48 protein-coding genes and 1 tRNA gene (1 of these 49 only partly in view) are annotated in these 57,671 nt (G+C 46.7%); 40 read left to right on the top strand and 9 right to left on the bottom strand.

Annotation, left to right across the window (positions count from 1 at the left end):
• The 4 genes in view from BN1360_RS13940 to BN1360_RS13955 are tightly spaced (at most 19 nt apart) and all read left to right on the top strand, a layout consistent with a single transcriptional unit that may run on beyond the window.
• Positions 1-627, top strand: the 3' portion of a protein-coding gene (locus BN1360_RS13940; RefSeq protein ID WP_068780456.1) for an ABC transporter ATP-binding protein. It extends 417 nt beyond the left edge of the window; the window shows 627 of its 1,044 coding nt (coding positions 418-1,044); the start codon falls outside the window, past its left edge; the stop codon is at positions 625-627.
• A 5-nt stretch (positions 628-632) separates the two neighbouring features.
• Positions 633-1,430 carry a DeoR/GlpR family DNA-binding transcription regulator gene (locus tag BN1360_RS13945; RefSeq protein WP_068780457.1) on the top strand — a complete coding sequence of 266 codons (798 nt, stop codon included), beginning with the start codon at positions 633-635 and terminating at the stop codon, positions 1,428-1,430.
• Between the two features lie 2 nt (positions 1,431-1,432).
• Positions 1,433-2,254, top strand: a complete 822-nt coding sequence (locus BN1360_RS13950; protein ID WP_068780458.1) for an alkaline phosphatase family protein — start codon at positions 1,433-1,435, stop codon at positions 2,252-2,254.
• Between the two features lie 19 nt (positions 2,255-2,273).
• Positions 2,274-3,278 carry a PHP domain-containing protein gene (locus tag BN1360_RS13955; protein ID WP_068780459.1) on the top strand — a complete coding sequence of 335 codons (1,005 nt, stop codon included), beginning with the start codon at positions 2,274-2,276 and terminating at the stop codon, positions 3,276-3,278.
• A gap of 106 nt (positions 3,279-3,384) precedes the next feature.
• Here the strand turns inward: BN1360_RS13955 and BN1360_RS13960 are convergent, their stop codons facing one another.
• Entirely contained in the window at positions 3,385-3,783 is a 399-nt protein-coding gene (locus tag BN1360_RS13960) for a RidA family protein (protein WP_068780460.1), read from the bottom strand.
• Positions 3,784-4,215: 432 nt separating this feature from the next.
• On the opposite strand from BN1360_RS13960, the gene BN1360_RS13965 reads away from it, so the two are divergent.
• From BN1360_RS13965 to desA, 17 genes are all read left to right on the top strand, one after another.
• Positions 4,216-4,902, top strand: coding sequence for a response regulator transcription factor (locus tag BN1360_RS13965; protein WP_068780461.1), 687 nt, complete (start codon positions 4,216-4,218; stop codon positions 4,900-4,902).
• The gene (locus tag BN1360_RS13970; RefSeq protein WP_068780462.1) at positions 4,903-6,444 is read left to right on the top strand and encodes a sensor histidine kinase; all 1,542 of its coding nucleotides are present in this window, start codon (positions 4,903-4,905) and stop codon (positions 6,442-6,444) included.
• Positions 6,445-6,648: 204 nt separating this feature from the next.
• A complete protein-coding gene (locus tag BN1360_RS13975) occupies positions 6,649-7,827 on the top strand; it encodes a TolB family protein (protein ID WP_229521003.1) in 1,179 nt (392 codons plus the stop codon).
• 41 nt (positions 7,828-7,868) lie between these two features.
• Complete coding sequence (locus BN1360_RS13980) at positions 7,869-8,567, top strand: stalk domain-containing protein (protein ID WP_068780464.1); 699 nt, start codon at positions 7,869-7,871, stop codon at positions 8,565-8,567.
• Positions 8,568-9,309: 742 nt separating this feature from the next.
• Positions 9,310-10,482, top strand: a complete 1,173-nt coding sequence (locus BN1360_RS13985; protein WP_068780465.1) for an NAD(P)-dependent malic enzyme — start codon at positions 9,310-9,312, stop codon at positions 10,480-10,482.
• A gap of 97 nt (positions 10,483-10,579) precedes the next feature.
• A tRNA-Leu gene (locus tag BN1360_RS13990) sits at positions 10,580-10,663 on the top strand.
• Between the two features lie 866 nt (positions 10,664-11,529).
• Positions 11,530-12,213: a response regulator transcription factor gene (locus BN1360_RS13995; protein ID WP_068780466.1), complete on the top strand. Its 684-nt coding sequence runs from the start codon at positions 11,530-11,532 to the stop codon at positions 12,211-12,213.
• Positions 12,206-13,558, top strand: a complete 1,353-nt coding sequence (locus BN1360_RS14000; protein ID WP_068780467.1) for a sensor histidine kinase — start codon at positions 12,206-12,208, stop codon at positions 13,556-13,558. Before BN1360_RS13995 ends, BN1360_RS14000 begins: the two co-directional genes overlap by 8 nt.
• A gap of 214 nt (positions 13,559-13,772) precedes the next feature.
• Positions 13,773-15,260, top strand: a complete 1,488-nt coding sequence (locus BN1360_RS14005; RefSeq protein WP_068780468.1) for a carboxylesterase/lipase family protein — start codon at positions 13,773-13,775, stop codon at positions 15,258-15,260.
• An 81-nt stretch (positions 15,261-15,341) separates the two neighbouring features.
• Positions 15,342-17,177 carry an ABC transporter ATP-binding protein gene (locus BN1360_RS14010; RefSeq protein WP_068780469.1) on the top strand — a complete coding sequence of 612 codons (1,836 nt, stop codon included), beginning with the start codon at positions 15,342-15,344 and terminating at the stop codon, positions 17,175-17,177.
• Complete coding sequence (locus tag BN1360_RS14015) at positions 17,146-18,909, top strand: ABC transporter ATP-binding protein (protein WP_068780511.1); 1,764 nt, start codon at positions 17,146-17,148, stop codon at positions 18,907-18,909. Before BN1360_RS14010 ends, BN1360_RS14015 begins: the two co-directional genes overlap by 32 nt.
• Positions 18,881-19,261, top strand: a complete 381-nt coding sequence (locus BN1360_RS14020; RefSeq protein ID WP_068780470.1) for a nuclear transport factor 2 family protein — start codon at positions 18,881-18,883, stop codon at positions 19,259-19,261. Before BN1360_RS14015 ends, BN1360_RS14020 begins: the two co-directional genes overlap by 29 nt.
• Before the next feature lie 145 nt (positions 19,262-19,406).
• On the top strand, positions 19,407-19,661 hold the full coding sequence (locus BN1360_RS14025; RefSeq protein ID WP_148466577.1) for a hypothetical protein: 255 nt from the start codon (positions 19,407-19,409) through the stop codon (positions 19,659-19,661).
• Between the two features lie 235 nt (positions 19,662-19,896).
• The gene (locus BN1360_RS14030; protein WP_229521004.1) at positions 19,897-21,348 is read left to right on the top strand and encodes a serine hydrolase domain-containing protein; all 1,452 of its coding nucleotides are present in this window, start codon (positions 19,897-19,899) and stop codon (positions 21,346-21,348) included.
• 640 nt (positions 21,349-21,988) lie between these two features.
• Positions 21,989-22,192, top strand: a complete 204-nt coding sequence (locus BN1360_RS14035) for a cold-shock protein (RefSeq protein WP_068780473.1) — start codon at positions 21,989-21,991, stop codon at positions 22,190-22,192.
• A gap of 112 nt (positions 22,193-22,304) precedes the next feature.
• Entirely contained in the window at positions 22,305-22,577 is a 273-nt protein-coding gene (locus BN1360_RS14040; RefSeq protein WP_068780474.1) for an HU family DNA-binding protein, read from the top strand.
• A 353-nt stretch (positions 22,578-22,930) separates the two neighbouring features.
• Entirely contained in the window at positions 22,931-23,923 is a 993-nt protein-coding gene (gene desA, locus BN1360_RS14045) for a Delta(5) desaturase DesA (protein WP_068780475.1), read from the top strand.
• 134 nt (positions 23,924-24,057) lie between these two features.
• On the opposite strand, the gene BN1360_RS14050 is transcribed toward desA, so the two are convergent.
• The 3 genes from BN1360_RS14050 to BN1360_RS14060 all read right to left on the bottom strand — a co-directional run bounded on the left by BN1360_RS14050 (position 24,058) and on the right by BN1360_RS14060 (position 29,784).
• Positions 24,058-24,234, bottom strand: coding sequence for a hypothetical protein (locus BN1360_RS14050; RefSeq protein WP_229521005.1), 177 nt, complete (start codon positions 24,232-24,234; stop codon positions 24,058-24,060).
• Positions 24,235-26,357: 2,123 nt separating this feature from the next.
• Positions 26,358-27,962, bottom strand: coding sequence for a helix-turn-helix domain-containing protein (locus BN1360_RS14055; protein ID WP_068780476.1), 1,605 nt, complete (start codon positions 27,960-27,962; stop codon positions 26,358-26,360).
• A complete protein-coding gene (locus BN1360_RS14060) occupies positions 27,955-29,784 on the bottom strand; it encodes a sensor histidine kinase (RefSeq protein ID WP_068780477.1) in 1,830 nt (609 codons plus the stop codon). Before BN1360_RS14060 ends, BN1360_RS14055 begins: the two co-directional genes overlap by 8 nt.
• A gap of 179 nt (positions 29,785-29,963) precedes the next feature.
• Between BN1360_RS14060 and BN1360_RS14065 the strand changes: the two genes are divergently transcribed.
• The 11 genes from BN1360_RS14065 to BN1360_RS14115 all read left to right on the top strand — a co-directional run bounded on the left by BN1360_RS14065 (position 29,964) and on the right by BN1360_RS14115 (position 42,793).
• A complete protein-coding gene (locus BN1360_RS14065) occupies positions 29,964-30,854 on the top strand; it encodes a carbohydrate ABC transporter permease (protein WP_068780478.1) in 891 nt (296 codons plus the stop codon).
• Between the two features lie 13 nt (positions 30,855-30,867).
• Entirely contained in the window at positions 30,868-31,698 is an 831-nt protein-coding gene (locus tag BN1360_RS14070; protein ID WP_068780479.1) for a carbohydrate ABC transporter permease, read from the top strand.
• Between the two features lie 74 nt (positions 31,699-31,772).
• Positions 31,773-33,110, top strand: coding sequence for an ABC transporter substrate-binding protein (locus tag BN1360_RS14075; protein ID WP_068780480.1), 1,338 nt, complete (start codon positions 31,773-31,775; stop codon positions 33,108-33,110).
• Between the two features lie 30 nt (positions 33,111-33,140).
• Positions 33,141-35,399: a glycoside hydrolase family 31 protein gene (locus BN1360_RS14080; RefSeq protein WP_068780481.1), complete on the top strand. Its 2,259-nt coding sequence runs from the start codon at positions 33,141-33,143 to the stop codon at positions 35,397-35,399.
• A 178-nt stretch (positions 35,400-35,577) separates the two neighbouring features.
• Entirely contained in the window at positions 35,578-36,249 is a 672-nt protein-coding gene (locus BN1360_RS14085) for a response regulator transcription factor (protein ID WP_068780482.1), read from the top strand.
• Positions 36,246-37,760, top strand: a complete 1,515-nt coding sequence (locus BN1360_RS14090; protein ID WP_068780483.1) for a sensor histidine kinase — start codon at positions 36,246-36,248, stop codon at positions 37,758-37,760. Before BN1360_RS14085 ends, BN1360_RS14090 begins: the two co-directional genes overlap by 4 nt.
• Before the next feature lie 127 nt (positions 37,761-37,887).
• The gene (locus BN1360_RS14095) at positions 37,888-38,733 is read left to right on the top strand and encodes a carbohydrate ABC transporter permease (RefSeq protein ID WP_229521006.1); all 846 of its coding nucleotides are present in this window, start codon (positions 37,888-37,890) and stop codon (positions 38,731-38,733) included.
• A 24-nt stretch (positions 38,734-38,757) separates the two neighbouring features.
• Positions 38,758-39,624, top strand: coding sequence for a carbohydrate ABC transporter permease (locus tag BN1360_RS14100; protein WP_068780485.1), 867 nt, complete (start codon positions 38,758-38,760; stop codon positions 39,622-39,624).
• A gap of 41 nt (positions 39,625-39,665) precedes the next feature.
• The gene (locus BN1360_RS14105; protein WP_068780486.1) at positions 39,666-40,808 is read left to right on the top strand and encodes an efflux RND transporter periplasmic adaptor subunit; all 1,143 of its coding nucleotides are present in this window, start codon (positions 39,666-39,668) and stop codon (positions 40,806-40,808) included.
• A gap of 15 nt (positions 40,809-40,823) precedes the next feature.
• On the top strand, positions 40,824-42,197 hold the full coding sequence (locus tag BN1360_RS14110) for an ABC transporter substrate-binding protein (RefSeq protein ID WP_068780487.1): 1,374 nt from the start codon (positions 40,824-40,826) through the stop codon (positions 42,195-42,197).
• Between the two features lie 197 nt (positions 42,198-42,394).
• Positions 42,395-42,793 (top strand): hypothetical protein, encoded by a 399-nt coding sequence (locus BN1360_RS14115; protein WP_229521007.1) that lies wholly within the window; start codon positions 42,395-42,397, stop codon positions 42,791-42,793.
• Between the two features lie 99 nt (positions 42,794-42,892).
• On the opposite strand, the gene BN1360_RS14120 is transcribed toward BN1360_RS14115, so the two are convergent.
• Positions 42,893-43,531 carry a Crp/Fnr family transcriptional regulator gene (locus BN1360_RS14120; protein ID WP_068780488.1) on the bottom strand — a complete coding sequence of 213 codons (639 nt, stop codon included), beginning with the start codon at positions 43,529-43,531 and terminating at the stop codon, positions 42,893-42,895.
• Between the two features lie 289 nt (positions 43,532-43,820).
• Between BN1360_RS14120 and BN1360_RS14125 the strand changes: the two genes are divergently transcribed.
• A complete protein-coding gene (locus BN1360_RS14125; protein ID WP_068780489.1) occupies positions 43,821-44,801 on the top strand; it encodes a helix-turn-helix transcriptional regulator in 981 nt (326 codons plus the stop codon).
• A gap of 232 nt (positions 44,802-45,033) precedes the next feature.
• Positions 45,034-46,059 (top strand): NAD(P)/FAD-dependent oxidoreductase, encoded by a 1,026-nt coding sequence (locus tag BN1360_RS14130; RefSeq protein WP_068780490.1) that lies wholly within the window; start codon positions 45,034-45,036, stop codon positions 46,057-46,059.
• 124 nt (positions 46,060-46,183) lie between these two features.
• On the opposite strand, the gene BN1360_RS14135 is transcribed toward BN1360_RS14130, so the two are convergent.
• The 3 genes from BN1360_RS14135 to BN1360_RS14145 are packed head-to-tail and all read right to left on the bottom strand — an operon-like array spanning position 46,184 to position 49,667.
• On the bottom strand, positions 46,184-47,323 hold the full coding sequence (locus BN1360_RS14135; protein ID WP_068780491.1) for a Ger(x)C family spore germination protein: 1,140 nt from the start codon (positions 47,321-47,323) through the stop codon (positions 46,184-46,186).
• Complete coding sequence (locus tag BN1360_RS14140; protein ID WP_068780492.1) at positions 47,320-48,411, bottom strand: GerAB/ArcD/ProY family transporter; 1,092 nt, start codon at positions 48,409-48,411, stop codon at positions 47,320-47,322. The genes BN1360_RS14135 and BN1360_RS14140 overlap by 4 nt, the downstream gene beginning before the upstream one ends.
• Positions 48,408-49,667: a spore germination protein gene (locus tag BN1360_RS14145; protein WP_195714263.1), complete on the bottom strand. Its 1,260-nt coding sequence runs from the start codon at positions 49,665-49,667 to the stop codon at positions 48,408-48,410. The genes BN1360_RS14140 and BN1360_RS14145 overlap by 4 nt, the downstream gene beginning before the upstream one ends.
• A gap of 473 nt (positions 49,668-50,140) precedes the next feature.
• On the opposite strand from BN1360_RS14145, the gene BN1360_RS14150 reads away from it, so the two are divergent.
• Positions 50,141-51,109, top strand: a complete 969-nt coding sequence (locus BN1360_RS14150) for an iron-hydroxamate ABC transporter substrate-binding protein (protein WP_068780494.1) — start codon at positions 50,141-50,143, stop codon at positions 51,107-51,109.
• Between the two features lie 102 nt (positions 51,110-51,211).
• Here BN1360_RS14150 and BN1360_RS14155 read toward each other — a convergent pair whose 3' ends face one another.
• Positions 51,212-52,060 carry an alpha/beta fold hydrolase gene (locus BN1360_RS14155; protein WP_068780495.1) on the bottom strand — a complete coding sequence of 283 codons (849 nt, stop codon included), beginning with the start codon at positions 52,058-52,060 and terminating at the stop codon, positions 51,212-51,214.
• A 185-nt stretch (positions 52,061-52,245) separates the two neighbouring features.
• Between BN1360_RS14155 and BN1360_RS14160 the strand changes: the two genes are divergently transcribed.
• From BN1360_RS14160 to BN1360_RS14180, 5 genes are all read left to right on the top strand, one after another.
• Positions 52,246-53,868, top strand: a complete 1,623-nt coding sequence (locus BN1360_RS14160; protein ID WP_068780496.1) for an AraC family transcriptional regulator — start codon at positions 52,246-52,248, stop codon at positions 53,866-53,868.
• Positions 53,869-54,024: 156 nt separating this feature from the next.
• Positions 54,025-55,032 carry an iron-siderophore ABC transporter substrate-binding protein gene (locus tag BN1360_RS14165; RefSeq protein WP_195714264.1) on the top strand — a complete coding sequence of 336 codons (1,008 nt, stop codon included), beginning with the start codon at positions 54,025-54,027 and terminating at the stop codon, positions 55,030-55,032.
• A gap of 138 nt (positions 55,033-55,170) precedes the next feature.
• A complete protein-coding gene (locus tag BN1360_RS14170) occupies positions 55,171-55,908 on the top strand; it encodes a nitroreductase family protein (protein ID WP_068780498.1) in 738 nt (245 codons plus the stop codon).
• The gene (locus BN1360_RS14175) at positions 55,905-56,420 is read left to right on the top strand and encodes a nitroreductase family protein (RefSeq protein ID WP_068780499.1); all 516 of its coding nucleotides are present in this window, start codon (positions 55,905-55,907) and stop codon (positions 56,418-56,420) included. The genes BN1360_RS14170 and BN1360_RS14175 overlap by 4 nt, the downstream gene beginning before the upstream one ends.
• Positions 56,421-56,792: 372 nt before the next feature.
• Positions 56,793-57,662, top strand: coding sequence for a hypothetical protein (locus tag BN1360_RS14180; RefSeq protein WP_068780500.1), 870 nt, complete (start codon positions 56,793-56,795; stop codon positions 57,660-57,662).
• Positions 57,663-57,671 lie beyond the last annotated feature (9 nt).

The raw sequence follows: 57,671 nt of genomic DNA on the forward strand, positions 1-57,671 counted from the left end.
CAGCAGCGCGTCGCGCTTGCACGTTCACTTGCAGTTCAGCCTAAGGTTCTTCTGTTGGATGAGCCACTTAGTGCTTTGGATGCGAGAATTCGAAAAAACCTGCGGACGGAAATCCGTGAGATTCAGAAGAAGTTCAATATAACGACGATCTTTGTGACCCATGACCAGGAGGAGGCGTTGATCTTATCCGACCGGGTATGCCTGATGAATAAGGGAAGCATCGTCCAGCAGGGTGCTCCGGAAGAGCTGTATGCGATTCCGCGCACAGAGTTTGTTGCGCAGTTTATGGGAAGCTATAACGTGTTGACTCGTCCCGAGGTATTGCGATTATTCGGTAAGGTCAATGGGGATGCTGAGAGCTTCGCCATTCGGCCCGAAGCGCTAATACTGGTAAGTCCGGACTTATTAAGCGAAGTTTCGCGTGAAGGTAAGCAAGTCGTAGAAGGTACTGTCCATTCGATATCCATCCTCGGCAATATTATCCGATATGCCATCGATGCCGCCGGTGTAAGGCTGATAGTAGATACGCTTAATGATGGCCGATCCTTGAGAATTCAAGAGCGGAGTCCCGTGAATCTTGCCCTGGATCATGCTCAATTGCTGCACTTAGAGAAGGAAGGAGCATAAAATATTTGTCCATTTCATCCGAACAGCGTAAGAAAGTGATTATCGAGCAACTGAAGCAGCAGGGTCAGGTAAAGGTTCCTGACTTGTCGACTTATTTTACTGTCTCAGAGGAGACGATTCGACGTGATCTTGTACTCCTGGAAAAGGAAGGCCTTGCCAAGCGGGTATACGGGGGAGCGGTTCTGACGAAAATGACCAGCTTCGAGCCTCCCTATTTGCAGCGCCAAATGGTGAATGCGGAAGAGAAGGAGCGGATCGGGCGCGTGGCTGCGGAACTTATTGAATCCGGCGATACCATTGCGGTTGACGTAGGAACGACGACGCTTGAGCTGGCTAAGGCTATACATGGACGCGAGCGACTGACGATTCTGACCAACTCGCTTGCCGTTGCTTATCATTTAATGGACTCCTTGAACAGCGGAAGGTTCTCCGGGAAGATTTATGTAGTCGGAGGCGAAATGAATCCGGAGCAGCAATCTATGTCCGGGACGCTGGGAGAGCAAATTCTCTGCCAATTTCGTGTAGATAAAGCGTTTATCTCTGTTGGAGGCATGTCCTTGAAAAGGGGCATCAGCGACTATGATCCGAACGAGACCGGGATGTCGCGCAGGATGATAGATGCAGCTTCCCAGACTATCGTATTGGCCGACGGCTCCAAGCTGGATAAGGAAGGATTCATTGAAATTGTGCCAATGCATAGAGTTCATACCATTGTTAGCGATATTGCTCCGCCTAAGGAATGGCTGCAAGGGCTTAAAAGCTGCCGTATCCGCTGGATTGAAGCTAAGAAAAGAGGGGATTAGGGATGTTGCAAGCAGAAGCCAAGCTTATCGTTGTTGTACTGGATGGATTAAGATACGATGCCGCCCGCAAATATTTGGGATATATGGAGCATCTTGTTGAGCAAGGCGAAATGAACTGCTATCGGGTTCAATCCCAGCTGCCAAGTCTCTCGCGTCCGTTGTACGAAGTACTGCTGACTGGCACGCACGTGGCGAGAAACGGAATTACGGCGAATCATATTGCAAGGTTAAGTCGTGAACAGAGCGTGTTCCATCTCGCGCGTGAAGCCGGATTAAGGACTGCTGCGGCAGCGTATCATTGGGTGAGCGAGCTTTATAACATCGCTCCGTTTAACCCTGTCGCAGACCGACATCAGCATGATGACAGCAGACCGATTCAGCACGGGATGTTCTATTTCGAGGATCACTATCCCGACAGTCACCTGTTTATAGATGCCGAACATTTAAGATCGACTTATGATCCGCATTTTTTATATATTCATTCTATGAATATCGACGACATTGGCCATAAGCACGGAGGGGAAAGCAAGGAATATGCCGGTTCTGTACGTGTTGCAGACGGAATATTGGCAACCTTGGTTCCTGTGTGGAGATCACAGGGATATCAGGTGGTGGTCACAGCCGATCATGGGATGAATGCGATGGGTCATCATGGAGGAACCGAGCCCGAAGAGCGGAATGTTCCGCTTTATGTGTTTGGCGAGTTGCCTTCGCCTTCCTTAATGCCGGATCAGACATGGGCAATATCACAGCTGCATTTGGCACCGTTAATGTGCCATTATTTGGGGATTAATACTTCGGAAGCCATGCTGGCATGGGATTAGATCAAGGGGGATATGACGAGTGAAGGTAGATATGCATTTTCATCTGGAAGAGGGACCCTATTCGCTGCGCTGGCTATCCCGCACTTTGCAGGCGCTTGCTTCTACGGAGCCTGAACGGGATGCCTCATTAGGTCATCATACGCTGCAATATGGGGAGGAAATGACCAAGCTCCTGTCACACAGAATGCAGCAGGGTTGCTATAATGAGGAATGGCTGGATCGCTTTCTGAATACGGGGCGTAAAAGAGGGATCGGACAGTTCGGCGTAGTAGATCATTTATACCGGTTTCGCGAATGTCGGCCGTATTATGAGAGACATATGCTGCTGGACGACAGCCCTGTCGGGAGAATGCAGCAAGCATGGCTGGACCAGGTTTGCGTGGCGTCGCTCCCCGAATTCGTTCGCTTCGTAACGGAGGCAAAGGCCTCAAGACCGGATCTTGCCCTGGGAATCGAAGCCGATTTTTTTCCGGGTGGAGAACAGGAACTGAGGGAAATTCTCGCAGGGTCCAAATGGGATTACGTTATAGGTTCCGTTCATTTTTTGGATGGATGGGGGTTTGACAATCCTGAGACGCGGCATGAATTTGAGGGTAGAGACCCGGTGCAAACCTATAAGCACTATTACGAGCTGATGAGGCAGGCTTGCGTGTCCGGGTTGTTTCATATTATCGCCCATCCCGATAACCTTAAAGTATTCGGATTCCGGCCGGTTGACGAGAAGGAGCTGCTTCCTTATTACCGAATGCTGGCGAAGGAAATAGTACAGAGCGGGGTCATTACCGAGATTAATACTGGACTTGCTTACCGCTACCCGATCGAGGAGAGCTGCCCGAGTCCGTTATTTCTCTCTGTGCTTGCTGAATATAAGGTTCCGCTTACTTTGTCCTCGGACGCGCATTTTCCGGATGATATCGGGATGCTGTTGGATCAGGCCAGAGCGGATGCTGAACGTATGGGTTATAAAGAGCTCGTAGCCTTTAGAGACGGGAAGCGGTTGCTGGTACCCATAAATGGATCATAGCATCAAGTCCCCCTTTGACCGCACTTAAATTATAAAATTTCGTTACCTATTGATAAAAACCCCTCACGTAAAATATTACATTTACGTGAGGGGTTTCAAGTCTCATTTAAACTTTAGCTGCCCATACTTCAATTTCTATTTTAATTTCCGGTAGTCCTAATTCAGAAACATAGCCGATCGTCATCGCTGGATAATCATGATCAAATAGTTGCTCCCATTTTTTATCTAGGTAAGCCCAGTCTATTTTTTGGGTCGCCCATATATTTACTTTGATAATATGCTCTGATGTCAGCTCCTCAGCTTGCAACACGCTTTGGATATTATTAAAAGTATTCTTGATTTGTTCATTCATGTTATCGGGGATGTTGCCATTTTCGTCTACCCCAATTTGCCCAGAAGTAACATACAGCTCAGAATTTCTCGGGATTTTGGTAATATGAGTGTAGTTGCCAACCGGACTATACATACCCTCAGGGTTTTTCCGAGTAATTTTGGTATTTTCCATTTTAAAAAGCACCTCCGCAAAATAAGAATGTTCTGCTATTTTATTCATTCATTTTTGGACACACTTCACCCGTGAAAATGAATTCTAGAAAAAAACAGCGGTAGAGTATCCATATCCAGAAGATATAAACGTTAAAGATCTTTTCTTCATAGATTGAACACCCCTTTCTTAATAAATGCGAAGCGATAAATATGACAAGTATTATATTGGAACTAAAATTTGGTGTCAATGCCGAGACTTTTCTTTAATTCCTCCCGTTGGTTTTCCTTCTCGAAGTGACTCCTTATAGAAAATCATTATATATGCTGAACCTGTATCAGGTACGGGTAATCTGGTTCCGGCGGCCTTGATCGGCCATCCTTTATCAAGGACGGTGCAACCGTTTCTTCTTGTTGATATAATACTGGTACAAAACCATGCAAGGAGATGTTCATGATCAAAATACTTGTGGTGGATGACGAGAGCAGCATTCGATCGGCGGTTGCTTATGCGCTGCGCAGGGAAGGTTATGAGGTGGAGATAGCCGCGGACGGTCAGGAGGCTCTGGACAAGGTGGAGACGTTCCGGCCTACAGTTATGGTGCTCGATGTCATGATGCCTCGTGTAAGCGGTTATGAGGTATGCCGCAAGCTTGACGGACAACCTCGGCCGGCGATTCTATTGCTGACGGTCAAAGATGATATCGTCGACAAAGTACTGGGACTGGAGCTGGGCGCTGACGATTACATGACCAAACCTTTTGATATGCGGGAGCTGCTGGCCCGAGTTAAGGCTCTGTCACGCCGGGGAGGTTATGCACAGCAAATACAGCAGGAGCAGGAGGATGTACTGAGACTGGGGGATTTGACTGCAGAGATATTTAGCCGCACGGTGTCCATTCAAGGGGAACTGCTTGATTTGACGCCTAAGGAATTTGATCTGCTAGTCTTGCTGATGCGCAATCCGGGACGGGTCTATTCACGGGAAGTGCTGCTGGAGAAGGTATGGGATATGGATTTTGCGGGTGGCACCCGCACCGTGGACATCCATATACAGCGTCTGCGCAAAAAGCTGGGCAGTCTCCACGGCATCATTCAGACCGTTTACGGAATCGGATATAAAAGTACGGAGTTACCCTAGATGCTCGGCAAATTTCGGCTAGGCCTGAAAGGGAAAATTTCTTTGCTGCTCGCCTTATTGCTCGTGTTTGTCGTGACCTGCCTGAGCGTGCTGGTGTTGAGCGGCATTCGAGAGAACCAGCGAACCCTGCTGGAGCAGTCTTTTACCCGGCAAGCAGAAGCCGCCAATTTGCATGTGCGGGAGGAATATTTGACCGGAGGCAGGATGCAGCCGGACCAGTTCATGAAGCAGACAGGTCAACGGCTGGCCGTGGATTTGGGAGCGCAAAGCGGTATGGCAGTGACGCTGTATACGGTGGACGGCACCTTTGCCGGTACCTCGCTGCCGTTTCAGCCCCGGGCCGACGTGCAGGATGCACTGCGTTTTACAGCCCAAGGGCAATCGGCGTACCTTACCGAAGGGGATCAGCTATTGTTTCTTGCTCCGCTATACAATGCCGAGCAGCGTCTGGGCACGTTACAGTTCCATGCCTCGCTTGCTGAGCAAAATGCTTTTTATGCGCGAATTCGCCGGTTGTTTCTTCTGGCCGGGGCCACTGTGCTTGGGGTCGGTTTTCTAATCGGTTACGTCTATGTCCGGCGCCAGGTCAATGTCATTAGTCGGTTGAACAGGGCGGCCTCGCAAATCGGGCAAGGCGATTATCTATCGGCGCTTTCGGTAATCAGAAAGGATGAGCTGGGAGAGTTGGCCCAAGGAATCTTTGAGATGAGCCAAAACATCTCTGCGTCAGTTGATGCTTTGCATGAAGAGAAGCAGAAACTGCTTGATACGGTGGGACGACTGCGGGAGCTGGAGCAGCAGCAGAAGCAGTTCATCGGCAATATTAGCCATGAGCTGAAAACGCCGTTAACCTCGATCATTGCGTACGCCGATCTGTTAAATATGTACCGTGATGATCCCGCTCTGTTGGACGATGCCGGAAGGCGTATCCATGTGGAAGCACAGCGGCTGTATGGGCTTGTAGAGAAAGCGTTGCAGCTGTCGGCGATGGATGTTTACGAGTTTGAGACTCAAGCGGAGGCGATTCCGCTGCGACCTCTGCTGGAGGAAGCTGTGGCTCGGCTGCAAGGAAAAGCGAACAGCTGCGGGGTCACGATCCATACTTCGCTTGCTGCAGGAGAGGTATGGGCCGATCCAGAAAACGTGATGCACATTATGCTTAATTTACTGGACAACGCGGTAAAATATAACCGCCCAGGCGGACAAGTCCACTTGCTTAACTACATTACAGCGCCAGAAAACGGGACACCGCGGATGGTCATCGAAATCTCTGATACAGGAATCGGTATTCCGGAGGAAGCCGTACTGCGTATTTTCGATCCGTTCTATACAGTTAGCAAAGACCGATCAAGAGCCAGCGGTGGAACAGGACTTGGGTTACCTCTGGTACGCAATCTGGCTGAGAAGCAAGGGGGAACGGTACAGCTTGCCGAGACGGGACCGGACGGGTCGCGGTTCACGGTGGAACTTCCACTGCATGCTTCCGGTTCGGAAGGAATAAAATATACACAAACTAACGAAGGCGAAGCTCGGAATGAATAAGATCATCCGGGCTTTTCGACGTGATTTACCCCAAATACCGATTTAAAGATTGTTTACAAGTTCGTTACAAGCCAGATATTTTTACGAAATATTGTCTCTCTATACTAAGGGCCATGGGGGAGCTTGCAGCAGATGAAGCAGACCCAACCGGAACAAGCGGCCCGGGTCTGAACAACATTACTGAGCAGGAGGACCTCGATGAAGATGAACAGAAGGAAATACATTGCCGGACTGCTTGCCGCGACCTTGCTGTCAGTCGGCATTATATCGGGTTGCAGTACAGCACAGGAGGGCAAAACGGCGCCGGTTCGCAGCACGCCCGATGAAGGAAGCCGCATCGGTACCGAGACGGGAGGAGGAAAACGCGAACTAACGGTAGTCAAAGAGGGCAAACCGCCTGCGGAGCAGGGAATTGCCGTGCAGCGGATACATCGGATTGAAGGTGCAAATATAGAAAAATGGTTGTCAGACCATGAACTGGAGATCCAGGTGACCACATTGGAGAAGCAGGCGACTGCTACAGAAGAACCGCAATTTAGCTACAGTAGGTTCCGTTTTGATCTGGATACAGGACAGCGCCAGAGCATCGAGGGGCGACCGGGAGCAAGCCAAGGGGAGGTCATCAAATCCTTCCCATCGCCAGATGGAAAATACAGCTTCATTCAGACCTGGAAGAATAAATATGAGGCTGTGAATGCGATCAAAAATTTAATTACAGGGGAGCGGAACGAGCTGCTGGCGATTGACAATTATTTGGAGACAGGCGGCTGGCTCAATAACGATTCCTATATTCTTGCCGCCGGCTCGATGGAGGGCCTGGGTGCGATATGGAAGATTTCTGTAGACGGTACCCGGGAAAAGATCGAGTTGCAGGATTCCGAGCTAGAATTCTTTACTCAATTTGCTGTGGGGAATGGATGGATTTATTACACAGATAATAATAGCCGCCTGAAAAGTTTCACCCCCACACAAGCTCGGCCAACCCTGCTAACTGCGAATGTCTCCACTTTGAGCCTGTCTCCTGACAGTCAGCGAATTGCCGTCACCACTTCAAGAAGCGGCGGTCAGGCAGAAGAGAGCCTGCTCATCTACGATACAAGGGGTCAGGTACAAGGCTTGCAGATCGGCAAAGGTGATTTGGTGTCCTACCAATCCTGGTCTCCCGATTCTTCCAAGCTGGCCTTTGCGGTTTATACCGAGGACAAGAGCGGCATGAATGGGATCTATATTTTTGATACTGTCTCCGGTAAGGTGTCGCCGCTAGGGTTATCGTATTTCCCGGTGTATCCGCTAAGCTGGAGCCCTTCTGGGGCAAGGCTGGGTATTACTGTAGATGATAAAGAGAAGCTTGTCGTCACCCATATTGTCGATTTCAAACAATAATTATGTTCGGATTAAGAGAGAAGAAAAAAGGAGAGATCGTAATGAAAAAAACACTTTTATCCCTCATCGTAGTGGGTATGACTTTATCCGGAGCCGCCGGTGTATATGCGGGAAGCAAGCTGGAGAAGATCAGCGCTTATCTGAATCACGGCATTACTTTTAAAGTAAACGGAGCCGTTCAATCCTTAACAGACAGCAACGGCAAAAAGCTGGTGCCAATCACCTATCAAAATACGACGTATTTGCCGGTGCGGGTCATTTCCAACATGGCTGGAATCAATGTGCAGTTTGATGCCGCCAGCCAGCAGATTCGCCTGGAAACGACTCAAGGCGGAGATAACCAGCCAGCAGGTGAATGGACGGCTGTCCATTACAATGAAGGGCAGATTAAAGCGATCAAACAGGCTTACGCTAATTTCGAATCCTTTGAGACAGCCTATGCTCCAAAGCAAATGACCGCAAACGACAGTTATGTTAAAGCGGCAGCCACGGGCGATGGAGTTAATTTAATCTTTAAGCATATGACGGTGAATGTGTCACCGCGGGATTATTCCAGCGACTATGAATCCAGGGAAGTCAAGTTAGCGAATGGCGTCGTCGCGAAATGGTATACACCTTCCGATATACCGATGCTGGGTTTCCAATTGGACGACCGGACGGTAACGATTAGCTCCCCTGACGGTTCCTTGAGCAACAGCCAAATCGAGCAGGTTGCTGTTAGTGTAGCTAAACTGAATTAAGTATGAATTGATAACAACAAGAAGCTGCGATGTGCAATATTATCCATACCATGGACATGTTATGCCGTCAGAAAGATACTGCGAATCGTCTTAATAAAACTTTTACTTAGTGAGTGGGAGCATAGGTACTCATGTAATTCTCTTGATCTAAATTAAACGAATGGTACATTCATAAAGAAAATGCTCTTCAGGTCATTCGATACTGAAGGGCATATTTTATTAATTGGTATAATGCCGGCAAACAAAGTGACGTTTCACGTCGATGGCTTGCCGGGATATTTCGGTGAGGGGCACACCATATAAAGAATGTAGAAGCTCGCGAATCCCCATCAAAAGGAATTTGTGGGCTTTTTTACATGGTGAAAAAAGGGGTTATAAGTATCCAGGAAAGGCATATATAGAACAGTGATGTCCGTATAATAAGAACATGGTGGACAAAGAGTCGAGTTTGCCAATGCCTATTCCCATGGGATTTTCAAGATTCCGCCATTATCAATTCCCATAAAGGACGGGGCATGTTATTATATGAATGTCCACTGGTGAAATACAATTTTAACACTGGGGATAGACAAATGATTGGGTAACAGGAATCGTTGGTAATCCTAAGTTGATGAAGTAGGAGGGGATTGTTTGTAAGCGTTGTCAAATTCGGGAGAAGATAGGTCATCATGTTAACTATTAGGTTGAACAAGGAATAATAAGAGCCGCACAGATCTATTAATTTATGCCGGGGGTTGGGACGATGAGCATAAAGGAAGAGGCATTACAGGCACATAGGGTGAGACACGGTAAGCTCGAAATTGCGACTAAAATGCCGCTTAATAACAAACATGATCTGGAGCTGGCATATACGCCGGGGGTAGCAGAACCTTGCAAAGAAATTGCCAAAGACAAGGAAAAGGCCTATGACTACACGATTAAAGGCAGCACCGTAGCCATTGTAACCAATGGGACAGCCGTTCTGGGGCTTGGCAATATCGGCCCCGAGGGGGGATTGCCCGTTATAGAAGGCAAGGCGCTGCTGCTCAAGAAGTTTGGCAACGTGAATGCATTCCCGATCTGTATCGACAGCCTTGATCCGGATGAAATTGTAAGAACCATTCAAGTGATCGCACCCGGCTTCGGAGGTATTCATCTGGAGGATATCAGGGCGCCTGAATGCTTCTACATCGAGGATAAGCTGAAGGAAACTCTAAATATTCCCGTATATCATGACGACCAGCACGGAACGGCCGTTGCCGTGCTTGCGGGTCTGTACAACGCTATGAAGGTTGTTAATAAATCCTTGGACAGTATACGCATCGTGATCAACGGCGCGGGTGCATCGGGCATTGCTGTTGCAAAGTTGCTGCTTGCGGCGGGGGCAAGGCATCTGGTGCTATGCGATATTAACGGAGCTATTTCAGAATACGTTGGCTCCATGAACGAGGCTCAGCAAAGAATCGCCAAAGTTACGAACAGGGATTTTGAGACAGGGACCCTTGAAGATATTATTAAAGGCAAGGATGTATTTATCGGGGTGTCGGTGGAAGGCGTGTTGACGAAGAAAATGGTGCAGACTATGAGTTCCGACTGCATTATCTTTGCTCTGGCCAACCCCGTGCCGGAGATAATGCCGGAGGAGGCTATAATAGGTGGGGCAAGAATAGTAGCCACAGGCAGATCTGATTACCCCAATCAGATCAATAACCTACTGGTATTCCCAGGCATTTTCAGGGGTGCTCTGGATGCAAGAGTACGGAATATTACCGATGAGATGAAGCTTGCTGCGGCTCAAGGCATTGCGGAACTGGTGAACGATGAGGAGCGGAATGAAAATTACATTGTTCCGGACGCCTTCGACAAGCGAGTGAGCATAGCCGTTAGCGAAGCGTTAATTCAAATCGCTCGCAAGACGGGGGTCGCAAGAGCATAATTTGCAAAAAATCATAATAGAATTTTTTGGTTGACTCGCTCATGGATTCATGATATATTATATTTCGTTGCTGCAAAACATTGCAGCAACGAAATACGCGGTCGTGGCGGAATTGGCAGACGCGCACGGTTCAGGTCCGTGTGGGCTAACCCCCGTGGAGGTTCGAGTCCTCTCGACCGCATTATCTTAACAAAGAATAAGCTCCTGAATTTGTCCTTGAGACGATTCAGGAGCTTTTTGTATTCTTGGAGTTTGTAGTGCATTGCTTATGACTTGTGCTGTAATCCAGATATGCATAGATGTTGGACGTTGTGAATTAATGGCTATGTCCTAGCCATATTAAATTTCTTTCAGGCTTACTCCTTTGAAAGCAACAAAGTCCCTTCATATGATACTGGGATGACTGTGTGGCAAATGGTTACGAATGATTCAAAGGGAACTCAAATCGTGAGGCTTTGACTACACCTCATTCAGAAATCTCGTATTGCAACCACTTGGACCTGCCGGAAACCGTAGATGCCGAACCGCTCTTTGGGATTCATACAACGATAAGGAAATCGCAGAGAAAAGGTGCAAGGTGGGGGATCGGGATGTTGCCATTATCGACGCGTGTTTCTTCTCCACCCGGAGCTTCGCGGCAACTGGGATTACTCATTTGGCTTGACATTGATTCGGCAACGATGGTAAATCGGGCTCTTCAAAGGGATGTGGCATGGGTCGGGTCTCCACATGCAGTTGAGGATAGATACCGGCGATTTAACGCTTGTCAAATTGCGTTATTTATCTACCATTATCTGGAGACTGTGAAGATCTTTTCGAAGCTGCGAAACTTATTATAGGAGTACTATGTGTAGATAAAAGAAAAAAAGATAATATAATGGAAGTCGACACGGACTATATCAAACAATATATAATATGAAAAACCGGTATTCCATAACGTAAAGAATATCTGTTATTTTTGTTAAAATCGCTGCTACGTTGCTCTCTTATTCGGATGAAAGAGCCGATTACGTAATTTCTTTACACCTTATTAAGGAGGCATAGGCAATGACAAGTGTTCTCGTAGTTGAAGACGATACGCATATGTGGGAAATGATTTCAATGGTTTTGAACCATGAAGGTTTTCGGGTCCGGGGGGCGGTTAACGGCAAGGAAGCGCTTGCTGAAATGGAGAGCGCTCCTCCGGATTTGGTTTTGCTGGATATCATGATGCCAATCATGGATGGGTGGGATTTGTGCCAGGAACTTCGGCGCTTGAACCCCGAACTGCCAATTATCATGATTACAGCTAAGCATGAGACAAGTCAAAAGGTGAAAGGATTCGGCCTAGGCGCAGATGATTACCTGGTAAAGCCTTTTGACCCGCAGGAACTGGTGGCCCGAATCAAAGCGGTAATGCGCCGGTATCGGATTGCAGCCGATAAAATGGTTAGATTGGGCAGTCTCAAGCTGGATCGGCTTCGGGGGACGATTTCGGACGGAAAGATCAATTGGAACTTGCCGCTTAAGGAATTCGAACTATTATATCAACTTGCGAGTTATCCCGGACAAATCTTTATGCGAGACCAGTTAATTGAAGCGATATGGGGCTTTGACCACGAAGGGGATGAGCGGACGGTCGATGTTCATATTAAGCGGCTTCGGGAGCGATTTTCCACTTATACTCACCTTTTTCGTATTGTAACGGTCCGCGGACTCGGATACAGGTTAGTGACGGAAAGCTATGATTAAGAGCTTATATTTAAAAATGGTATTGCTCTTTTTCGTAGCTGTGGCTATAGGGATCGGAGGCGCCATTCCATTAACCATTTATTTGTTTAAAGATCAGATTACGCAATCCATCCAACAAGAGTATGCGATGCGAAACGAGTTGATATCCGATGCTTTTTCCCGATTGGCGCCAGGAGAACGTGATACTTTTCTAAAGCAGTTGTCTGATAAGCAAAAGATAAGCTTATGGGTACACGATAAGAACGGGCTGCGCTACGCTTATGGTCAAACAAACAAATCCTACCTGACAGGCGAAGATATCCACCGCATCCAGAACGGCGCTGAAGTCGTGAGACGAACATCCTTTCTGCCTCTGCCGACGAACTTGCAAATGGGTTTCCCTTTGCAAACTCCGGACGAACAGTTGGCACTTGTCATCCATCCGGAAGGTACTAATCATTCGCAGCTATATATGATTTTGGGTGTTTTTATCGCAATTACAATTGCGATCGCTAACACCAAGTTTATCCTTTTTACTAGCGTAGTGGTAAAGCCCTTGAAAGCATTGACCGCTGCAACCAGAAAAATGGCTAAGGGGGACTTTAGCATCCAACTTCAGACAAAGAACAAAGATGAATTGGGTGTATTGTCGGAGCAATTTCAACAAATGGCCCATGAGATGAGCCAAGTCGAAAAGATGCGTCAGGAGTTTGTCTCCAACGTGTCCCACGAACTTCAAACACCATTGGCGTCCATTTCGGGTTTTGTCTCCATCTTGCAAAGGGGAGGGCTTGAAGAAGCCGAGCAACAGCGCTGTCTGAACATCATTCGGCATGAAAGCATGCGACTATCCCGACTCAGCGAGAACATGCTCCGACTGACGACAATGGATTCTAACCATCTGCCCTTCCATCCATCGCTTGTTCGACTTGATAGTCAACTTCGCCGTATAGTCGTAGCTGCGGAGCCACAATGGGCGTCCAAACGCTTAAATATTCACCTGGAGCTTTCAAAAACGGCAATTCATGCAGATGAAGACCTGCTGAGCCAAGTATGGCTCAATGTGTTCAGCAATAGCATCAAATTCACACCCGAGGGCGGTGACATCTTCATTGAGCTTCGGGCCGGAAAAGGTGAAATCGAAGTTATTTTACGTGACACCGGAATCGGTATGGTCGAGGAAGATCGAAAACGCATCTTCGAACGTTTTTTTATGGCCGATAAATCGCGCAACCGTGAAGCGGAAGGGAGCGGGCTTGGACTCGCAATCGTAAAACGAGTTGTTGAATTGCACGGCGGACGGGTCGAGATCGACAGTGCTCCAGGAAAGGGGACGGCGGTAACCGTTTTTCTGCCAGCTATGTAAATCAGACAAACAATCGGAAATGTGGTAAAAAAGGTGAACGATCTCGCTCGCCTTTTTTTGCATTTATATCCAACTAATCTTACATTTATATCCAATTCATTCATATTGCGTTCATATAGGAAACGTAGCATCGGTTGTGAAAGGAGACTTCAGTCCCAAATAACGCTGATTCGCCGAAACGTCTAGATCCATTTTAAAAAAGGAGTTGACTTCTATGACAAACGATTCTTGTATCGCACAAACCTCTCTTGGCTCCCTTCAAGGGGTTCGAAGGAATGATGTCATTCAATTTCGTGGTGTTCCTTATGCCGACGCACCAGAGGGGGAGTTTCGCTTTTCTCGACCGCGCCACGTATCTGCTTGGGCCGGCACCCGTGATGCAAGCAGTCATGGCTTTATTGCACCACAACCGCCTTCTCCATTACGTCAAGCCATCGGAGAAGCCTCTGAACCGCCTCAGGGGGAAGATTGCCTATCGCTCACAATCTCAACCCCTGCCATCGACCAGGAAAAACGACCTGTTGTCGTTTGGGTACATGGAGGACATTATATGACCGGCGCTGGATCTCTGGACTGGTACGATGGAGCGGAGCTTGCCAAGGACGGAAATCTAGTAACCGTAGGTGTTAATTACCGACTCGGCGCGTTTGGATTCTTGCATTATCCGGGAGTTAGCGATGGAAAAATGGGGATTTATGATATTCTCGCAGCTTTACAATGGGTTCAAGATCATATTACGTGTTTTGGCGGCGATCCTGATCAAGTCACCATCATGGGGCAATCCGCAGGAGCCCATGCCATTATGTGCTTATTGGCCACAGGAGAGGCTCGAGGTCTTTTCCGCAGAGCAATTCTTCAAAGCGCACCCGCAAGTCTTGCTCCAATGTCAGAAGAAAAAGCATGTGAGCATGGAAGCCGGCTGTTGGAAATTTTGAATGTGACTCAGAGGGATCCACAAGAAATTAACGCCCAATTAAATACCTTATCACCTGCCCAAATCATTCAAGCTTCGGGAAAATTGGCTCAGGAAATTGCACGCTTTGGTCAAATTTCTCTCCCTTTTATGCCTGTTTTTGATTCTCTTTCCACGTCGGATCGTTTTATTGAGTTGGCTGCAAAAGGTGCCGGCGAAGCAGGCATTGATCTCATTTTGGGAACCAATCGAGAGGAAGCCAATATTCTTTTGGGGAACGTAAGGAATCTCGATCCGAATTTGGCTAATGAACGTTTCGTTGCCTTGACCGGGAATGAACATGCCATTGAGCGATATCGCTTGCGGCGGCCCGGTAGTGCAACAATCGCTCTAGTATCTGACTTGATTACTGACTATCTGTTCCTGCTCCCTGCTTTGAGGTTAGCAGACGAAGTTCATAAAGCCGACTCTCGTGCTTGGATATATCAGTTTGATTGGGCGCCGCTTGGCTCTCCTTTTAAAGCGTGCCATGGCATAGAACTGCCGTTTATATTTGGAAATTTCGAATCGTACAAGGATGTACCGATATTACAAGGGGCAGATCCAGAAGTTGTTCGAGATTTAACAACGGTTATGCGCAAGGCATGGATTGGATTTATTCAATCTGGCAATCCCGGTGTTTCCGTCCCATGGCCAGCTTATGAGCCGGTTCAGAGACAAACTATGCGATTCAGTTCTATTGTTGGTACTGTTGGTGATTTAGCGGAGATAGGCCGCTTTTATACATGATAAAGATGGATCTGTCACTCGATGAAATAAGTCGAGTGACAGGTTATTCTCATCAAATCATTTGAAGGGGGAGAGGGATCAATGACAAATAAAACGGGGATGGCCCGACTATTGGAAATCGCCGGGGAGAAGCGCGGATTGTTGATCGTTTCGGCCCTTTTATCTTCGCTTAGTGCCGTTTGCTTGCTGGTGCCTTACGCTTCCGTTTTTGTTATTTTACAAGAGCTATTGGAGCACGCAGCATCCCCTGCTTTGGCAGACGGAGCGAAAATGATCCGCTTTAGCGTTATCGCTTTGATTGGCCTGGCAACCGGCTTGGCCACGATGTATGCAGGGGGAATGGTTTCTCATATCGCCGCTTTTCGTATTCTTTACGGCCTCAGGGTCAAGCTGGCAAACCATATTGGCAAGCTTCCGCTTGGCTGGCTGAATGGCACGTCGACGGGTTCCGTCAAGAAAACGCTGGAACAGAACGTGGAGAAAGTGGAAACGTTCATTGCTCACCATTTGCCCGATCTTGTCCATGCTGCTGTAACCACGGTTCTGATGATCGCTGTGATGTTTACATTGAACGTTTGGTTGGCTCTAGCATGCTTCGTGCCGATTGTTCTCGCGTTTGCGGTTCAGATCGCGCTGATCAGCGGACCGAAGACGAAGGAAAACCTCAAGCTTTGCCATGATTCGCTGGAACGGATGAATGCCTCTGCCGTCCAGTATGTTCGGGGAATGCCGGCTATTAAGGTGTTTGGGCAAACCGTTCAGTCGTTTCGTCAGTTTTATCAGGACATGCTTCACTACCGTGACTACGGTTTGAAATTAACGGATCAATTTCAATACGGATCCTTGATTTTCAAAGTGATTCTCGGTTCACTTGCCGCATTTATTCTGCCCGCAGGCGTGTTTTTAATGAGCCGCGATCCAAGCAACATTGCCTTTGCCTCCGTTCTGCTGTTTTTTCTTGTTATGGCGCCAGGGATATCTACCCCCATGTTTAAAATCATGTTTCTGGCTGAAACGCTCAGAGATATCGATGAGGGGGTTCGTCGAGTAGATCGCATACTAGCGGAAGAAGATGTATCAGAGCCTGAGCACCCGGTGCGGCCAACTTCATTTGATGTTTCATTCGATCGTGTATTTTTTTCTTATGGAACGAAGCCTGAAGATAGGGAAGTCCTTGCTGACATTTCCTTTACGGCTCGCCAAGGGGAAGTGACGGCACTCGTCGGCCCGTCTGGAGCTGGCAAGACGACCATTGCCAATCTGGTGCCTCGTTTTTGGGATGTGAATAGGGGGGCGATTCGCATTGGTGATGTGAATATCCGTGAAATCGCGTCGACTGACCTGATGGACATCGTCGCATTTGTGTTTCAGGAATCATTTCTATTTTACGACACCGTGTACAATAATATTGCGGTCGGCCGCCCGGATGCGTCGCCGGAAGAAGTGTATGCCGCGGCGAAAGCAGCGCAGTGTCATGCATTCATTGACGAAACCCTTCCCTTTGGGTATGACACGTTGATCGGAGAAGGCGGCGTTTATTTGTCCGGCGGGGAAGAGCAGAGGATCTGTGTAGCCAGGGCAATCCTGAAAAAGGCCCCCATTCTCGTACTTGACGAAGCCACGGCGTTTGCCGATCCGGAGAACGAGCATGAGATGCAGCTGGCTTTAAAAGCATTGATGAGCAACAAGACGGTCATCGTCATCGCCCATCGCCTGTCCACCATTCAGGATGCGCAGCAAATTCTTGTGATGGAAAGCGGGAGAATCGTCGAGCGGGGAAGTCATGAAGCCCTCCTTTCAACGAACGGCTTGTATGAAGGCATGTGGCGTTCTTACTGTCATGCGACACAATGGCATTTGGGCAAAGGGGGAGCGGATAATGAACATGAGCATGTTGCGCAACATGACCGCGGATAATCCGAGATCTCTCGTCAAACCTGTTTTGTACACGACTTTGGCCAATCTGGCTGGCTTAATCCCTTTTGTGCTGTTGGTAGAAGCGGCGAGATTGATCTTTAATCCGTTTATGAATCCCGATCTGTCATTCGATTCGGTACGGCTCTGGTTTGTGTGTGGTGCTCTGGCGGTTTCTCTCGTTCTTTTGATGGCCTGCGAAATCCCCGCCTATCGTGCCCAATACCGCGATGCCTACAGCGCGGCAGCGGACGGACGATCACGGCTGGCCGAACATATGCGCAAGCTGTCGCTAGGATACCTGAACAAACGAGATCCGGGCGATCTGGCCAATCGAATGGTGGGCGATTTTTCGATGCTGGAACACGGCATTTCCCACTTGGTTCCGCAAATGATCGGTTCCGCCGTCATGCCAGTTGTCGCTCTGGTTGGCTTGTTTTTCCTCGACTGGCGTCTGGCGCTTGCTCTGTTCGCGACACTGCCGGTCGCCATTCTACTGGTGCTCTTGACATCGGGCATTCAGCGCAAACTCGGCTCGAAGCATATCAGAGCCAAGATGAATGCTTCCAGTAGGCTGCAAGAATATTTGAACGGAATCCGAGTGATTAAAGCCTATAATTTGACCGGAGAACGCTTTGTCCGGCTGGAACAGTCATTTAAGGAGTTGATGCGGCAGAGCATCCGTCTCGAAGGGACGATCGGACCGATTGTACTAAGCGCGATTACCTGTGTACGTGCCGGTCTGACCCTGATGATCATGGCTGGCGTTTATCTGCTGACAGGAGGAAGCCTGCATGTGATCACATTCGTAGCTTTCCTGATCATCGGAACTCGCATTTTCGATCCACTGACAACCGCGCTCGCCGGTTATGCGGAATTTCGCTATTTGGAGCAGGCGGGGGAACGCATCGTTCAGCTTTTAAAGGAACCGGTTATGGAAGGAGAACGGCAGCCACCTGCGAGCCATGATGTCGTATTGAAGCATGTTACGTTTGGCTATCATGATCAACCCATCTTGCGAGATGTGAGCATGAGCATGCCGGCCGGCTCCTTTACCGCATTGGTCGGCCCTTCAGGCAGCGGCAAGAGTACCATTCTTCGGCTTGTTGCTCGGTTTTACGACCCGGAACGCGGAATGGTAACGATGGGCGGGGAGGATGTTCGTGCCATGGATCCCGAAGCATTGCTCAGAAAAGTATCGATGGTGTTTCAAGATGTATACCTCTTCCAGGATACCATTGCAGGCAATATCGGGTTCGGACGGAGTGATGCAACGTGCGAGGAAATCGAGGAAGCGGCGCGCCTTGCTTGTTGTCATGATTTTATCATGAAGCTGCCTAACGGTTACGACACGATGGTGGGCGAAGGCGGAAGCACGCTGTCGGGCGGTGAAAAACAACGAATTTCCATTGCTAGGGCGATATTGAAAAATGCGCCGATCATTTTACTCGATGAAGCAACGGCTTCGCTCGATCCCGAGAACGAAGCAGAGATTCAGACCGCGATCGATCGACTGGTGCGAGGCCGAACCCTCATCGTAGTTGCTCACCGGCTCAAGACCGTGCAGCATGCCGACCAAATTGTTGTATTGGATCAAGGGCGGATCGTGGAGCAAGGCTGTCATGACGAATTACTCTCAACGAATGGCTTGTATGCTCGGCTGTGGCAACGCCAACATGGTACAAGTGAAAGGGGGGATTCGTTTGATGAGTTCAAAGACCAAAGAAATGATTGAGAACTATGTTGAAGCGTATAACTCGTTTGATGTCTCGGGAATGGTTAAGCTCTTGCATCAGAACATACTGTTCAGAAATTATGCGAATGGCGAGGTTAACGTGGAGACCTATGGTATCCAAGCGTTTAAAGAGCTGGCCGAAAAGTCGATTAAGACTTTCTCTAGCCGTCGTCAGAACATCATGGAGTATCGGGTTAGAGAGGACAAAATAGAAGTATTCATTAATTATGAGGGGATACTGGCCGTTGATTTGCCGAACGGGTTAAAAACGGGAAACAAGCTGCGGCTAAAAGGGAAGTCAGTATTTCAATTTGAAGAAGGAAAAATATCACGAATTGAAGACTACAGTTGATTAACAAGGTAAGCTCTCAAGGGAACCCCCCAAGGGAACCGTAGGGGGACTGAACAGGCTGTGGATGGTATCCTCTGTTAACCCGCCCATCTCTAATCTGGCAATTGGAACGGTACCGGTGCAACGAGCGGGTATAGCATCCGGCATGAGCAACGTGGCTCGTCAGATGGGAAGCGTACTCGGAGTTGCTCTTTATGGGGCCATCCTGTCCAGCCGCTGCACCTTACTTGTCACGGATAGAATTCAGTCCTTGCAAGGCGATCAGCTTTCCGAATCGGCGAAGGGGCAAGTGATTCAAGCGCTTGAGTCGGCAGGCCTGATTGCAGGCAGCAATGGTCTGGCAGGCATGGAACAGGATATCCTATTTCAAAATGCTTCGCTGCTTGACCTCTTACCGTGAGATTGCATGTGCATCTTTCGTGGAAGGAACGATTGACATTATCAAAGATCAACCGCTGTGATTTTGGCAATCGGTGCCGTGCTTTGTCTTGTTCTGATTCGCAAGAAGGATTTGCGGCATTAATATAAAAATGACCAAGTACAGGTGAAATAAAATGAGAATGAGAATGATAGCAACAATCTTGTGTGGACTGTTCATCTTTCCTCTATTCAGTTCAGCGCGAAGTGATGGAAGTATGCAAGTTGAGCGATCTGAAACGTCAGTTTTCTCCGAAGTGGATGCGTATATTGCTCGTGAAATGAAACAACAACGTCTTCCGGGGCTGGCTCTCGGGATTGTGCAGGGGGACCGCATTCTTTACCTTAGGGGATATGGTCAGGCCGATTCAACCGGTCGGCCGGTAACGCCTGAAACTTCGTTTGGAATAGGTTCGATCGGCAAGTCGATTACGGCCATGGCTGTTTTGCAGCTGGCCGAAGAGGGAGAAATCGATTTGGATGCGCCTATACAGCGCTATATTCCTACCCCATATAACGGTGCAGAGTCCATTACCGTACGCCAATTACTTAACCAAACAAGCGGGTTCACTCAAATTTCGACTTTTAGCAACACCCTATCAAGTATCGACATTCAAGATCAGGATGCTCTTGAGAAAAATGCCTTATCTTATGCGGATAAGTTTTTAAAGAAAGCCGTTCAAACCGAGCAACCCTTCAAGTATTCGAACGCAAACTATGTACTGCTCGGTTATATTGTGCAACAAGTATCCGGCCAGTCCTATGGCGACTACGTGAAGGACCATATTTTTGCTCCTCTGTCTATGCAAGACAGCTATGTTACGCTTGACGAAGCTGCTGCGCACGGGCTGGCAAAGCCCCATCGCCGAATATTTGGATACAACGTTCCCTATGAAGGTCCCTATATTTATATTCCAGGAGATGCGCCGGCAGGGTATCTCTATTCGAGTGCTAAAGACATGAGCCATTACCTGGTTGCCCAGATGAACGGCGGCCGATTTGAAGACAATTCCGTTCTCTCTTCGGAAGGCATTCGCCTTATGCAAACCGAACCTGTTCCGGGAACTTACGCCATGGGTTGGATGACAGATCAAATTAACCATTTGCCGGTTATCGGCCAGCCGGGGGGCTCCATAGGATTTCAGGCGCAAACTTATATAGTTCCGGAACAGCAGTTGGGAGTGATTGTGTTCGCTAATGTACTGGACGCGATCGATGCCACGTGGCCCAACAAAACACATGTCATTACAACTACCCATATTGCCGCCGGGATCATAGACTTACTCAATAATGACCCCATTGGAGGATCGGGTCTAAGCATCTCACAGAAATACGGGGTCGTAAATGGGCTAGTATTCATACTTAGCATATGGTTATTATATACGGTCTATAGAACTGCGAAGCGCTGCCTTGGGCCGTGGAATCCTGACAGATCCCACCATACTAAATTATCTATCAAAATTATTATTTCTAGAATTATTCTAAATTTTGCGGGTCTGTTTTTTGTCCTAATGTTAAGTATGACTCAAGTAGTTCCGGTATGGCATATTGCAACCATTTATCAGCCTGACCTAATCCTGTGGCTGAAAATAATGACTGTACTTATGGCACTGAAGGGAAGCATGGAAATTATACGGCTGGTTCGGTCGAATGGTATGAAAAAGCTTTAAGTTTGAAACAAAAGCACTACAGAAATGACTATGATAGCGAAAAATGATATTTTTCATTTAATAATCAGGATCATTGACGACACCTCTTCAACAACATGGGCCTGGCGTTTTTTTGAGGGATCTGGACAAAGATTCGTCCTTTTCAGTTGAAAGCTTGGAAAGCCTTCAATAGAAATGCAGGGTCGGAATCCACCAGCAAGACCTTGGTTTCTATCATTTGATATGCGTAGGCCAGGTTATAGGCAGTGGTCGTTTTTAGGTTCGTATGGGCTAACCCCCGTGGAGGTTCGAGTCCTCTCGACCGCATTATCTCAACAATGAATAAGCTCCTAAATTTGTCCTTGCGACGATTCAGGAGCTTTTCTGCATGCTTAGGATCAGCAAGGTACTGCTCATGGCCTGTGTGTCTCAAACCAACCGATAAAGTGTTTTAGAGCGCTTGCTGTCTAGCAATTCCGATCATTTCACTCCTAAGCAGGGTCTCCAAAAATTGACTTATATTATCGGATATGGTACTCTTATCTTTAATACATATTAGCGGACGTGAAGTACAGGATTCTAAAAAGCCGAATGACCGCTAATCTTTATTAGTGGCCATTGAAATGGTTGTGTTAAAATAATTTACTTTTGGAGGAATCCTATGCAAACAGGTACAGTTAAATGGTTTAATGCTGAAAAAGGCTTTGGTTTTATCGAAATTGAGGACGGAAACGATGTGTTTGTTCATTTCAGCGCGATTGAGGGTGACGGTTATAAGTCATTGGATGAAGGGCAACGCGTCCAGTTCAATGTGACCCAAGGCAACCGTGGGCCACAGGCTGAAAATGTCTCTAAAATTTATTAAATCTTTCGAGCTGCCCTAAATATGGGGCAGTTTTTTATTATTCCTGTTTTACATTCATGCACGAGGATTGTCATTTTCGTAAATGAAAATAAAATAAGCGGAGGTATTGAAAATGAACAAAGAACAATTGATCGAAGAAGTGGCGAAATCTAGTGGGTTCTCAAAAAAGAATGCTGAAAAGGCAGTAACGCATGTGCTGGATTCGATTTTTGAAGCTCTAAAACAGGGCAAAGAAGTTCAACTAGTTGGCTTCGGAAGATTTAATGTCCGTAGTCGTGAAGCACGCATGGGAAGAAGCCGTAAAACCGGTAAAGAGGTGGAACTTCCGGCGGGTAAAGTTCCTGTATTCACGGCAGGAGTCACTCTGAAAAATGCTTTGAATTAAACTTAATGCTAATATAAAAAAAAGATGTGACTACATCAGAAAGCGGTTTTTTATCAAAACAAGTACACATGATTCGAACGATAGCGACGTATTTTCTACCATTGATGACATTATTAACTTTTACTCCAAACAGGGTTTGGAGAGAAAAGCAGCCAAGCTGGGAAGTTTAAAGAATGGCACAGGCAAGGAAAAGGATGATAAATGATAATTGGGGAAATAATTCTTTACAACCGACCAGTTAGGACAATGAAGAAGAGTTCGTTGTTGATAATGATTTCCTGCGTTTTTTCTTCATGTTTGGTAAGCCTCGGAAATTCATTACTGCGAGTGATTCCCATGAAAAGGGGATTGCTATGAAATCACTTCAAGAATACACCCGTTGGAAGAAGGACATGGCTCTTCACGGTAAATCGGATTTGCGAAAGAGCATCTGGCAGTTGGTTAATAGTATCGTTCCCTTCCTATTGCTGTGGGGGCTTGCCTATGAAACACTGTCTATCTCAATATGGATCACGCTGTTGCTTGCAATTCCAGCAGCCGGATTCATGATCCGAATCTTCATTATATTTCATGATTGCTGCCATCTGTCTTTCTTTGCTGGGAGGAAGGCGAATACGATCATCGGAACGATGACGGGGATCCTCACTTTTTTCCCGTATGAGCAATGGAAAAATGAGCACTCCATTCATCATGCGACTAGCGGAAATTTGGGCCGTAGAGGCACGGGTGACATTTGGACGCTGACTACGAAGGAATACGCGGCACTTTCCCCTTGGAAGCGTCTGGGGTACCGTCTATACCGCAACCCAATTGTCATGTTCGGGCTCGGACCTGTATTTATCTTCTTGTATGCATACCGCTTGAACCGGAGGGGTGCCAGACGCAAAGAGCGTATGAATACATACCTAACAAACGCAGCGTTAGCTGGCTTGATGGGATTGCTCTGTTGGTTGCTAGGCTGGAAGGAGGTCCTACTGGTGGAGGGGACGATTCTCTATTTGTCTGGCGTTGCGGGCATATGGCTCTTCTACGTGCAACATCAATTTGAGGGGACCTATTATGAATGTGCAGATGAGTGGGATTTCGTTAGCGCGGCTATGAACGGCAGTTCCTACTACAAGTTGCCTAAAATCCTGCAATGGATGACAGGAAATATCGGCTTCCACCATATTCATCATCTGGATCCCCAGGTGTCAAACTATAACTTGCAGCTAATACACGATAGCAACGCCGCCATGCATAGTGTTCCTGCCATCGGAATCCGTATGAGCCTGCAGGCGCTTCGATACCGACTGTGGGACGAGAGCAGCAAACGGTTTGTGGGATTTCGGCGTCTTAAAGAATAAACATAAGGCAGATCGTAGTTTATTGCGATCTGCCTTATGTTTATTCCCTGTTTTGGTAATGCTCGAGGTCCAATGGCTTTCCCTTTTTTAACGGAAAAACTGCCAAATATACATCACGATAAAAAGAAGTGTTCCTACTGCAATGATAGTGAAAGCAAAATACCCAAAATAGCGAAGGATGCGCGGCATTTTTTCCATATCAACTTTTGCGTTGGTGCACCCATAATGTTTCTATAATGATCCGTTGCGGAGTTAAAGGAAGATAATTCTTCCTGTGTTTTATTATTTTCTTCATTATCCGACTCAGTCATGAACAACATACCTCTTTGTAACGTAGTTTTAGGAATTGTAGCACTATACAAGCTGTATTTTCAATTTTTTTGGAGCTAGGTACAGAGGTTAGAGTAGGGACTGGATACAAAAGCTGGTGTGCGGAGTTTAGAGTAGGGGCTTAAGATACAAAGCTAGGCTATAGAGCATAGAGTAGAAACAAGATGCAAAGCCAAAGTGTGGAAAACTAAGCGTGAGAGTGAAGTTGGGCGTGCTAACGGAAATGTGGGACGTTATTCGGGCTAAAACCGACTAATATCGCTCATTTTTGGTCGGATAACGTCTCCTATTTCCGTTAGAAATTCGACTGGTCTGATTTTAGCGAAATAAGGGCTGTGATTTCCGTTAGCTGTATGATGAAGTTCGCGTCATCATCTCCCAGCAGAGGTTAGAGTAGAAGTTTGAGGTACAAAGGCTAGGCGCAGAGGTAGAGTAGAGTCTAAGGCACAAAAGCGGGGTTCAGAGGTAGAGTAGAAGTTTGAGGTACAAAAGGTAGGTGCAGAAGTTAGAGTAGAATCTGAGGCACAAAAGCAGAGTTTAGAGGTAGAGTAGAAGTTTGAGGTACAAAAGCTAGGCGCAGAGGTTAGAGTAGAGTTTGAGGCACAAAAGCGGGTTCAGAGGTAAGAGTAGAAGTTTGAGGTACAAAAGCTAGGCGCAGAGTATAGTGCAGAACATAGAGTAGAAACAAGATGCAAAGCCAAAGTGTGGAAAACGGAGCATGAGAGTGAAGTTGGGCGTGCTAACGGAAATGTGGGACGTTATTCGGGCTAAAACCGGCTAATATCGCTCATTTTTGGTCGAATAACGTCTCCTATTTCCGTTAGAAATTCGACTGGCCTGATTTTAGCGAAATAAGGGATGTGATTTCCGTTAGCTGTATGATGAAGTTCGCGTCATCATCTCCCAGCAGAGGTTAGAGTAGAAGTTTGAGGTACAAAAGCTAGGCGCAGAGGTTAGAGTAGAGAAAAGCAGGGTTTAGAGGTTAGAGTAGAGTCTGGGGCACAAAAGCAGAGTTTAGAGGTAGAGTAGAGTCTAAGGCACAAAAGCGGGTTCAGAGGTAGAGTAGAAGTTTGAGGCACAAAAGCTAGGCGCAGAGTATAGTGCAGAACATAGAGTAGAAACAAGATGCAAAGCCAAAGTGTGGAAAACGGAGCATGAGAGTGAAGTTGGGCGTGCTAACGGAAATGTGGTTCGTTATATGGCTGAAATTAGCAGGTTAGAGATTCTAACGGAAATGAGGGACCTTATTCGGGCTAAAACCGAGTAATATCGCTCATTTTTGGTCGAATAACGTCTCCTATTTCCGTTAGAAATTCGACTGGTCTGATTTTAGCGAAATAAGGGATGTGATTTCCGTTAGCTATATGATGAAAATTCGCGTCATCATCTCCCAGCAGAGGTTAGAGTAGAAGTCAGAGGTACAAAAGCTAGGCGCAGAGTATAGTGCAGAACATAGAGCAGAAACAAGATGCAAAGCCAAAGTGTGGAAAACTAAGCATGAGAGTGAAGTTGGGCGTGCTAACGGAAATGAGGTTCGTTATATGGCTGAAATTAGCAGGTTAGAGATTCTAACGGAAATGAGGGACCTTATTCGGGCTAAAACCGACTAATATCGCTCATTTTTGGTCGAATAACGTCTCCTATTTCCGTTAGAGATTCGACTGGTCTGATTTTAGCGAAATAAGGGCTGTGATTTCCGTTAGCTGTATGATGAAGTTCGCGTCATCACCTTTATCTCCCAATGGACATTATCGTCCGTTACAGGGGCAGCGCATGGGAAGAGCAATGCTGACTACGGCTAACGGTGGCCAATAAGGTCCAAGGGATGTGGTTCAACCGACCGCCTCCGTCATGCAGCGAAGCACCGCGCGCTGGGAGCTGCGCGTAGAGCGGGATCCGACGCAACAGGGGATATCCGATGTCCCCCTGTAGTCCCCGTCTTGCCGCGAAAAAAGGGACTTGTCCCCCAAGTCATTAGCGATGAGCGAATGCCGAAAAATGCACGATGCTTACATTGCACCCAGGCAGTGTGCTATTTATACCAGGCAGTGTGCGATTTATAAAAGAAGGCCATGCTCTTCCTTAGCTAAAAAAGAGCGGCGCATCACAATCTTCTGCGCTGCTCCCTTGGAGAATGGCCGGAATAGTTGCGAAATAGCTTGATGAAATAGCTTGTATGCTCATACCCAAGCTGCTCTGCTATTTCCTGAACAGTGAGATCGGATTGATCCAGCAGCTCTTGCGCACGTTCCATTTTCACTCTGGTTACAAAAGAGATGAAGTTTTCCCCAGTTTCAACCTTAAACATTCGGCTAAAATGGCTGGAATTCATATTGATCCGCTGCGCCATTTCCTCCATGCTTATTTTTTCGCCCGGATTCATAATCACATAACGTTTAGCCTCAGCAATCTCCTTGCGAAGTGTGACATCCTTAATGCTCCCAAGAGACGTAATTTTTTGCTCCAAATACTGCGTAAGCCACCGTTCCAAATGATCCAGCGTTTCTATGGCATAAATGATACGGTGAAATTGCTCGACGTTGAAATTAGTAACAAAGCTTTGCATCACGGTATATTTAAGCTCGATTTCTGTAACCAGCTTTAATACCAGGCCTTGCACAGCCTCCACAGGATACTTCAAATGATTGATGTGAACGATCCAGTGGTGGACCGTTGTTGCAGCCAGTTGTTTGTCTTTGCCGACGATACAATTTCGAATGCTTTGTAATATGTTGGCATAGTGAACGAAAATATCATCTTTCGTCGTTTTTATAACTTGCCATTTGATGAGACAATTCTCTCCGGCATAAAAACGAAAGGAGCCTAAGTCCAAAAATCTCTGCGCTTCGGTCTTCAACTCAGTCAAGCTTTTGCAAACCCCTCCCAGATAGAAGGAAATGCCGGTTTTTAGATACTGGATCATTTTAATTTGGACTTGCTTAAGCAGCAATTGGATCTCTTCATACAGATTGCGAGAAATCGTCTTTGGAAAAGGAAACATAATCAGCGAAGAGCGTTCATCGAAAGAGAGGAGAACGCAACCGTCGATAGTAATCAGTTCATCAAGCCCATTAAGCAGCACAAACCGCATATTATGCTTTCCGCCGAAACGCTCCTCTAATTCATGCGGATGCTCAAGAATCGCCATAACCGGCAAGTAGGGTATTTTTTGCTCAAAATGAATACCGATCGACTCCGCTTTTTCCTCCCACTCGGTCAGATTCCAGATAGGCTGCTCAATTAACGAACCTAGGAAAGTAGCACGGATGGCTGAGCCGTTGGACTTTACGACCTCCTGCAGCTGTTGATGTTCGCGTTGCGATGCGCGTTCGGCATCCAGCTTCCCGCGGAGTTTTTTTAATATCTCTGTAATTTGCTCAACTCGCAAGCTTTCCTTCAGTACATAATCACTGACCTCCAGTTGTACGGCACGCTGAGCATATTGGAAATCTTCATGGCAAGATAGGATAATCGTTTTTAGTCGGGAGTTCGCTGCACAGGCGAGTTGAATGACTTCCAGACCGTTCATGATAGGCATACCAATATCGGTAATTAATATGTCGGGCCGATGCGCAACGCAGGCTTCCAACGCTTCCTCACCATCAGCGCAAGTTGCAACCAGCTCAAGTCCAAGGCTTTGCCAAGGGATATTGGCCGAAAGATAGTTAAGCATGGGCATATGATCATCGGAAATAATTACTTTATACATGGTAGTCCTCCTTCCCGGTCTGGAGCGGCAGCATTAATGTGACGCAGGTTCCTTGCTGATCCTGACTGCGAATAGTCATATCAAACTGTTCGCCAAAAATCAGCTTCAATCGATCATAAACATTAGACAAGCCGATGCCAGTGGATTGCTGTTGATCGTCTGCAAGAGAGACGTTAATAATTTCCCAGGTTTGCAGTTCAAGGCGCTGTTGCAAGGCCTCTAAATCCGCCGCTTTCATACCTCGGCCATGATCTTCGATTTCTATTTTCAGCATGACCTTGTTTTTTTCATTGAAACTCATACTTTCCTTATGTCTTATTGGCTCGATTTGCTCAACGCGAATAACGATAATCCCGCCCTTGCTGCCAAACGCATGTTTATAGGCATTTTCGATAATAGGCTGAAAAATAAAGCGGGGTATCATTTCAAGCCATAGCTCCTCTTTTACATTCATCTTAACTTCGATCGGGTGCCTCATTGTGAAATTCATTAACTCAACATAATCTTTTATCGTTTCCAGCTCGGCATAGAGCGTTATAAACTCATCCTTTTTGGAAATCGTGGCCCGCAACAATGAGGATAGTGAACCAATCAGTTCGGCGTTCTCCTCATCCTGCTTGATCAGCAGCTGCATGCGAATAGAGCTCAGCACATTGAACAAAAAATGCGGATGGATCTGCGCCTGCAGAAGCGATAGCTCTGCGCGCCGTTTCAGCTCTTGCTCGATCTGCACCTGATCCAAAGTGCGCTGAATTTGATCCAGCATCTTGTCAAAGGAGCGACCGAGACTGCCAACCTCATCACTGCCGCGGATATTGGAACGAATAGTGAGATTGCCGCCTTCTACCTTCTTCGCCACTTGGCCGAGTACTTTTACGGGCTTGGTAAAGCGCTGCAGCAAATAGGTGAGTGCGATCAGAAAGCTGACCGCCAACAAGATTTGAACCAAAATGCCGCTTCGGGAAATGCCGTTCAGCTTTTCAGTTAATTGTTCATAGCGGGCAACACTCACCAGGCGCCAGTCGGAAAATTTAACAGGCATCGAGATGTAGAGCTGGTTCTCTCCGTTAGCATGAATGATACTTGGCGATTCCAACTCTTTTGTATCCAAGATAGAATCGAAGTTTTGCCCAATCAGCTCGTCTTTACGATTTGATAGAATGCGATTTTGACCGTCAAGCAAATAAATATCCTCTTTAAAATCAGCAAACAGTTCGCGAATCGTATTTTCGGTGCGGCTGACGATGAGGTAGGCATATGGCGAACGTGACACATCCTCCATTATCGCGCGTGCCGTGATGATGACATATTGCTGATCAGCAGATTTCGGAGGCAAATAGTTCTGCTCTGCTCCAAGAAACAAGGTTTCGAACGGAGAGAGCTTGGACATCCCGGAGAACCATTGTTTTTCAAAAAACAGCTTAGGCTGAAAATCGTAAAATGAATAATCGGAATAAGCCCTTCCATCCTCTAGCAGCAGAGTAATCTTCAAGTCGCTTTTTTCTCCGGCAATTTGCTCCAATCGGGTCGTCAGTCGTTTCGCTGCAGTTGGATCATCTTTGGCTAGATCAAGCAAGGTTTTAATTTCCGCATCAAATTGAATGAAGTTCGATACGGAGATCATTTCTTCCAAAATCGCTCTGATTTGAGACTGAATGATAGCAAGCGATTGGGTTGCGCTTTCTTGAGAATGCTCACGAATAATCCATTTAGAGTAAACATTGGTGATGTTTAACATAAGAATCGTCGGAAGCATTAAACACAAAATGGAAGTCATAATCAGTTTTTTGCGAAGCGACATTTTACGTAAGAAATTATGCAACCGCTTTCATGCCTCCTTTATTTATGATTATATATGAGCGCGAAGAATTTTGTCGAATATGATTTTGGAAATTTCGCAAGTTAGCATATTTTTTTCAGAATAGAAAAAATCGTTCCATGTAATGAACAAACCTCGCTCCTATAATGAGCTTATAGTGAAGTAAGCGAGAGGTGATAGAGATGAAACAGCACAAGCAGTCTTTCTATAATAGTATCGCTGGATACCTGTTCGTTTTGCCGATGTTGCTGACGACCATGCTGTTGACGATCATACCGATTTTCCTGTCGGGCATAATTAGTTTTACGGATTGGAATTTCATCACAGGGCTGGGGAATATTCATTTTATTGGTTTTGGCAATTATGAGGAGTTATTCAAGGATGCGCATTTTTGGCGGGCGATGACCAATAATCTGACAATGATATTAACGGTTCCATTCAGTATGATCATTGCGCTTGTGTTGGCCGTCTTGATTGATCGCGTAACGTATTTCAAATCGTTCTTTAAGGTAATCTACTTCATGCCGTTTATCTCCAGCTTTGTAGCCGTTTCATTATTGTGGAGAGTGTTATATCATCCGACAAGCGGACCGATTAACGGTTTTCTAAGATCTATTGGAATTGCCAATCCGCCGTTATGGCTCGCAGATCCCCATTATGCATTAATCGCTGTAATGATCATTATGGTTTGGACAGGCCTTGGATTCAATATGATCTTATTTATTGCGGGCTTACAAGGGATTCCCAAGGATTTATATGAGGCTGCCGATATGGATGGGGCTTCGAAATTCAGACAGTTTATGAACATTACGATTCCGATGCTGTCGCCAACGATCTTTTTCTTGCTGATTACAGGAATCATCGGCTCCTTCAAAGTGTTTGATCTGGTCATGGTGTTGACCGAAGGGGGACCGGCAGGTTCTACTTCAGTAATCGTGCATTATTTGTATGAGGTTGCCTTTGTTAATTTACGCTCGGGTTACGCATCGGCAATCGGCATTTTATTATTGTTCTCTCTGCTGATCGTTACGGTGGTTCAATGGTTAGGACAGAAAAAATGGGTCAACTATTAAGGAGTGATCAAGCATGCAAACGATTCGTGTTAACCGTGTATTGGTCACGGTGCTGATGGCCGTCGCAGGTATCTTCTTTATTATGCCGTTTCTGTGGATGCTCTCCGCCTCCTTCAAGCCAGAGCTTGATGTTATGACTTACCCGATTCAGTGGATTCCGGAAACCTGGCGAGCCATTGAAAATTATAGAGAAGTGATGTTTGGTACGGTACCCTTCGGACTTTATTATTGGAACAGCATTAAGGTGACATTAGCTACGACCGCCTTTTCGCTGACCATATCGTCCATGGCTGCTTATGGTTTTTCGAAAATTGCCTTTAAAGGGCGCGACTTCTTGTTCCTAGTCGTGCTGGCGACATTTATGATCCCCTCGCAAGCGGTGCTGGTTCCGCAGTTTATTATTTACCGCTGGTTTGGACTGTTTGACAGTCATACCGGACTTATGCTGCTTGGGGCTTCGGGCGTGCTTGGAACGTTTATGCTGCGCCAGTTCTTTATGGGCATTCACAATGAAATTATCGAGTCGGCGAGAATAGACGGAGCGAATCATTGGTCGATTTTCTGTAAAATAGCGCTGCCGCTCGTGACGCCAGGACTGGCAACGTATATGATATTGCGTTTCATTTGGACATGGAATGATTATCAAGGCCCGTTAGTCTTCCTGCGCTCAGAGAACCTCTATACGATTCAGCTTGGGATCAGGAAGTTTTCGGATATGCATGGCGAGTTTTACTCACTTATGATGGCAGGTACGGTCGTAGCGATATTCCCCTTGCTGCTGATCTTTATTTTTGGGCAAAAATATGTCATTGCAGGTGTTGCTTCAGGCAGTGTGAAAGGTTAATCCCCGTTCGAGATCCGCAGCAGCGGTTTCGATATAGCATTCCGTTTCTTCACAAAAAAAGGGAGGTTATTACTATGAAACATTTTTGGACAAAATCGATGGCAGGGTTGTTAGCATCGACTTTGTTGCTTTCTGCTTGCTCCATCTCAGGGGGAAACAAGGCGAATGACAAGCAGGAAGGAACGAATAAAGACGAGGTTGTCACCTTGAAGTTTAATACTTGGAACAGCCTCGATGCAGGGTTTGACGTTATGATCAAAGAATTTGAGAGCACTCATCCCAATATTAAAATCGATTTCGTCTCGCCGGGCGACAATAACTCGCTGGAGGCTATGAAAAGAGTGGATTTAGCCGCGGCTTCTAATGAAGATATGGATGTTATCATGGTGCCCGGAACGAATCAGCTCGTACCTAGAATTGCGCTTGATATGTTCGAGCCGTTGGATGACTACCTGGCCAAAGAAGGCGTCGCTTATGAGGACGAATATAAAGTTGATTTGAAAGTCAACAACAAGTATTACGGGCTCCCAGGAACAATGACGACGAATTTGGTTATTATTAATGAGGATCATCTGAAAGAAGCGGGCCTTGAAGTTCCTAAGGATTGGACTTGGGACGAGTACCTGGAATATGCAAAAGCGATGACAAAAACGGAAAACGGTAAAACGAGATACGGGAACTATTTTCACACTTGGGCGAACTATGCGTCGCTGGCTTTAAACGGCCAGATGGAAAATACAGGACTTGTTATGGATGATCATAAAACAGCTAACATTCTAAATCCGGCAATGAAAAAGTCGCTCGAGCTGCGCTTGCAATCTGAAAAGGATAAATCATCAACTCCTTATGCAGAAGTGATTAGCCAAAAGCTGAACTATCGTCCGCAATATTTGAATCAAGATGCAAGCATGCTTATTACGGGATCTTATATATTAGTGGACGTTGGCGGTACGGAAACCGTGCCCGCTAACTTTAAGACCGTGTTCGCTCCTTATCCAAAAATGAATAAAGAAGATCCGATGGTTGGACCGTTAAGCGCAGATATTTTGACGATATACGGAAGATCGAAGCATAAAGAAGAAGCCTACACCTTCGTCCGCTGGTTTACAACAGAGTGGTTAACGATGCAGGGGCAGTATTTGCCATCCTGGAAAGGGGCAGACCTTGAGAAGGTAGTGGATAAAATCATTTCCAATACCCAAACCCCGGAGCATGTGGATAAAGAATCCCTTCTTTATGTGCTGAACAATTCCATTACACCCAAAATAAATGTGCCAGTCTCTTATCAGCCGGAAGTTGAGAAAATCTTCATTGAAGAGTTCGACCGCATGATGCTGGCTAATCAGGATTTGGTTACAACGATGAAAAATATGAATGAGAAAATACAAAAACTGATTGATGATAGACAATAATGATTGCTTTGCAGTGGGAGGTCATGGATCGTGACAAAAATTCATTCCGATCGCTTGAACGGATCAATCGATGTCGGCGAATCGTTCAGAACGCTGGAGAGCCAGTATTTTCAAGGACATGAAGTCACTTCGTTTGCTCCTCACGAGCAGCGGGGCACGCTGAAATGGGTGCGTGCCAGCCGCAAGCCAAGAATGGCGTTTAATAAGATCGATTACTTTTTCGAGCCGACGGCGATGTGGGAGTTTCCCCCTGACTATGAGCAATCGCCGGAAATGCCCTTTCAGCTTTCCTTTGTGGCGCAGGATACCGTGCGAATTCAAATTCAGACACGCCTGAGAACGGCCGCTGCCGTTCCGTCGGTTATGCTTGATGGAGAGGTTGGCGTAGATAAGTCTTGGCGTGGAGAAAAAATGGAGAAGGGGTATCGCTGGAATAATGAATGCGGCTCCGTTGAACTGGAGCTTGCACCATTCCGTTTGATCTTTAGAGACAGTAAAGGCAGGGTGCTGACTCAAACCTATCATCACGAAGATAAGCCGTCCTTAAACAATGCGTACCCTATTCCGTTTTCCTATGTGCGTTCTATTTCCGATATGTCACATCGCATGGCGGCCTCCTTTTCCTTGTCTCCTGGAGAGAAAATATATGGCACAGGCGAGTCCTTCACGGCATTGAATAAACGCGGGCAGCGTATGCGCTTGTTTACCCGCGACCCGTTGAGCGTGCAGTCGCCTGATATGTATAAGCCGATTCCGTTTTTGATGAGCAATAAAGGCTATGGCATGTTTATTCACTCCAGTGCTCCGATGACGTTTGATATCGGTCAGGATTACGATGCCGCCAATACTCTGTATGTGGATGATGACAGCATCGATTTGTTTTTCTTTTTTGGAGAGCCTAAGCAAATTTTGCTATCCTATACAGCGATAACGGGCCGAAGCCCGCTGCCTCCGTTATGGTCTTTTGGGCTTTGGATGAGTCGGATTACGTATAATTCTGAAGCCCAGGCTAGAGAAGTGGCCGCCAAGCTTAGAGAGTATGATATTCCCTGTGACGTCATTCATTTGGATACCGGCTGGTTTGAGCAGGATTGGCGTTGCGACTATCAGTTTTCATCCAGCCGCTTCGATGACCCGCAGCAGATGATTCACGATTTACGCAAGGACGGTTTTCGGATCAGCTTATGGCAAATTCCTTATTTTACGCCGCATAATCCGTTTTTTGAGGAGCTGATCGAGAAGGGCCTGGTCATTACAGATCATGAAGGCAATTTGCCGACAGGTGATGCTATTCTGGACTTTAGCAATCCGGAGGCGGTTTCATGGTATCAAGAGAAAATTGAAGGTTTGCTGAATATGGGCGTTGCTGCGATCAAAGCAGACTTTGGCGAAAGCGCGCCGATCTATGGGCGTTATCATTCCGGCAGAAGCGGCCGACTGGAGCATAATCTTTATCCGCTTCGCTATAACAAGACGGTTGCAGAAGTAACGCAAAAAGTAACGGGCGATACAATTATTTTTGCCCGCAGCGCCTGGGCGGGAAGCCAGCGTTATCCGCTGCATTGGGGGGGCGATGCCGAGAACACGGATTCTGCGATGCATGCCAGCTTGCGTGCCGGCTTATCGATGGGGCTTAGCGGCTTCACCTATTGGAGCCATGATATGGGCGGATTCGTGAAGAAGAGCCCTGAGTCCTTATACCGCCGCTGGCTTCCATTCGGCATGCTCTCCTCACACAGCCGCGCGCACGGAGCTCCGCCCAAGGAGCCGTGGGCTTACAGTGAGCAGTTCTTAAAGGATTTCCGAGCTGCGGTACAAATGAAATATAGATTGATGCCTTATATTTATACGCAGTCTTATTTGTCCTCCGAAGCAGGCTTGCCGATGATGAGGGCGATGTTTATAGAATATCCGCAGGACCCGGCATGTTGGTTAATTGATGATCAGTATTTGTTTGGCTCCGATCTGCTTGTAGCACCTATGTTGGAGGAGGCCGCTGAGCGCCATGTTTATTTGCCGAAGGGCAAGTGGATCGACTACCAAACAGGTGAAGTCTATGAAGGCGGTAGCTGGGCAACCATTGCAGCAGGTGATATCCCAATTATCGTATTGGTGCGCAGAGGTGCAATTATTCCGCAGGTAGAGCCTGCTGCTTCTCTTGATTTTGTGAATTGGGAGGAAGTAGAGGCGGTGGCCTATAGCGCTGACGGGGCAGCTTGTTCTGGCTTTTTTTATCATCCGATTACAAGGCAGCTGGTAGAGTTAGAGGAACGAAAGGTCAACCCTTAAGGCACAAACCAAGCGACTTCGGACCTATTTGTCCGGGGTCGCTTGGTTTGATCTCCATAGAATCTTCAACGTAATGGATCGGCGTTTTATAGGGATTCATATGAAATTCACTAAAAATTCATATGCATTTCATATAGCGAGTGTATAGTAGAATAAAAACTCGATGAGGCGATACATAATGTCTGTCAAAATCCTGGTAATCGAAGATGATTTATATATACAAGAGCTCATCAAAGAATTTCTTAAGGCACAAGACTATCACGTCGAAGTAGCTACCGATGGAATGGAAGGGTACCAAAAATTTCAGCAAGGCGTTTTCGATCTGGTTCTGCTGGATATTATGCTGCCCAATATGGACGGTTATTCCGTATGCAGAATGATACGGAGCCATCATTCAACACCAGTGATCTTTCTGACGGCTTTAAGCGATGAAAATGATCAACTGAAGGCATTTGAACTGGAAGCGGACGATTTCATATCGAAGCCTTTTTCATTTAACGTGCTTGTCAAAAGGGTCGAAGCGGTATTGCGCCGCTCTTTGCCGGAGACCAAACCCAATGAGCTTCAATTTGACCGTCTTCGCATGGATTGTGAAAGCTACAAAGCATATATCGATCAAACGGTGATCGAGCTAACGGTCAAGGAGTTTGAGATCCTGCAGTTTTTTGTGGAAAATTCGGGTCGTACCATAACCAGGGAAATGCTGCTTGATAAGCTTTGGGGTTACAATTTCTATGGAGACACTCGTATTGTGGATGCACATATTAAAAATATTCGGAAAAAGCTTGGTTTGCCCTATATTAGAACATTAAAAGGTATCGGTTACATCATGGACGGTGTTACAACATGAGACGCCGGGGGATTACCTTCAAAATATTTGTCGTTACGACGATTTTGCTGATTATATCTGCACTATGCTTATACCTCACATTATATTTTTTTCTTCCTTCATTTTATTATCATACGAAGAAAGCAGGGCTGGCCGCAGGGGTCGATACACTGGTTGCCCGGCTCGGGAATAGCAACTGGGACGAGGCGGAGAGCTTGTTGGACGATTTTGGATACCGCCAAAATGCCAGAGTAACCGTGGAGGACAGGGAAGGAAAACTGGTTTACCCCCATTTTTATGCTGTACCTATTAAAGATTTCATAGGCAATGACCCATCGATCACGTCGCCGCCTCATGCCTCCGAAAAGACAGGCGATTCGCCAGTCATCGTTCAGAAAATTACGATCCCCCCATTAAGTGAACTCTCGTCCAATCCCGACAAACCCGATAAAATCGAAGAATTCAGAACGACGTCGTCTATTGTGATCGGTGGTGACGATATGGAGTATACCTTAACAATAAGCGCTTCGCTGCAGCCTATCGATGAAGCAACATCGGTCATTTGGCATTTTCTCCCGTATATATTCATTGTCATTCTGCTTATTTCTTTCGTTGGAGCCTATGTATATTCCCGGTTTATCACACGGCCGTTGATCTGTTTGAATATCCTGGCGCGAAAGATGGCCCGGCTCGACTTTACGGATGAGGTTACCATTCATTCCAATGATGAAATTGGCGAGTTGGCCGGTTCCCTGGGCAAACTGTCCCGCGATTTGCAGCGTTCGCTAACAGAACTGCACGATGCAAATGCACAGTTGACAGACGATATTCAACGAAAAGAGGAACAGGAGCAGCAAAGACGGGAATTTATCGCTACCATTTCTCATGAACTGAAAACGCCGCTTACTGCAGTGTCCGGTCAACTTGAAGCGATGATTCATCAAATCGGCCCATACCGCAATCGGGACAAATATTTACTGCAATCGCACAATATCGTGAAAGAGATGGAAAAGCTCGTACACGAAATTCTCGACCTTTCGAAGCTGGAGAGTCGAGAGTTCAAACCTCAAATTCAAGCGGTGAACGCGACACTGCTTGTGAAGAATTTGCTTCACAGCTATGAATACTTTTGTGAAATGAAACAGATCAAACTGGTCGGTGAAATCGACCCAGGCGTGATCGTGCAGGCGGATGAACGATTATTGTCCAAAGCGGTCTCCAATGTGGTCGGGAATGCGGTGCAATATACCCGCGAAGGTGAGCAGGTATCCGTTTGCCTCCGTCAAAGTGACGACTACGTTCATATGGAGGTATTGAATACGGGGGCTCATATCGAGGAAAAAGAGCTTCCGCTTCTATTTAACCCGTTTTACCGTTTGGAGAAGTCCCGAAGCCGGGCAAAGGGGGGCAGCGGACTTGGCCTATATATAGTACAAAAAGTACTGGAAGCCCACGGTGCGGAATATAAGCTGGTTAATACGCCGGATGGCGTTCAGTTCACTATACGTTTTACTAAAACCGGGAACGCCTAGTTCCGGTTTTTTTCTTGTGAACTTCATATCCGCTTCATGTGCTATTCAAATTCAAACCGTATAATCAGACGTAGCACAGGAAGGGAGAAATAACAGCTTGAAACTTTTGAATTTACCCCGAATGAAAATGAAGGAAATATTAGCTGCGCTTTGTTTTCTCGCCCCGAGTCTGATTGGGTTTGCCGTATTTTATTTAATCCCTTTCGGCAACAGTGTAGGGTATTCGTTCCAAAAACGGATGGAAGGGACGTTTACTATCGCGAACTATACGGAATTGCTAGCAAGCACGTCTTTTCACAAGGCGGCCACCAATACGTTGTGGTTCACCGCGTTCAGCGTGCCTGTCCTCGCTATCGTCTCATTATGCCTGGCTATGATGTTGAATCAGCGGGTTTTCTTCCGCAACTTGCTGCGCACGGCTTATGTAATGCCGCTGGTAGTACCCGTAGCATCGATCGTCATGGTCTGGCAGATTCTGTTCGATTGGAATGGGACAGGGAATGCGATATTGCAGCATTGGGGCATTGCCCGTATCGATTGGATGAAATCGGATTGGTCTATATGGGTGCTTATCCTTATGTTTTTATGGAAAAACATCGGCTATAACGTGGTTTTGTTTTTGGCCGGATTGCAGAACGTCCCGGAGCAGTATTACGAAATCGCCAGGCTGGAAGGGGCAGGCCCGATCCGTAAGCTCTTTGGCATCACATTGGTTTATTTGCTGCCAACCATCTTCCTGGTCATCCTTATGTCCATATTGAATTCTTTTAAAATATTTCGCGAAACGTATTTGCTCGCCGGTCCCTACCCTTATGACCGCATCTATATGATGCAGCACTATATGAACAATATGTTTCAGTCGCTGGACATTCAAAAGCTGTCCGCTGCCGCAGCATTGATGGCCCTCTTTATTGTTGTCCTGGTTGTTGCGTTATTTCGAATCGAGAATCAGTTTCGTTCTTTTATGGAGTAGTGAATGACGACAGGAGAAATTAACATGGGCAAGAAAAAAAAGCAAACTATCGTAATCTATTTACGCACGTTGGTGTTGATTGCAATAGCCTTGATTATGCTCGTCCCGCTTGTACTGACAAACGTCAATTCTTTGATGACAGAGCAGGAAATCCTTACAAATTACAATATGCTGGGGAAATCGGAAACAAGCGAGTTCGCCAATCTGAAATGGATTCCGGATTGGGTATCCCTTGATCAATATTTTAAGGTATTGATCGCTACCCCTCAGTTTCTATATATGTTCTGGAATTCGGTATACATGGTCTTCGCCATCATCATCGGACAGACAGCGCTCTCGGCTATGGCAGCTTTCGCTTTTGCAAAATTACGCTTTCCGTTTAGAGACTCGTTGTTTTTCTGTTACCTCATGGTTATGCTTATGCCGTTTCAGGTGACATTGGTACCCATATATATTACAGTCGACCGTTTGGGTCTGTTAAACAGTCCTGCATCAATCATCTTTCCAGGCATATTCGCTACCTTTGGAGTATTTCTGCTTCGTCAATTCATGCTGCAGATCCCTTCGGCCTATTTGGAAGCAGCCAAAATCGACGGTGCGGGCTACTGGAGAGTGTTCATATCGATCGCCTTGCCGATGGTTAAACCAGGCTTGACGGCGCTGGTCGTGTTATTGTTTGCCGACTATTGGAATATGGTCGAGCAGCCGCTCATCTTTTTGCAAGATGCTCATCTTCAACCGCTGTCCGTCTTTCTTTCTCGCATTCAGGAAGAAACATACGGGGTTGCCTTCGCCGCGTCCGTTCTTTATATGGCGCCTATGGTGTTATTGTTCCTAAATACAGAACGATATTTTGTCGAAGGAATTCAACTATCCGGTATTAAAGGGTAGCCAGCCCTTGATTCACAGAATCGCTTGAGGAGGAAATGGGAATGGAAATGAAGCTCAGACAGCGGCGGATGACGCGCTATCTATTTATCGTATTTTTGTTCGTGCTGGCCGCTTTAACCTTGTTCAGCAATACGTTCCAAACGATGATGCTGCCGAAAGTAACAACAGAACAACCTGTAAAAAAACAGCTTTCTCATGTGATACAGGGGACAGGAACGATTGATTTTTACAAAAAAGAGGAGTTGATCAATGAGAGCGGTTGGAAAATCGAAGATGTCGTAGTGAACGAAAATGATATCGTGAAAAAAGGGCAGATCCTCGTTACGTTTGACGGGTCCAGTATTGAAAGTCAGTTGCTTGATGAGAAGGATCGGTTGGATCAGCTAAAGCTGGACGAAGAAATGATGAAGGAACAATTGAAATTAACATTGCGCGATGATAACGAGGAGGCGGTGCAAAAGGCGAAGCGCGAACTGGAGAAATTACAACTGAATATTAAGATGCAGCAGCGAAAAATTGATCAATTGCGTGAGGATTTGGCGGAGAAAATTCAATTAACAGCACCTTATGACGGAAGGATCGTTGATTTAGACGCAAAGGATGGCATGAACGTTCCCCAAGGAGGGAAGGTGCTGACCCTTGCGAAAACGGATGAAGGGATGTCCTTTTCCTTCGTGACAGATTCGAATTCCGCGGCATTGCTGCAAATAGGAGAAACCCTAAGCGTCCATGTGAAAGGAGAGAAGGACAAGACCGTCGATGGAACTATCGCCGAGATAACAGAAGGTGGATTCAAGGGAGACGCGGGTCAAGGAGGGATAAGTGCGGGGAATGACACAGGAACCGATCAGAATTTGCAAAGAACAATTTCCGTATCGATCAAAGACAGCAGCTTGAAGGGTGGTGAACAAGCGGAAGTATATTTGGACAAGCCGGCCAAGCGACAAGGAATGGTCATCCGTAAAGGGCTGGTTAAGGAGGATAGCAGCGGGAGCTATGTATTTGTTATCCGGGAAAATAAGAGTCCGCTCGGCAATACATACTTGGCGCAAAAAGCTTATCTACAGTTAGGAGAAGAAAGCAACGACGAGATAGTAGTTCTATCTGGACTAAGTCCTGACGGAAGGATCATAGCAGAAACAAGCGAACCGTTGCAGGACGGCAACCGTGTTCGATTGAATTGAAAGGAATGATAAGTGATGAACAGAAGATGGGTATTTCTGATGATAGCTCTTTTGCTGCTATTATCTGCATGCAGCTCGAAAAACACATTATCCGAACCAGCAGGCTCCATACCGCTCGGGGAACGCAAAACGGTGGTTGTTTCCGTAAAGACGTCTAATCGCTTTCTTGAAACTGCCGTTCAGAAATTTGAGGCCCTCCATCCGGATATTAAGATTGAAATTAAGCAGTATGTTACATTTTCGGGAACGGACGACGGCTTCAAGCTTTCAGACGATCTGATGAACACGGAGAAATACGTTCAGTCCGTTCTAACCGAAGCGATGTCCGGAAAAGGGGCGGATTTAATCGAAATGATGGATCTGCCTGAAGATAAATTTGTGGACAAAAAACTGCTGACCAATTTGGATGAACTGATGGCTGTAGATTCTTCCTTCAATAAAAATCAGCTGTATTCCAATATTCTTGAATCTTCACGTATCGATGGCGGATTATATACGATGCCAACGAACTTCATGCTTCTAATGATTGCAGGGGATCAAGAGTTATTGAAGAAGGCGAATATTACGGTTGACGACAAAACCTGGACTTGGGAGCAACTGAAAGCGATCACCAAGGAACTGAAGGAACAAGAAGGCCAAGATTTATACGCCTTCGTCGGGTTTCCGCAGGACTTCGTTGTCTCTCTATTCCTGGAAGGCAGTTATCGCGAATTCGTTCAGGACGAGCGGTCGGTTCACTTTGATTCGGAACAATTCAGAATGTTCATGCAAAATATTAAAACGATGAATGATGAAGGTATCATTAGTCCTGAAATGGACGGAAGCCAAAAGGGTTTATTTTCCTATATGATCAATAATAGAGTACAGTCTTTGTTAGTAAATTTAGTCAATCCAGATACTGTAATACTGCAAATGCCAACAGAAAAGGGCCAATCGCAAGGTTGGATGTACAAATCATCCGTCAAATTGGGGATAAACAGTAATTCGAAAGTTCAGCAAGAAGCGTGGGAATTTCTAAAGTTCCTTGTCTCTGAGGAAATGCAATCTTCAGCGGAAATGATGGGAATTCCTGTCCATAAAGGGGCCGCCGATATGATGCTTCAGGAAGCAGCGCAAAAAATCGCACAGGGGGAAACGGGGACTCTTCAGCCTGGAGTCGTCCCAACAGAAAATGCCGGGCAAGAGGTAATTCCGGACGCCAAATTCGTGGAACAACAGATCCAATATGCAAAAACTATTCTGGAGGGAGCTAAAGTGACTTCTTCCATCGATAAGCAAGTCGATTCCATCATCAAGGAAGAAGTCCAATCGTATTTCAGCGGCCAGAAATCGGCAGAGGACGTAAGCAAGCTGATTCAAAACCGCGTTATGACCTATCTGAACGAGTGACGGTTGTCGATCGAAGTTCTCACTTGCAAGATGTGGGGACTTTAAACGGGTGCTCTTAGCCGGGCCATAGAAAGTTTGGAACTGTCACGCCACAGATCATCTGTGGAGATTTCCGAGTGTACATCATTCGTCCAATCATTTTTGGTGAGGACCGCATCAATTAAATCATAAAGACGAGGGAGGGGAGCTTAACAGCAATGGGGATGAGAGTGGGCAACAGAAGAGGAACGGTCGTGTATACGACAGGTATTCTGAGGAAAAATCCACGAACGCGGTTCGTACTCGTTGATGCGGTCAATCTCGGACAAGCGTCCCGGAATATAACGGTTCAGGTGATCGACTGGTCTAACGGTTCTCCCGTACCGCTAAAGGTAGTTCCGTGCAACACAAGGAGATGCACACAGGTGGTAGGACCCAATAAATCCGTGTTTTTGTATGCCGATGTGTCCAAGGTTCAGTTCAAATACGAAGTTCGGATTATCCAGCCGGCCAACCGTCGCTTTGTGACCAATGTATTTGGCGTAACGAAAACGCCATTTAAGCCGCTGGAAGGCGGCACGGTATTGCAGCATGACCTGGTCAAGATCGGCAGATAAGATTCGGCCGGAATTTACAATTTCAAACAAAAAGTTGGACGGAAAACATGCCGGTTTTCCGTCCAACTTTTTGTTTGCAAGAGGGACTGCGAACCTCTTTTAATTTGCTAAAAAGTCTCTCAGATATGCTTCTATTTTATTAATCGAAGTGACAGAGAACTTTTTATCTTTATAGTTGATAAAACCCTCGTCGATACACTGGGCTATTGAACGATTTAAACTTCTGATCGGTGTACAGACCTCACTGGACAAGGTTTGCTTTGTCAGATGTTCTAAATCGTCGATTTTGTAATGATTCCGTATACTTAATAAGATACGATCTTTAACTGTTAACAGTGATAATTGAGCTAAGGTATCTGAACTTAAAATTAATTTGGAGGCAAGTTGATTTATGATGTAGAAATTAAAATTAAAGTCATTTTTCATCCATTCATAGACCTTTGTCTTATGGATAGCTATCGTTTCACAATTTTGTTGAGCAATAACACCAAGTGTTTTAATTTTTTCATTAAAAATTTCGATCTCCCCAAAACAACTATATGAATCATAGATATATAAGGAAACCAGGGTTCCTGTATAGCTTTGTCTGTACACTTCTGCAATACCTGTAGTTAGAATATAAAGATGATGGTTTTGCTCATGCGGGTGAATAATTAGACTGCCTTTTTCATGTTTTCTATAAATAAATTCTGTCTTTATATGTGCAGGTGCATGATTCACGATATCTCTAAAATCCATATGTTCCCTTCTTCTTTTGGTCATTTGACCTATTTTTCGTTATAAGTCGAACTATATAATAAGGCCAACCAAGATGGGGGGCTTATTATGAGAAAAAAAAGGGCTCATCTGGCGGGGAATTGGTGTGTATATCTGCTAATCTGAAGTTTGGTTAATCTCTCGTCAACGTATCAGCGTGATTTCCGTTTGGACATCGATTGATAATGATTCTCAATAATGGTACGATACTTTTAAAATCCACTAGATTTAGATAGTTGATTTTGAACTTCTTGGTTGACGAGGTGTTCATATGAAGCAGATCATTCGATCCAATAATATACATGGGTATTTTGACGCTATATCTGATGATTTGACCATAAGCGAAACAGATCAGGGAGGAGAACAACGGATTATCCTTTCGCCTTCCTTCGGGGTGGGAAGCATTTCCCGCATGAAGATCAGGCAAGGAATTGAAGTTGTTGTCTCCGATATGGTGCTGGAGGAGGATTGGGATCAGCATATTTACGAGGATCAGGTTTTTGAGATCAATTACTGCTTCAGCGGCGGGGTGGACTGTTTTTATCAGGGCAGCCGTTATTCGACTCAAGTGCCATCCGGCAATATGTATTCGATGGAGGGTAGTGAAATTCATTTGCTCAAGAGAGCCAAACTAAGGTACCAGATTCTCGAAATCCGGTTGTTGCCAGAACAGCTCCTTGGCTACTTTAAACATACCGACGAATATTGCTGGGCGGAGGACTGGCTCAAAAGTCAGAGGAAGCAGATAAGCCCTTTGACAAACTCTGTCAGACTCAGGCGTGCGGTTAACGAGATGATGCATTCTTCTTATTCAGGCGCCTTGAAGAGGCTGCATATGGAAAGCAAGATCATGGAAATTGTTTTGCTTGCCTTGGAGAAGTACACTTCGGACGCTTGTCCAAAGACGGCGTCTGATATCAAAAAACCGGATATGGAGAGGCTTTATGGTGCCAGACAGATTATTGAGGGCCGGCTTGAGGACCCGTTATCTTTGAGAGAGCTTGCCCGCGCAGCGGAATTAAATGAATTTAAGCTAAAAAAAGGGTTTAAAGAGCTGTTTGGTATGACCGTTTTTGAATATATTCGTGATCAGCGAATCGAAAAGGGCTTATATTTAATGCAACATGAACAGCTGAACGTCGGAGAGGCGGCTGCAGCGGTCGGATACAGCAATCCCAGCAACTTCTCTGCGGCATTTCTAAAAAAATACGGCTGTAAACCGGGGCATTATATACAGTCGAACCTGGTATAAGCACAAGTGAATAGAAGCAGACCTAAAAGCGCCTGATCTAACGGGGGCTTTTTTAGCTGTCCGGATCTGACGTTTCTTACTATATGAATGTAAGAGAATTGGAAAAAATACGTTTGCAGCCGAAAACAATCCGTCTATAGGTGGAAGGAACCCCTGAGAATCATTGATAATGATTCTCATAATCGGCGTGAAATTGAATGCCGAACCAAGAATCTAAGGGGGACATTTTTGAATGGCTAATGCAACGAAGCTATGTTTTGATGTAACGATTATCGGCGGCGGGCCGACAGGACTCTTTTCAGCGTTTTATGCCGGCATGAGGGATATGACAACAAAAATTATCGAGGCAGCTCCGTTTCTGGGCGGAAAACTGCCGTATTATTCGGAGAAGTTCCTGTACGACGTCGGAGGAATCGCTGCGATTACGGCCGGAGATTTGACCAAACAACTGGAGAAGCAGGCGAGCACCTTTGAGCCGACGCTAGTATATTCGCAGTTGATTGAAGAAATGGAGCGTTTGGAGGACGGAACATTCCGTTTGACAAGCAATACCGGGGAAAAGCATTTGACGCGTTCGATTTTACTCACAATCGGATTCGGCACGCTTGTGGCCAATAAGCTGGAAGTGCCCGGCGCAGCACAGTATGAAGGCCATCATCTGCATTATAGGCCCGTAAACGTGGAACGGTTCCGGGACAAAAGAGTACTTATCTCCGGTGGGGGCGATACGGCAGTGGATTGGGCACTCGCCTTGGCTCCCCTGGCCCAATTTATCGGCATTGTTCATCGTCGGGAGGAGTTCCGGGCTCACGAAGGAAACGTAGCTCTGCTTCAGAAGCAAGCCGTAGCTGTCATGACTTCTTCCCGGATCAAGGAGATATATGGACAGGATGATCGAATTGACGGTGTAAAGATTGAACGCTTGGATACAGAGGAGCTAACCACATTGGAAGTGGACGAGATCCTGGTTTGCCATGGCTCAAGGCCTGATTTGGGGGGAATCAAGGATTGGGGGCTGGCGATCGAACAGGACCGGATTCTTGTAGATGCATGGATGCAAACCTCGGTAGAAGGTATCTTTGCGGCGGGCGATGTTGTGGAATATCCGGGCAAATTGCCGGGCCTAATTGCGGGTGGCTTTACAGAGGGGCCGGCTGCTGTTAACCGCATCAAAGCGTATTTAAACCCACGTCAGGAAGTGAAGCCGATCTGGTCTACCGATCATGCGAAGCTCTCGGCGATTCATAGCGGGTCTTAGGGATCGAAGGTTGATTAGCAGATTTGCTTAGCGTTGTCTAGGGAGAGGAAGGGGCGATACTATACTCGCCCTTTATTGGGTTCCAGATTGAGCAAGCGACAATGGTTCGCCTATTGCCGCTTGCTCAATTTTTTGCGTGATCATTTGAAGTCTTATCTGTTGGATTCTTCATAATTTGCAGCCCAGTGTTCTTCAGCTTGGACTCGATCTTAAAGTCAATGGTAGCTTGCTGATAGAGTTCTGGCCAATGAGTATACTGAGACGTGGGCAGAATGCTTCTGAAATAATTGCCCAGCCGAAAAATATCGGCTTGATCCTGTTGCGTTCGTTTGAACACTTTGGTAGCCCGTTCTTCGATTAACTTGTTAATAGAAGCCTCTAGTTCGGAAGGATCGAGGTGAATGCCGCGTGCGGAATCCATCAACGTCATGGTGGTTTTGGCGCGAATACGAATGAATGGCTTATTGTTGATCATTTTAACTCGCACAAAAGATTTGGAACTCATAATTCTAACGTCCATTTTTTGCGCCGTTTCGATCTCAAAAGGAAACATCTTGTTTGTGACGATACTGGTAATCAGGGTTTCCTCCGGGGTGAGCATTCCCATCATTGTATCTCCATGAAAATAGGCGTTGCCTTGAAGCTTAAATAACGTGACCGGATCACTGCTCAACACGGGGATAAGGTTTTCCTCCAGTGGATTGAAATACCGGCTGAAAATTTCCCATAACGTCATTTTGTTTTTTTGCGCAGTTCCTCCGGCGTAGCTTTCGAAAAAAAGCTTGGAATAAATACCGGACAATTCGCCTGTTGGATAGGGTTGGTCCAGTACCTCCTCCATATCGCCTGATACTACGGTAACGAGGGCATCCAAGGGAAGCGTTCTATCGCGCATGGCAAATTCCAGATAAGGCAGGAATCCTTTTTTTGCCAGTCTTTGATCCAGGAAAATCGTTCTTGTCTGTGATAGATCAATAAATTTAGTCAGCTTAAGGCGGATGCCATCAAGCGCATCTACTACCGTATCCCCGACTTGTTTGACCGTTATATAATCTTTATCCGTTCCCCCTCCGCTAGTCTCCTTGACGCTCGGAAGCGGGAATCTGGCCCAGATCTTTACTTGATTATTCGGAATCTCCTCGATCCCGAGCACGGTAACCAGCAGCCGATTGTCAATGTCTTTCACATCCCAGCAGCCTGAGAGCGGCAGCATGAACAGAAGCAGGAGACCAGGAAGGAACAGGGAACGAAATTTGAATCTCATGAACGGGATTTCATCCTTTCTGAAATCATCGATTTCATTACTACCACCAGCGGAAATAAAAACATGAGATATAACCGGAACGGAGTATTTATCATAAGAGCTCTTTCAATCCACTCCCAGGATGGAACAAGGAGTGTGGAAGCGTATGTTATAGCTCCAGTCAGCAAATACAGCAGCTTATCGTTCCAACTGGGGAAAATCACTTTCACAGCTGTGACGATAAGATTCACCATGATTGCCAGTGCTAATATCAGGTATAGCATTGAGGATGAGATGAACACGGCAGTTAAATTTTCAATAATAAGCCAGTAATGATATATAGTATCCATTTTGGATATGTACGGTAAGGTTAAATTCCGCGACATTTCAGCTCCAAAGGTTAGCACGGGGAGGTACACCGAGCCTAAGATCAGCGGTATGAAGCAAATAGTCGCTGCAGCATACGATTTCCACAGCTTGCCGGGCTTTTTACTGAATTGACCGCAAACTGCAAGATATAAATAAGCGGTCCAAATACATGATGAAGCATAGAAGCGGGGGCTTGTGAGAAAATCGCCCGTACTCTGAAGCCAGGGTTTGCCCAAGTATAGATGAGTGTCGCTCATCGCCAAGAGAAACAAAATAATTGAAATCGGAAAGCTGACTAACAAAAAGATCGAAGCCGTCCGTACGATCGATCCAAATCCGCCGGATGCCAAAAATACGGCAATCCAGATAATCCCGTTAAGCACCCACCCTGGTGTTGTATGCAGGATCGTCATGCCGATGATCTCGGTGTGCGCGCTGATCATGACGACCATGGAACGCCACATATACCAGATGAGGGGCAGCACAAATAACAAAATTCCCAGCCAGCCGAGTTCTTTCTTTACGATCGTGAAGGCATCCTTTCCCTGATGCAGGGCCATCATCCGGCTGAAGAGCCAAGCCCCTACAAGGGATAGCAGCATCCATATCATGATGGGGATCCAAAAGCCATGGCTGGTGGAATTAATCACGAGATAGGGATATAGATAAAAGGAAATCGCCCCTAATACCATAATCTGCAATCCGAAAAATTGGGTTGTTGATAAAGCAGTTGGCTTCATTGTCTATTCCCTCTTCCAAAATTCAGCCAATTTGTAAGTGAAAAATGATGGGAGCGTCCAAGTAATCCAAGGCTATTTGATCGCGCTCTTGCATCTGGTCCAAGTGGAGTTAAATAGGAGATGCCAAAGGATTTAATTCGCGACAGGCAGATAACCATGATGGAGAAGGAGAACACAATCCCCAGTACGCCGAGCAAGCTCGCCCCAGCTAAAAAGAAGTATTTCAATATGCGCTGCACTAATCCCATTTGATAATCTACAACGATAAAATTGGTTAAGGCTGTGGTAGCCGACACGATTACTAGCAGGTTGCTGACAATGTTGGCCTGAATAATGGCTTGTCCAAGCACGACGCCCCCGACCATAGTCACTGTGGCGCTAATCGAGCGCGGCAGGCGAACGCCCGCCTCGACGATGCAATCCAATAAAAACAACATAAGCAGTGATTCCATCCATACCGGGTAAGGAACGCCTTCCCGGCTTGCCGAAGCGCCGAGATTGATCTCCAGCCGGTTGATGTCAATATTTACAGACGTAATCGCAATATAGAAGGCAGGGAGAAACAGATTCAGCATGACGGCTACAAACCGCAGCACTCTCATAAAAACAGCGATAAAAGGAGTAAGATATTGATCCTCAGCGGATTCCCAAAAATCAAAGTAGGAGCCGGGAGCAATGATGGAAAACGGAGTGCCGTCGAGAAAAATCACGACTTTTCCATTCAACAAGGAAGCGGAGGCCCGGTCCGGACGCTCGGTGGTCACCGCGACTGGAAATAAACCGGTCTTCGGGTTGAGCAAGCGCAGCAATTCCCCCGATTCCTGCACACTGTCCGTTTGAATGCTGCTGATTTTATCGCGTGTATATTGAATAAGTCCCGGATCGGTGACGCCTTCCAGATACATCATCCCTACTTTGGTATGCGTGATTTCGCCAAGGGTCGTTTCCCAAATTTTTAGGCGGGGCGTTCGCATGCGTTGACGAACCAGCCCGATATTCGTGGGATAGTGCTCATTAAAAGAATACATCGGCCCCTGGATGACATTTTCGGTTTGCGGCTGCTGCAACCCCCGCTGCTGAGGATTTTCGGTATCCAGGATTATTCCGTTGGAGGAATTACGGCTGCAGAGGATGGTCTTCCCGGCACAAACTGATTTTTCACATTCCTTATAGTTTCCAACTGCGTATTTGCTGCCAATATAACTATCCAGATTGGTTTCAGTCGCGTCCTCCAGTACTTCTAATTGGAATTTCATGTGGCCCGACCCAGTTAGGGACGTAAGGGAACAAAGATAGATTTGCTCCTTGTCCACCTGTCCTACACCTACGGCTTGATAATCTGCGGCATTCTGAAAAGCTTGTTCTAGCTGTGAGAATAAAGGCTCACCCTGATCGTGAGATAAATGTTGAAATATTGAGCGGATTCGTTGTTTTTCCAATTCATTCATCATCCTTCATATGTGTGAGATATCGATATCTCACGCAGTTTACCCCTAATATTTCATGAAAAGAGATAATTTATGCTATTTTGACAAAGTAAGTTATGTTAATATTTACTGTTCAATGGAGAGCATCTTATTACAGATGGGAGAAAATAAACAAAAAGCTTGATATTGATAATCATTATCATTAAGATATATAAAGAGCTAATTTGCTTATTACGATATCCGATGGATGACATATTTGAATGTTATTCAAATCGAAGAGTGGAGGAGAAACCAGACAGACTATGAAACTTATATCTAGCAAAAAAATGTTGCTTGCGCTGCTGATGAGCTTTGCCGTTGTGGTCAGTGCATGCGGCGATAAGGCACAAAATTCCGGTTCAGGGGAAGATAGCGCTTCGAAGGATACTGCGCAGGAGCGCGTACTGACCGACGCTCTCGGGAATGAGGTAAAGGTACCGGCACATCCGCAGCGAATCATCGCAACCTATTTGGAGGATCATCTGCTGACGCTTGGCGTAAAGCCGGTTGCCCAGTGGTCGATCAAAGGAGATGGGGTGCAGAACTATCTGCAAGACCAATTGGCGGAAATTCCGAAAATACCGTATGATTTGCCTTATGAATCCGTTATGAGTTTTGAGCCTGACTTGATTATTCTGGGCGGAGCGGATATGGCTGCGGACGGCAAGTACGAGCAGTACTCCAAAATTGCCCCTACTTACGTTGTCGGCAAAGAAAAGAGCAACAACTGGCGCGAGGAATTGAAGGCAGTCGGAGAAGTGCTCGGCAAGACAAAGGAAGCGGAGGAAGCCATCCAGGCCTACGATCAAAAAGCCGCGGAGGCTAGAGAAAAGCTTAAGCAGGTGATCGGCTCCCGTACAGCAGCATCCCTTTGGGTAACGGAGAAAGCGATATTTGTGGTTAGCGACCATCTCTCCAGCGGGACGGTTCTCTACAATGATCTGGGGCTTGCTGAACCTAAAACGGTAGAAGAAATTTCGAAGACGGGTACCGCGAACTGGAATTCAATCTCTATGGAAGAATTCGCCCAGATGGATGCGGATTACCTGTTCATTGTGAACAACCGCGGCGTAACCAAGGAACAGCTGATGAAGGATCCTATTTGGGCCAATATACCTGCGGTCAAGGAAAACCATGTATACGAGTTTGATGATCAATCCAGCTGGCTTTATGCAGGGGCGATTGCAAATTCGAAAATGATCGACGATGTATTGTCATCGGTTGTCCAATAAAGTACAAGAATGCTCTGAAATGAATAAAGATCGGTCTGCATCTCTGCAGGCCGATCTTTTCCGTCCAGCTAACGGGGGAATTACAAATACGAAAAGTAAAATTTAATGGATCATGCCCATGATTTCATGGATGATAAGCTGAGGTTCGCTAAAGTTGATCAAATGTCCCGAACTTGAGGCCTCGACCCATCGCCCATTAGGTAAAGCAGAGACGGATTTCTGATGCGCCTTCATAACGGCTGGACGCACCTTTCTTTCCATCCATGTAATTTTGGTTCCCGTAATGATGCTGATTTCCGTGTTGCCGAGAAAAGGAGGAGTCTCGCGCAGCGCCGCCAGCTCCGTCAAGAACAAATCCGATTCGGCTGCAGCAGTCTTGGCTGAACGGACTGTGAAATCCTCGCGCCGATGCTCTTTGTATACGTCGTCCGGTTGTGCACGGCCGGGGATGCTGCCCAGAAGGCGATAAAGACCAAGTCGGGCCAAAGGAGGAAGAAGCAGACGATTTAAGGCGAATTGTCTTTGTGAGGCCGGGGCGAAATAGAGATCGCATTGTTCATCCGATGGGTCTACCAGAATAAGGCCGCGTATTCTGGCTAAATTCCGGCTTGCGGCTACTCTTATCATCGGGCCGCCCCAGCTATGTCCTACCAGAATAAAGGGGCCCGGACCCAGCGCATCCAGCAGACAGGAAAGGTCATCCGCCATCCTTGCCAATGTTCTTGGCTTATCGTCCGGCTCGCTTTTTCCAAGACCGGCGCGATCGTAGACAACGGCTCGGGTAGCCTTGGCTATAGCGGGATGAACGAGTCCCCAAGTCGAACGGGAGAAACCTAGACCGGACTCGAATACCACTGTTGGGCTTCCTTCTCCCTTGACCATATAGTGTAATCGGCGGCCATTGTTGGTGCTGATGAAAGTACTCGTACCGAATGAATGAGATTGAAACATGAGGCGCATTCTCCCTTCAGGATGCCATAACTCAATAATGATAACGATTATCATTATCAAGTATAGCCGATGCCCCTTTCAAGCTCAATGCTTCTGCAGGTATTTTTAGGATGGGGAATGAGGTGGGTTCTCGGAACGGGGGATATTGAGATTGATATAACATATCGTATGAGGTGGGGGATGCCATGACTGCCCAAATAAATATACCTGATCAAAGCAGCGTTGACCTTTTGAACAATGCATGGCTCAAACTCGTGCAGGTGGAAAAAGTGAAATACAGCGGACAAGAATGGTCGTTTCGAAAGGATCGACTGATCCGGTATCGCATGGTGATCTGCATTGACCCTTGCAGAGTTATAGTAGATGGTATTCCGATATCTGCCGTTACCGGAACGGTTATTCTTTGCTGTCCGGGACAATGGATAGAGACGGGGGGACCTTCAAAAGCAGAACAAGCCATGTATTTTCTTGATTTTGAGCAAGGACTGCTCACCGCCGAGGATGCTGGTAAAGATACGAATACAAAGCCGAATTCCTGTAAGCTTGAATACCGAATTCCTGCTTCTATACGCATCGCCGGTATGATTCATCTTTACTGGGAACGCTTCACAACGGCTGATCAGATGCGGGTTCAGGCAGGTTTCTACGAGCTGCTGGCGCTATTGATTGAGAAGATAGAGCATCGTGATACCGACATGCCGGAGCTGGCCAAGCAAGAGATCGACAGTCGTTACAAGGAAGGGATCACGGTGGACGAGCTGGCTTCATTATCAGGAGTGAGCCGCTATCACCTGATGCGTGGCTTCAAGGAGCGCTATGGAAAAAGCATCGTCGAATATTTGACGGAGGTGCGTCTTCGGCATGCCAAGAAATTAATGCTGGAGAGCGGATTATCGGTTGATGAGATTGCAGACAGGGTTGGCTTCCGAAGCGAATCTTATTTTCGAGCGGTCTTCAAGAAAGAAGTTGGCATTGCACCCGCCGTCTACCTCCGTAATCGAAAGCGCCGAGTGGCAGCGTATAGCTGGCCGATATTAGGATCGCTTCTGCCGCTTCAGGTGATACCGTATGCTGCTCCGGTGGATCATTACTGGACCGATGAGTTCAACCGCAAATACAGCGGTGATATAGAGGTGCCGCTTGGCCACCATTACGACTTCAACCGTCGTGCGTTGCGCAAGGCAAAACCCGACTGTATCATCGGTCTGGATAGCACGATCTCGCCCGATGAAGCGGCCCGCCTGGGCGAAATCGCTCCCGTACTGCTTCTTCCCTGGATGGACGCAGATTGGCGGCAGCATCTTTTGATGACCGCTGATTTTTTGCAAATGAACGAAGCCGCTGCCGCTTGGCTGGAACGTTATGAACAGAAAGCAAGGTCCGTCCGCGAGCGGATTCATAGCGTCGTTGGAGATAAAAAGGTACTGGTATTAAAGGTTGCCGGGGAGGAGATGCAAATTTGGGGCCGCAAAGCCATGACCGTCCTTTATGATGATCTTGGGCTGGCCCCCGCTTCGCTAATGAACCAGATTGATTGGTATGAGGCTGTTGAACTGGAGCGATTATCCGGCTGTGACGAGAACTGTCTGTTTGTTGTTAGCGTAAATGAAGATCTCCGCTCGCAAGCGTATTGGAAGCAGCTGCAAGAGGACGAGGGCTGGCGCGGGCTTCGGCCGGTTCGGGAGAACAAGGTTTATTTGCAATCGGGACACCCGGCATGGGTGTATCCATGGCTTGAGAATTCGGCGCTTTATCATGAACGACAGCTGGCCAGGGTCGAACATTTGATATTGTGCGCAGATTCATAATCATTCCGCATGATTCTGAATATACAAAGTAAAGGCCGTTCGTTATACTCTTAAAATGATAATGATTCTCAATTTCAGGGGGTATAACGAGACATGCATGATATTAACCAATCCAATAATAGGTCACGTAAGTTTCCTATCTTTGCTGCCTTGCCTATGATAGCTTTAATATTCGCACTTGTTCTTGGAGGCTGCGGGAAAAGCGGTAGCGAAGGCGCTTCTTCCAGAGCAGATTCCGCTGCGAATGGACGAGTTCCTTCACAAAATGCGCAGGAAGCGAGTCATAGTAATGAGCAGGAGATCGTAATCAAGCATGATTACGGCGAATCAACGATTCCGGCAAATCCCAAGCGGATCGTCTCCATCGGAATGGAGGATATGCTGCTCTCCCTGGATGTGCCGCTGGTGCAGGCTTTTAGTACGGATGGCTACTATTTGGACGCTCAGATTAAGGAAAAGGGGATTCCGATTAACAGCTCCTTTGACATCAATCTGGAGGCGATTGCCGCAGTTGACCCTGATTTAATTGTTATGAATACGTATATGACGGATCAATCAGGTTACGAGCAGCTGAGTAAAATAGCGCCAACGATTGCTTTTGTCCGCGATAATTGGCAGTCAGCCATTGTTGATATCGGCAGGGCGTTGGGCAAGGAGGGGCAGGCAGATGCATTACTCCAGACGTATGAGGATAAATTGAAGCAAGCCAGGGAAACAATCGTACAAGCGGTTGGCAGAGACAAGACGGTTGCTTTCATTCGTCCGTCAACCAAAGAAGTAGAATTGGATTTCCCGGAGTATGCCTGGACGTATATCCTTTATAATGAATTGGGTCTGAAGCCGGATCCGGCAGTCCTGGAATTTCAGAAAAATAATAAAGAAGATACTTGGGGAGGAACAATGTTGTCACTGGAGAAGCTCCCGGAACTGACGGCGGATTATTTGTTTATGGATTACGGAGCTTCGATGGCCAATGAAGCTGAGTTTCAGCAGGATGTAGCTAAGGCTTCCGGTGTGGAACAATTGAAAGTATGGAAGGCAATACCAGCCGTTGCGAAGGGACAGGCTTATAAAGTGTCCGCCCGTCACTGGGCGCTGAACGGGCCGATCGCCGACGAGATGAAAATAGATGACATTGTAAATATACTGGCAGCTAACCAATAGCTCATTATATGATTCGATAGAGAGTAAAGATCGTTCTCCCGGAGCCTGCTCTGGAGAAGGGCGATCTTTTTTAGTTATTGAAAATGATTATCATTCTCGGTACAATTAGCTTAGATTGGGTACGAAAGGGATGAGGCGATGGATGATCTGAAAATGGCCGAAGAGCGGGAATCGGGAAGAACGAGGGACCGCGATGCCAAAAGAGCAAGCACTCGCGCAACAAGTCAAGGAAACCATGGATTGGACGGGCGGATAACGCAGTCTATTCTGCCAGAGTCTTCTCATGAGGCAGCCCATTTGATTCGCGAGAGAAGAACGATTCGCAAATTCGTCAAGCAGTCCGTTCCGGAGCAGGAATTAACAGCCATGCTCAAGCTGGCAGCGGACACCGTGACATTAGAGCACGATAAAGAGGCTCTGCGATTTATTATATTTGCCAGTGAGGAAGGTAAGCGCAAAGCGGGGGCAGCCATTATGGCTGCTTATAGCAGTCAGGGCTTATACCGCTTGATGCCGGGAAAAGTTGTGCAGGCGATGGCTGAGCGAGTAGCACAAATTCCGCTGATTATGGCTGTTATTATTCGGGAAGGGGCAGATCCTTCGTTCCATGATCGACAGTTGGCGGCGGCCAGTGCGATTGTACAGAGCTTCACATTGCTCGCCTGGGAGCGCAAATTAGGGCTGGTATGGAATACAGAGCCGATTATCGGGCATGAGGCGCTGACGGCCGGGTTGGGGCTTGCCGAGGATGAGCAGCTTGTATGCCTGCTATATATTGGCGGGTATGACAAGCTGCCCAAAGGCAAGCGTCGTACTCCTGCTGCCGATAAATGGACAGTGCTGGGGACACTGCCCAACAAGGAGGATGAGTCATGAGCATATATCCGATGATGGAGCAGATCCGGGAATGCGAACAGTTCGATGAGCGTCCTGTGGATGCTGAGCTGGTACAGACGCTGCTGGAGGAGGCGGTTTGGGCACCAAATCATCATTTACGCGAACCTTGGCGTTTCATTTGGGTGGCCAAGGACTATCGCGGCAAGCTGGAAGAGACACTCGATCTGTCGACGCAGTCAGAGATACGGGCGCAGATTCGTCAAGCTCCGGTTTGTCTCATTGTTGCTGCCCCAATACCGCAGGATGCCCGGGAGGCTAAGGATGACTTTTCCGCGGCCTGCTGCCTGATCCAAAATCTGCAGATCCTCGCCTCGGCGAGTGGGCTTGGGATGAACTGGTACTTGCCACTGCAGCAAGAAAGCGAGATTTTCTGCTCTGCTGCGGGCCTTCAAGCGAATGAGAGAATCGCCGGTGTGCTAGGCCTGGGTTATTTCAGGGGCGATAACATAAAAGAGTCTGATAATACGTCTGTACGGATCGATATCAGATAGGCAGAGGAGATCCGCAAAAGGGTTTTTTGATATCTATGAGCTTCCACGGAAAAGTGGAGGCTCTTTTTTTGTGGCTCCTAAGTCTTCAGCACTAAAAAATATTTTTTGGCCGGGGGGTTATTCGTTCAGGCTTCCAAGTTGATTCGACATAAAGTGAGCTTTTTCTATTTTATTTGATGTTATTTTTTTCACTATTAAATACATCAAAACCTCAATTGAGAGCATCTTCAGACAAAAAGCTTTAAAAATGCATTAAATAATTGATGATCTTGCTATAGAAAGGAGGACAAATGATGAAAGGAATCCCGCCCTAAAATGATATGCGGCAGGAAGTCGTTGTGGAGATTGCACCATCAAAGAAAGGGGAAGAACATGAACCCAAGACCATTCAAAAGGCTTATGGCGGTGGCACTCTCCATTCTCATAAGCCTTAATATTGCGCACGTTCCGAAAGCAGCGGCAGAAGAGCAAATCATCGAGCCTATGAATTGGAACGGCGTACAAAGTCTGATTAATGGAGCTTCTGATTATGCCACTATCGATCTGAGCAAGCTGGAGTCTCCATCTACAGGCGGGCTGTTTACAAGCGCTGAATTTATCACCATTAAAATTCCTCGAGGCAAATCCCTTACCATTAAGGGGAAATCGGGAACAACTTTCAAAAATACAGCGTTTGTATTTGAGGGAGATAACAACATTATCATTGAGGACCTCAATGTACAATCCGCGAATAATCACAATGGCACCACTAATGGCGGTGGTGTTGCGTACGCTCCTCTGTATTTTTCATATGGGGAGAACGTTCTTACCCTCAGGGGAGTAAATAATGTTACGAGCGGACAATCATCAGTAGCAGATAATTATGGCGCAGCTTTAAATGTGAACAGTCAGGCAAGCTTGACGATCACGGAAGATACGCACGCCATTGAAGCAAGCCTGAATGCAACAGGCGGTGCAAGGGGAGCGGGTATCGGCGGCGGAGAACGAGGCGGCAGCGGCTCTATTGCAATTAGCGGCGGTACAGTCAATGCCAAAGGCGGCTCTTACGCTCCGGGTATCGGAGCAGGCGGCAGCGGCGGAACCATTGACAGCATCACCATCGCAGACGGTATTGTTACCGCGACGGGTGCCGATGGCGCTGCTGGCATAGGTCTCAGCTCAGGCACAGGCGGCCAAGTCAATAACATCACCATTAGCGGCGGGTTTGTTTTAGAAAAAAGAGGGTTCCGCACCAACTTTTGATGGGGGGGG

The organism is Paenibacillus sp. GM2, assembly GCF_900069005.2.
Taxonomy (GTDB): Bacteria; Bacillota; Bacilli; order Paenibacillales; family Paenibacillaceae; genus Fontibacillus.

Bases quoted from the DNA above. Each gene is read 5' to 3' on its own strand.
- BN1360_RS14165 (WP_195714264.1), top strand. From the start codon at position 54,025: ATGATAGCTTTAATATTCGCACTTGTTCTTGGAGGCTGCGGGAAAAGC.
- BN1360_RS14110 (WP_068780487.1), top strand. From the start codon at position 40,824: ATGAACAGAAGATGGGTATTTCTGATGATAGCTCTTTTGCTGCTATTA.
- BN1360_RS14065 (WP_068780478.1), top strand. From the start codon at position 29,964: ATGAAACAGCACAAGCAGTCTTTCTATAATAGTATCGCTGGATACCTG.
- BN1360_RS14100 (WP_068780485.1), top strand. From the start codon at position 38,758: ATGGGCAAGAAAAAAAAGCAAACTATCGTAATCTATTTACGCACGTTG.
- BN1360_RS14090 (WP_068780483.1), top strand. From the start codon at position 36,246: ATGAGACGCCGGGGGATTACCTTCAAAATATTTGTCGTTACGACGATT.
- BN1360_RS14135 (WP_068780491.1), bottom strand. From the start codon at position 47,323: ATGAGATTCAAATTTCGTTCCCTGTTCCTTCCTGGTCTCCTGCTTCTG.
- BN1360_RS14175 (WP_068780499.1), top strand. From the start codon at position 55,905: ATGAGCATATATCCGATGATGGAGCAGATCCGGGAATGCGAACAGTTC.
- BN1360_RS14125 (WP_068780489.1), top strand. From the start codon at position 43,821: ATGAAGCAGATCATTCGATCCAATAATATACATGGGTATTTTGACGCT.
- BN1360_RS14180 (WP_068780500.1), top strand. From the start codon at position 56,793: ATGAACCCAAGACCATTCAAAAGGCTTATGGCGGTGGCACTCTCCATT.
- BN1360_RS14000 (WP_068780467.1), top strand. From the start codon at position 12,206: ATGATTAAGAGCTTATATTTAAAAATGGTATTGCTCTTTTTCGTAGCT.
- BN1360_RS13985 (WP_068780465.1), top strand. From the start codon at position 9,310: ATGAGCATAAAGGAAGAGGCATTACAGGCACATAGGGTGAGACACGGT.
- desA (WP_068780475.1), top strand. From the start codon at position 22,931: ATGAAATCACTTCAAGAATACACCCGTTGGAAGAAGGACATGGCTCTT.
- BN1360_RS14050 (WP_229521005.1), bottom strand. From the start codon at position 24,234: ATGACTGAGTCGGATAATGAAGAAAATAATAAAACACAGGAAGAATTA.
- BN1360_RS14145 (WP_195714263.1), bottom strand. From the start codon at position 49,667: ATGAAATTCCAATTAGAAGTACTGGAGGACGCGACTGAAACCAATCTG.
- BN1360_RS13965 (WP_068780461.1), top strand. From the start codon at position 4,216: ATGATCAAAATACTTGTGGTGGATGACGAGAGCAGCATTCGATCGGCG.
- BN1360_RS14120 (WP_068780488.1), bottom strand. From the start codon at position 43,531: ATGGATTTTAGAGATATCGTGAATCATGCACCTGCACATATAAAGACA.
- BN1360_RS14160 (WP_068780496.1), top strand. From the start codon at position 52,246: ATGACTGCCCAAATAAATATACCTGATCAAAGCAGCGTTGACCTTTTG.
- BN1360_RS14150 (WP_068780494.1), top strand. From the start codon at position 50,141: ATGAAACTTATATCTAGCAAAAAAATGTTGCTTGCGCTGCTGATGAGC.
- BN1360_RS13980 (WP_068780464.1), top strand. From the start codon at position 7,869: ATGAAAAAAACACTTTTATCCCTCATCGTAGTGGGTATGACTTTATCC.
- BN1360_RS13995 (WP_068780466.1), top strand. From the start codon at position 11,530: ATGACAAGTGTTCTCGTAGTTGAAGACGATACGCATATGTGGGAAATG.
- BN1360_RS14010 (WP_068780469.1), top strand. From the start codon at position 15,342: ATGACAAATAAAACGGGGATGGCCCGACTATTGGAAATCGCCGGGGAG.
- BN1360_RS14005 (WP_068780468.1), top strand. From the start codon at position 13,773: ATGACAAACGATTCTTGTATCGCACAAACCTCTCTTGGCTCCCTTCAA.
- BN1360_RS13950 (WP_068780458.1), top strand. From the start codon at position 1,433: ATGTTGCAAGCAGAAGCCAAGCTTATCGTTGTTGTACTGGATGGATTA.
- BN1360_RS14085 (WP_068780482.1), top strand. From the start codon at position 35,578: ATGTCTGTCAAAATCCTGGTAATCGAAGATGATTTATATATACAAGAG.
- BN1360_RS14035 (WP_068780473.1), top strand. From the start codon at position 21,989: ATGCAAACAGGTACAGTTAAATGGTTTAATGCTGAAAAAGGCTTTGGT.
- BN1360_RS14025 (WP_148466577.1), top strand. From the start codon at position 19,407: ATGAGCAACGTGGCTCGTCAGATGGGAAGCGTACTCGGAGTTGCTCTT.
- BN1360_RS14155 (WP_068780495.1), bottom strand. From the start codon at position 52,060: ATGTTTCAATCTCATTCATTCGGTACGAGTACTTTCATCAGCACCAAC.
- BN1360_RS14130 (WP_068780490.1), top strand. From the start codon at position 45,034: ATGGCTAATGCAACGAAGCTATGTTTTGATGTAACGATTATCGGCGGC.
- BN1360_RS14070 (WP_068780479.1), top strand. From the start codon at position 30,868: ATGCAAACGATTCGTGTTAACCGTGTATTGGTCACGGTGCTGATGGCC.
- BN1360_RS14020 (WP_068780470.1), top strand. From the start codon at position 18,881: ATGAGTTCAAAGACCAAAGAAATGATTGAGAACTATGTTGAAGCGTAT.
- BN1360_RS13970 (WP_068780462.1), top strand. From the start codon at position 4,903: ATGCTCGGCAAATTTCGGCTAGGCCTGAAAGGGAAAATTTCTTTGCTG.
- BN1360_RS14105 (WP_068780486.1), top strand. From the start codon at position 39,666: ATGGAAATGAAGCTCAGACAGCGGCGGATGACGCGCTATCTATTTATC.
- BN1360_RS13975 (WP_229521003.1), top strand. From the start codon at position 6,649: ATGAACAGAAGGAAATACATTGCCGGACTGCTTGCCGCGACCTTGCTG.
- BN1360_RS14030 (WP_229521004.1), top strand. From the start codon at position 19,897: ATGCAAGTTGAGCGATCTGAAACGTCAGTTTTCTCCGAAGTGGATGCG.
- BN1360_RS14170 (WP_068780498.1), top strand. From the start codon at position 55,171: ATGGATGATCTGAAAATGGCCGAAGAGCGGGAATCGGGAAGAACGAGG.
- BN1360_RS14015 (WP_068780511.1), top strand. From the start codon at position 17,146: ATGAGCATGTTGCGCAACATGACCGCGGATAATCCGAGATCTCTCGTC.
- BN1360_RS14140 (WP_068780492.1), bottom strand. From the start codon at position 48,411: ATGAAGCCAACTGCTTTATCAACAACCCAATTTTTCGGATTGCAGATT.
- BN1360_RS14115 (WP_229521007.1), top strand. From the start codon at position 42,395: ATGGGGATGAGAGTGGGCAACAGAAGAGGAACGGTCGTGTATACGACA.
- BN1360_RS14095 (WP_229521006.1), top strand. From the start codon at position 37,888: ATGAAGGAAATATTAGCTGCGCTTTGTTTTCTCGCCCCGAGTCTGATT.
- BN1360_RS14075 (WP_068780480.1), top strand. From the start codon at position 31,773: ATGAAACATTTTTGGACAAAATCGATGGCAGGGTTGTTAGCATCGACT.
- BN1360_RS13960 (WP_068780460.1), bottom strand. From the start codon at position 3,783: ATGGAAAATACCAAAATTACTCGGAAAAACCCTGAGGGTATGTATAGT.
- BN1360_RS14055 (WP_068780476.1), bottom strand. From the start codon at position 27,962: ATGTATAAAGTAATTATTTCCGATGATCATATGCCCATGCTTAACTAT.
- BN1360_RS14040 (WP_068780474.1), top strand. From the start codon at position 22,305: ATGAACAAAGAACAATTGATCGAAGAAGTGGCGAAATCTAGTGGGTTC.